Here is a 57,671-nt window from a genome sequence, read left to right as displayed (position 1 = left end):
CGGCGCTCGTGCCGTCGCCGACGCGCTCCCCGTTGTAGAGCATCGGGGCTTCGTCCTTCTCGCCCTCACCGATGACGACGACGCCGTTCATCGAGACGGTGGAGACGAGGGTGCGCATGGCGCGCACGGCGGCGCCGTCCGCCCCGTTCTTGTCGCCGCGGCCGACCCAGCGGCCGGCGGCCATGGCCGCGGCCTCGGTGACCCGGACGAGCTCCAGGGCGAGGTTCCGGTCGGGAGCCTCCGCGGGGACTTCGAGTTCGGACGGCAACTGGTGATGCTCGGTCATCGAGACGCACCTTTCTGATACGACGACGGCCGGATGAGGGTGATGGCCCCGACTCTATCGTCAGGCCGACAAAATGAGCAGAGGGCCCCACGTATGAGCAGACCGGGCCCACGTGCGGTGATCGCTCACGTACCTGCGACGATGGGGGCGTGGCAGGTACCAAAGGCAAGAAGACCGTGGGCAGTCTGGTCCTCTCGATGGGCGCGACCGTCATCGCGGCGGCAGGCATCTACGTGTTCGTCCCGCACGACAACTCCGGCACCCCGCCGGTGAAGCGCGTGGACTACCGCGTGGAGCTGCTGACGGCGCGACGCGCCGCTCCGTACCCGGTGGCGGCGCCCGAGGGGCTCGCGAAGTCCTGGAAGGCGACGTCGGTGCGGTTCCAGGGCTCGAACTTCGACGCCTGGCACCTAGGCTTCCACGACGCCGACGGCCAGTACGTGGGCATCGAGCAGTCCACCGAGAAGGCGTCGGCCTTCATCGACCGGGCGAGCCAGGGCGCCACCGAGACCAGCGCGACGCAGCGCATCGGCGGCGAGACCTGGCGGCGCTACAAGGGCGGCCAGTACGACGCCCTGGTGCTCAAGGCCGACAAGTCGACAACCGTAGTGACCGGCACGGCGTCGTTCGCGCAGCTGACGAAGATGGCCGAGGCGCTGCGGACGAAGTAGGTACTTCCGGGATTTCCGCGCAGGGGATCTCAGGGAATTCGGCGCATGGGAAAGGCCCCCGGCTGTTGCCGGGGGCCTTTCCTTTCCCGTGATGTGTGCGGGAGTACTCAGATCGTGGTGATGACCTGGTCGTGCTCCAGGCGCGGGGAGCGCGGGAACCAGGCGTCCTCGCCCGGCTTGCCGATGTTGATGACCATCAGCGGGGTGTGGTCGTCGTCCAGGAACTCCTTCTGGACACCGGCGAAGTCGAGGCCGGTCATCGGGCCCGCGGCCAGGCCGGCGGCGCGGACGCCGATGATGAAGTACGCGGCCTGGAGGGTGGCGTTCAGGGCGGCGGCGCCCTCACGGGCCGGGCGCTCCGCGAAGAAGACGTCCTTGGCCTGCGGGAAGTGCGGGAACAGCGCCGGGAGCTCCTCGTGGAACTCGTTGTCCGCGGAGAGGATCGCGACCAGCGGGGCGGACGCCGTCTTCGGACGGTTGCCCTCGGCCATGTGCTGCACGAGGCGCTCGCGGGCCTCGGGGGAGCGGACCAGCGTGATGCGCAGCGGCGACTGGTTGAACGCCGTCGGGCCGAACTTGACCAGGTCGTAGATCGCCTGGACCTGCTCGTCGGTCACCGGCTCGTCGGTGAAGGTGTTCGCGGTGCGGGCCTCGCGGAACAGCAGGTCCTGGGCGGCGGGGTCAAGAACGAGAGACATGGATCAACCTTCTCGATACGTACGTGCTGGGGGTGCGGCCGGTCCGTCGCGACGCTGCGAACGGATCGGCCGTTGCACACGACAGTACGTCGGCACCGTTTAACTTTCAACCAAACCTGGGCTCTCGTGACCCGCCTCACAAGCCCCGCGGGTGCGCCCCGCTCACTCCTCCTCGTCCGCGCCCCCGTCCGGACCGGACTCCGCCAGCGCCGCGTCCAGGCGCGCCCGCGCCCCGTCCAGCCAGCGCCGGCACACCTTCGCCAGCTCCTCGCCCCGCTCCCACAGCGCGAGCGACTCCTCGAGCGACGTGCCGCCCGCCTCGAGCCGCCGGACGACCTCGATCAGCTCGTCCCGCGCCTGCTCGTAGCCGAGCCCGGCCTCGTCGGTCTTCGTGGTCATGCGTTCTCCTGCTTCCCGGTCTCGACCCGTACGTTCTCGTTCTCGACCAGTACGTTCTCGTTCTCGACCCGTACGGTGAATTCGCCCTCGGCGACCCGCGCCCGCAGTACCTCGTCCGCCGCCACGTCGTCCGCGGCGCGCACGACGTCCCCGTCGGCCTTCTGCAGCACCGCGTAACCCCGCTTGAGGGTCGCGGCGGGGGACAGGGCCACCACGCGCGCGTGCGTGTGCGACAGCTCCGACTCGGCGCGGTCGAGGAGGTGCCCGAGCGTGCGCCGACCGCGCTCGGCCAGCGACGTCACCTGCTCCTCGCGCACCTCGATCATGCGGTGGGGGTCCTCCATGACGGGCCGGGCGAGGGCGTGTCTGAGCCCGCGCTCCTCCCGGTCCACGAACGACTCGACGCTGCGCCGCGCCCGGTCCCGCAGCCCCTGCACCCGCTCGTACTCCTCGCCGACGTCCGGCACGACCTTCTTCGCGGCGTCGGTCGGTGTGGAGGCGCGCAGGTCCGCCACGTAATCGAGGAGCGGGTTGTCCGGCTCGTGGCCGATCGCCGAGACGACCGGCGTGCGGCAGGCGGCGACCGCCCGGACCAGTTGCTCGTCCGAGAACGGCAGGAGGTCCTCGACGCTGCCGCCGCCGCGCGCCACGATGATCACGTCGACGTCGTCGAGCGCGTCCAGCTCCTTGACCGCCTGCACGACCTGCGGCACGGCGTGCACGCCCTGGACCGGCACATTGCGCACCTCGAAGCGGACGGCGGGCCAGCGGTGCCGCGCGTTCTCCAGGACGTCCCGCTCGGCGGCCGACGCGCGCCCGCACACGAGCCCGATGAGCTGCGGCAGGAACGGCAGCGCCTTCTTGCGCTCGGGCGCGAAGAGCCCCTCACCGGTCAGGGTCTTCTTCAACTGCTCCAGCCTGGCGAGCAGTTCACCGACGCCCACCGGTCTGATCTCGGAGGCCCGCAGCGACAGCTGGCCGCGCGGCGCGTACCACTCCGGCTTCGCCTGGACGACGACGCGCGCGCCCTCGCTCACGACGTCCGCGACCGCGTCGAACACCTGGCGATAGCAGGTGACGCCGACCGAGATGTCGTGCGACGGGTCGCGCAGCGTCAGGAACACGACGCCGGCGCCGGGGCGCCGGGACAGCTGAGTGATCTGTCCCTCGACCCACACGGCACCGAGCCGGTCGATCCACCGCCCGATGAGCCGCGACACCTCCCCGACGGGCAGCGGGGCGTCCGCGGACGTATTCACAGCCATGCCGGTGAGCGTAGCCGCACCCACCGACAACGCTCCGTGACGCGAAGGGTGTACGGGGACGGGGTGGGCGCCAGTGCGTGCGCCGCAGCCGGACGCCCCGTCAGACCACCCGCCCGCCCCGCCGCCCCCTCTGTGCCACCAGCACCACGAGCCCCACCGCCAGCCAGATCGCGCCCACCACCTGGGCCGTGCCCGACGCCTCCGCGATCACGGCGACCGTGATGGCCGCGCCGAGCACCGGCACGAGCAGATGCCGCCACCAGCTGAATGTCCCCCCGCCGCGCCGCACCACGAACCAGCCCACCACGCTCGCGTGCAGCAGCACGAACGCCGTGAGAGCGCCGATGTCCACCACCGAGACCAGATGGTCCAGGCCGTCGTCCCTGCGGGCCGCCCAGACCGCCGCGACCAGCGTCACCACCGCCGCGCACAGCAGCGCGACCCGCGGGACCCCGGAGTCCGCCCGCGCCAGCGCCTTCGGCAGCCGCCTGTCGCGGGCCATCGCGAACAGCAGCCGTCCGGCCGCCGCCTGCCCGGCCAGCGCCGCGAACGCCGCGCCGATCGCCTTGCTGACCGCCACCAGGTCGTGCAGCCACCCGCCGACCGACACGTCGATCGCGTCGTAGAAGGCGGACCCCTGTCTGGCCGGGTCCGCGGCGAGCTCCGCCGACGACACCGGTTCGAGGAGCGCCACGAGATAGGTCTGCGCGATGAACAGCACACCCGCGAGCGCCAGACAGAACAGCACCGCCCGTGCCACCTTCGCCGAGCCTCCCGTGACCTCCTCCGCGAACGACACGATCGCGTCGAAGCCCAGATACGAGAGCACGGCGACGGACACCGCGCCGACGACCGCCGACAGCGCGAACGCACCCTGCGACCCGTCCCCGGTCAGCGGCGACAGCCAGCCGCGCTCCGCCCCGTCGCGTACGAGTACGACGATCGCCGACCCGAGGAACACGAGCAGCACGACGATCTCCATCGCCAGGACCGCGAAGCCGACCCGGGCCGCCGCCCGCACGCCCCACAGGTTCAGGAGCGTCGTGATGATCACGGCCAGAGCCGTCCACACCCAGCGCGACACCGACGGCACCAGGGCGTTCATCGCGATCCCGGAGAAGAGATAGGCGACCGCCGGGATGAGGAGGTAGTCGAGCATCGCCATCCACCCGGCGATGAACCCCGGCGCCTCACCGAGCCCCACGCGCGCGTAGGTGAAGACAGAGCCGGCCTGCGGGGCGACCCGCACCATCTGCGCGTAGCTGAACGCGGTGAACGCCATCGCGACCGTCGCGACGACGTACACCAGAGCGACGGCGCCGTGCGACCTGGCGTCGAGCGTGCCGAAGATGCCGACCGGGGCCATCGGGGCGATGAACAGGAGCCCGTAGACGACGAGGTCCCGGAAGCCGAGGCTGCGCCGCAGCGTTTCTTCCCCGGCGGGCGGCGGCCCGTCTTCCCCGGCTGGTGGAGCGGTGTGGGCGGACATCGGGCCTCCGTTTGCCGCGCACGGTGTCGCGCACGGGCCCTCAGTCTCGCCAAGCGGTGGATCTTTGACCTGTTGGACACGGCCTTACGATGGTGGGCATGACTGCTACGACTGGCCCCCGCCGCGTCCTGCTCGCCGCCCCCCGGGGCTACTGCGCCGGTGTGGACCGTGCCGTGATCGCCGTCGAGAAGGCCCTCGAGCAGTACGGGGCCCCGATCTATGTCCGCCACGAGATCGTCCACAACAAGTACGTCGTGCAGACCCTGGAGAAGAAGGGCGCGATCTTCGTCGAGCGGACCCAGGAGGTCCCCGAGGGCTCCATCGTGATGTTCTCGGCGCACGGCGTCGCGCCCGTCGTCCACGACGAGGCCGCAGCCGGCAAGCTCGCCACCATCGACGCGACCTGCCCGCTCGTCACCAAGGTCCACAAGGAAGCCGTCCGCTTCGCCAAGGAGGACTACGACATCCTCCTGATCGGCCACGAGGGCCACGAAGAGGTCATCGGCACCTCGGGCGAGGCCCCCGACCACATCACGCTGGTCGACGGCCCCGAGGACGTGGCGAACGTGGAGGTGCGGGACGAGTCGAAGGTCGTCTGGCTCTCCCAGACCACGCTCTCCGTGGACGAGACCATGGAGACGGTCGACGCCCTCAAGAGCAAGTTCCCGAACCTGCTCTCGCCGCCCAGCGACGACATCTGCTACGCCACGCAGAACCGCCAGATCGCGGTGAAGAAGCTGGCCGAGGACGCCGAGCTCGTCATCGTCGTCGGCTCCAAGAACTCCTCCAACTCGATCCGCATGGTCGAGGTCGCCCTGGACGCCGGCGCGCCCGCCGCCCACCTGGTGGACTTCGCCGCCGAGATCGACGAGGCCTGGCTCGAGGGCGTCACCACGGTCGGCCTCACCTCCGGCGCCTCGGTCCCCGACGTGCTGGTGGACGGCGTACTGGAGTGGCTGGCCGAGCGCGGTTACGGTGACGTGGAGACCGTGAAGACCGCCGACGAGTCGATCACCTTCTCCCTGCCGAAGGAGCTCCGCCGTGACCTGCGCGCGGAGGCCGCGGCGCTCGTGGGGGACGACTCCTTCGAGAAGTGACGTTGAGCCACTCGTCGTAACGTGGTGCCCATGCAGATCTTCGGCGTGGACATCGGCGGATCAGGGATCAAGGGCGCACCCGTTGGCCTGGACCGCGGAGACCTGGCACAGGAGCGGTTCAAGGTCCTGACCCCGCACCCGGCCACACCCGACGGCGTGGCCGACGGGGTGAAGCAGGTCGTCGAGCACTTCAGCACGCGGCCCGACCGGGTCGGCATCACCTTCCCCGGCGTCGTCACGGGCGGCGCCATGATCCGTACGGCCGCCAATGTCGACAAGTCGTGGATCGACGTCGACGCCCGCGCCCTCCTCGGCGAGCGGCTGGACGGGCTCCCGGTGACGGTCCTCAACGACGCGGACGCGGCCGGCGTCGCCGAGATGCACTTCGGCGCGGGCCGCGGCCGCAAGGGCGTGGTGCTGCTCCTCACCTTCGGCACCGGCATCGGCAGCGCCCTGTTCATCGACGGACAACTCGTCCCGAACACCGAGCTCGGCCATCTGGAGCTGCACGGCCACGACGCCGAGAAGCACGCCTCGACGAAGGCGAAGGAAGACCACGACCTGAGCTGGGAACACTGGGCACACCGGGTCCAGAAGTACCTGGCGCACGTCGAGATGCTGTTCTCCCCCGAACTGTTCATCATCGGCGGCGGTGTCAGCCGCAAGGCCGACAAGTTCCTGCCCCTGATCAAGGGCATCAAGGCGGAAATCGTCCCGGCGCAGCTCCAGAACAATGCGGGGATCGTGGGGGCGGCGATGGCGGCTGCGCAGCAGAAGTAGCGCAGGCAGCGCAGGTAGCGGACACGGGGGACGGGCCGTGCGGCGCCGGAGGACGCGCTAGGCCGTACGCCGCCGGGGGCGCGGGGCCGACGTCACCTGTTGTGCCGGCGTGCCCGGGGAGCCGGCGCGGGCCTGCGCGAGGGCTCGTCGGCGTGCCGCGCGCCGGGTCAGGTGGCGGATGCCGCGCACGGTCACGACGAGTCCGGTGACGAGCGTGCCGCCGTAGAGCCAGCCGGCGTGCATCGCGAGGGCCGTCACCAGCCCCATCACCTGCCCGCCGAACCCGCCCGAACCGTCGGCCACCGGCAGGATCCCGACGGCGAAGCCGATCGGCACGGCGACCGGCGCGCTCACCAGGTCGGCGCGCCGCACCCACATCGCCGTGAGCGCGCTGACCAGCAGGAACAGCACCCCGTACACGGAGACCGAGCCGTCGAACAGCAGCGCGTCCAGGCAGGCGAGCGCGAACATCGTGGCCGTGCAGAACAGTCCGCTGCCGAGACCGGTGAGGCGCGGATCGGGGAAGCGGCGCAGCGCGAGGACGACCGGCGGCACGGGGCGCGGCGCCTTGCCGCCGCCCTTGGCCGACGCCCGGTACACCGTGCCGGAACCGGACCCGGAGGGTCCGTCGCGTCCGTCGCTGCCGCCCTGCGCCTGCGGGGGGAGCGGGGACGTGCGGCGGGTCCGGTTCTGCGGGGTGCGCGGCGGAGTGCGACTGGGTTGTTCCACCGCACCAACTTAGGTCGGGTTATGTGTGGAATCCGCTCCGGGACACGCGGTTTCGCCGACCTTGGCCAAGCGTTTGATACGGCGCCGGGGGGTGGCGCGGCAGACCGTAGACTGGGGGTCCTCCATCCTCACGTACGGGAAGTCGCAACGTGTCGCTCACGATCGGAATCGTCGGCCTGCCGAATGTCGGCAAGTCGACCCTGTTCAACGCCCTGACCAAGAACGACGTGCTGGCGGCCAACTACCCGTTCGCCACGATCGAGCCGAACGTGGGCGTGGTCGGTGTCCCCGACCCCCGCCTCGCCAAGCTCGCCGCGGTCTTCGGCTCCCAGAAGATCCTCCCGGCGACGGTCGACTTCGTCGACATCGCGGGCATCGTGCGCGGCGCCTCCGAGGGTGAGGGTCTGGGCAACAAGTTCCTCGCGAACATCCGCGAGTCGGACGCGATCTGCCAGGTCATCCGCGCCTTCAAGGACGAGAACGTCGTACACGTCGACGGCAAGGTCTCGCCCAAGGACGACATCGAGACGATCAACACGGAGCTGATCCTCGCGGACCTCCAGTCCGTCGAGAAGCAGGTCCCGCGCCTCCAGAAGGAGTCCCGCCTCCAGAAGGAGAAGGTCGCGGTGCTCGCCGCGGTCGAGGAGGCGCAGAAGATCCTCGAGTCCGGCACCACGCTCTTCGCCGCGGGCATCACCGCCGGCACGGAGAAGGGCCGCCTGCTCCACGAGCTGCACCTCCTCACCACCAAGCCCTTCCTCTACGTGTTCAACGTGGACGAGGACGAGCTGGTCGACGAGGACTTCAAGAACGAGCAGCGCGCCCTGGTCGCCCCCGCCGAGGCGATCTTCCTGAACGCCAAGATCGAGTCGGAGCTGATCGAGCTCGACGACGACGAGGCCCTCGAACTGCTCCAGTCGATGGGCCAGGACGAGCCCGGCCTGGCCACGCTCGGCCGCGTCGGCTTCGACACCCTCGGCCTCCAGACATACCTGACGGCAGGCCCGAAGGAAACGCGCGCCTGGACCATCAAGAAGGGCGCCACGGCCCCCGAGGCGGCCGGCGTCATCCACACCGACTTCCAGAAGGGCTTCATCAAGGCGGAGGTCATCTCCTTCGACGACCTGATGGAGACGGGCTCGGTCGCCGAGGCCCGCGCCAAGGGCAAGGCCCGCATGGAGGGCAAGGACTATGCGATGCAGGACGGGGACGTGGTGGAGTTCCGCTTCAACGTCTGATCCGCCTCACTCGCACGTCAACCAGGGCCCGCCTCTTCTGAGGCGGGCCCTGGTCCGGTTCTGGTTCGCCACAGTCCCGGCCCACCCCGCCGCCCCCGCTCGTTATGGTCAGTCCTGTGACGCACCCAGTACTGGCCACCCCGACCGCCCCCGCCCCCCTGGACCCCCTCGACCGGCGCATCGTTGCCGCCCTGCAGATCGACGGGCGGGCGTCGTGGCGGCGGATCGCGGCCGCGATCGGGGAGCCCGAGCGGAAGGTGGCGCGGAGGGGGCTGCGGTTGCTGGAGAGTGGGGACGTGGCCGTGCGGGGGCTCGTCGTGCGGGGGGAGACCGTGATCCTGCGGATGACCTGCCGGCCGGGGTCGGTGCGCGACGCGGCCGTGGCGGCCGCCCGGCGGGCGGACTGCATCTTCTCGTACGCGCTCGCGGGACCGGTCGACTGCGTGGCTGAACTCCAGTTTCCGCAGGGGCAGTTGGGGCCGTTGATGCTCGACGAGGTGCCCGCGCTGCCCGGCCTCTTCTCGCAGAGCGTGTCGCCGGTGCTGCGGTACTTCAGGACCGTGCACGAGTGGTCGCCGGGGATCCTCGACGCCGGGGAGATCGAGGCGCTCGGCGGGCCGTCCGGGACCGTCGACGAGATCGGGCTGCCGGAGGTCGAGGTCGGGCCCGAGGAGCGGGCGATCCTGGGGGCGCTCGCCGAGGACGGGCGGCGTACCCATGAGGACCTGGCCGCCGTCGCCGGCGTCTCCGTGGCGACCGCCCGCCGCCGCGTCGAGACGCTGACCCGCGACGGGCACGTGAGCATCCGGGCCGCCGTCGAGCCCGCGCTGCTCGGCCTCCCGGTCGAGGCGCTCCTGTGGATCAGGACCCGGCCCGACGAGGTCGAGCAGGTGGGCCGGCTGCTCGTCGAGTCGCCGCTCGTGCGGTACGCCGCCGTGGTCATGGGTGAGCACCAGCTCCTGGTCGACGTGACGCAGCCGTCGAAGGCCGCGCTGTACGAGTTCCTGACCGCCTCGCCCTGGGTGCGGCATGTGGAGGCCGTGCAGTCGCATCTGGTGGTCGACGCGTTCAAGCGCAGCGGGGTGGAGTTTCCGACGTCCAGCAGGCGCTCGTAACGTGCCGTGACGTGACTGAAATCTTCACAGGTGAAGGAGTGGCGTCCTAAAAGTTCATAGGGGCTTAGGTGTTGACTGAAACGGTCAGTGGCTTCAGTGTGGTGCACCACGCACGCCGCTGCCCAGGACCCGTCCGGTCCAGCGCGGCGACGTCCCCCGCGCCCGCTGCCCTAGGACTGCCATGCCCGCTTCCACCGGTCCCGCCGATTCCGCTCCCCTACAGGACGAACTCTGCGTCCTCGACGCCGTCGACCTCGCGGCGCGCGTCCGTCGTGGTGAGCTGTCGGCCCGCGAGGTCGTCCAGGCCCACCTCGACCGCATCGAACGCCTCAACCCCGCCGTCAACGCGATCGTCACCCTGGACCCCGAGGGCGCCCTCGCCGCGGCCGCCGCCGCCGACGAGCGTCAGGCGCGCGGTGAGGAGCTCGGACCGCTGCACGGCCTGCCCATCGCGTTCAAGGACACCCACCTCACCCGCGGCATGCGCACCACGCACGGCTCGCCCCTCTTCGCCGAGCACGTCCCCGACGAGGACGAGCTGCTCGTGCGGCGCATCCAGGACGCGGGCGCCATCCGCATCGGCAAGACCAACGTCCCCGAGTTCGCCGCCGGTTCGCACACCTTCAACCCCGTCTTCGGCGCGACCAGGAACCCGTACGACACGAAGCGGTCGGCGGGCGGCAGCAGTGGCGGGGCCGCGGCCGCGCTCGCCGCCGGGTTCCAGCCGCTCGCCGACGGCAGCGACATGGGCGGCTCCCTGCGCAACCCGGCGTCCTTCTGCAACGTCGTCGGCCTGCGTCCCACCCCCGGCCGCGTCCCCTCGCACCCGGCCGGCAACCTGTGGGAGACCCTCGCCGTCGCCGGGCCCATGGGGCGCACCGTCGCCGACACCGCGCTGCTGCTGTCCGTCATGGCCGGGCCCGACCCGCGCGTCCCGATCTCCCTGGAGGGGCCGGGCGCGCCCTTCCGCGCACCGCTCGGGCGGGACGCGGCCGGGCTGCGGGTGGCGTTCGCGCCCGACCTCGGCGGGCGGGTCGCCGTCGACCGCGACGTGCGCGACGTCTTCGAGCGGCAGGCCGAGGTCTTCGAGGAACTCGGCTGCGTCGTCGCCGAGGACTGCCCCGACCTGGACGGCGCCGAGGACGTCTTCCGCACGCTGCGCGCCCAGGAGTTCAACCAGGGCCTCGGCGCGCTCCTCGACAGTGACCGCGCCTCCCTGAAGGGCAGCCTCGTCTGGAACATCGAGGAGGGGCGGCGCCTGACCGGCGCCGACCTCGCCCGCGCGACCGCCGAGCACGCCCGCATCCACCTCGCGGCCGTCGGCTTCTTCGAGCGCTACGACGTACTGGTCGCGCCCGTCAGTCAGGTCACCCCCTTCGACGTGGAGGCGGAGTACCCGACCGTCATCGACGGGCAGCCGCAGCACACCTATCTCGACTGGATGCGCTCGGCGTACTTCCTCTCCGTCCTGGGCGCGCCCGCCCTCTCCGTACCGGCCGGCTTCACCGGAGCCGGGCTCCCCGTCGGGCTCCAGATCGTCGGCCCGCCCCGCGCCGAGCGGACCGTGCTCGAGGTCGGCGCCGCCTACGAGGCCGCCACCGGGCACGGACGCCGTCGCCCCTCCCTCCCGTAGCCGTACCTCCCGTAGCCCTCCCTCCCGTAGCCGTACCTTCCGCAGCTGTATGGAGCCCTGATGAGAAAACCGCACGTGATCTGGGCCGTCGTGCCCGTACTGGCTTTCCTCAGCACCCCGTTCCTGCCCTTCGTCAACGGCCCGCACCTCTGGTTCGGCATCCCCTCGGTCCTGGCCTGGTGCCTGCTGTGGACGGCCGGTACGACGGCGTCGCTCGCCCTCGTCGAGCACCTCGCGCACAACGACGAACGCGACGACCGCGAGACCCGCGACGAGGCCGAGGAGGCCGCCGCATGAACACCACCATGACCATCACTCTCATCGGCATGGTCTCCATCGCCGTCGTCGGCGTGAGCGGGCGCAGACCGCGCAGCGGGGAACTCGGCGAATGGACGGTGGGGAAACGGAAGTTCTCCACCTTCACCACCTGGTTCCTCCAGGCGGGCGAGTCCTTCACGACCTTCAGCTTCCTCGGCCTCGCCGGCATCGCCTTCGGCGGAGGTGTCGCCGCCGCGTTCGCGCTGTGCTACCTCGCGATCAACTTCACCCTGCAGTACTTCACCGCGCCCCGGATGCGTGAACTCGGCCGCGAGGGCGGGTACTTGACGCAGGCGGACTTCTTCACCGACCGCTACCGCAGCCCCCTGCTCGGCAAGGTCGTCGCCGTCGTCGGCGCCGTCTTCCTGCTGCCGTACCTCCAGCTCCAGATCACCGGCCTCGGCATGATCGTCCAGCTCGCGACCGGCAGCCGCACGGGCGGCAACCTGAGCATGGTCCTCGCGACCGTCCTCACCGTCGCCTTCGTCCTGTGGTCCGGGATCCGCGGCATCGCCCGCGTCGCCTACCTCAAGGACGCCCTGATGATCGTCGGGCTCGTGGTGCTGTTCGTCGGCGTCGCGGTCTCCGTGAAGGGCGGCATCGGCGGCCTGTTCGAGACCGTACGGGACAGCCACCCGCAGCTCCTGACGCTCCATCAGGACGGTTATGACTCCACCTTCTTCATCACCGCCATCATCATCTCCGGTATCGGCGGCGGACTCGGCACCATGGCCCACCTGTGGCCGCCGGTCCTCGCCGCCGGCAGTGGACGCGCCCTGCGCAAGAACGCGATCTGGCTGCCGCTCTACCAGATAGCCCTCGGCATCCCGGTGATCGTCGGCTTCGCCGGAATCCTCATGGTGAAGCCGGGCTCGCCCGCGAACTCCGTCGCCCTCACCCTCGCCGGGCAGACCCTGCCCGGCTGGCTCGTCGGCGTCGTCGCGGTCGCCGCGGCCTCGGCCGCCATGGTCCCCTCGGCGGCCATCGTCGTGGGCATCTCCAGCCTGCTGTCCCGCAATCTGCTGAGCGCGCGCAACGAACGTACGCAGCTGCGCACCAACCACCTCTGCGTGATCGCGGCCGCCGCACTCGCCCTGGTGCTCGGCCTGGCCCGGCCCGGGCTCCTGTCCGACCTGCTGCTCCTCACCTTCGGAGGCCTTTCCCAGCTCGCCCCGGCGATCGTCATGGGACTGGCGAAGAAGGTGCGGCTGGATGCCGTGCCCGCGCTGCTCGGCATCCTGACCGGCGTCGGTGTCCTGATCTGGCTCACCTTCGGGAGCGTGGACGTCGGCACGGTCGACACCGGGCTCATCGCGCTCGTCCCGAACCTGGTGGTGACGGCGGTCGCACAACTCGTGGTGCGGTCCCGCTCCCTGGCCGCCGTGCCGGCCGAGGCCAACTGACCGGCCGCCGGGCGCCGTCGCGCGGTGTGGGGCCGCGCGCGGCGCCCGGCGGTCCAGGGCCTGCCGGTCGGGCGGCAGGCCCTACCTCACCCTCAACTCCTTGACGGGCTCGGGCTTTTCGCCGGTCTCGGTGATGCGGACGTACCGCGCCGTGCGCCCCGGCGTGAAGGCCCGCCAGGCCGCCCCGTCGGCCGACGTCGTCACCGCGTACGCGCGCGTGCCTGTCACGTCCACCCCGGAGACCTTCCCCGTCCGGCCGAGGTCGACCGTGAGGGAGGCGTGCGCGGTCGCCGGCTGCCAGGGGGTGACCGGATTGCCGTCCACCGCCGCCTCCGCGTACAGGCCCGGCTCCTCGGACGTCGCCGTCGCGGTGCGGCAGCGGGCCAGGTCGGAGGTGGGTTCGAGGTCGGGGCGCCGGGTGCGCAGAACGAGCCCGCCGCGGTCGACGGTGGCGCGCCCGGTGGGCGTGACGACGGGGAACGGCTCGCCCGCGGTCAGCCTGACCGTCGTACGCTCCGGCCCGATCGCGATGTCGTACGTGCGTCCGCGCCAGGTCAGCCCGCGCAGCGTCACGCCCCTGCCGAGCTGCGGCGGCAGCGACGGGTCCAGGCGCAGGGCGTCCTCCTCGAGGCGCAGGCCGGTCAGGCCGTGCGTGAACACCTGGAGGAAGCCGCCCTTCCCCGTCAGGAAGTCCTGCGCGGGCGTGCCCGCGAGCGGGTCACTGGACCCCGCCTTCGTGCCGCGCGCCTCCGAGAAGAGCCCGAACGGCTCCCGGAAGAACGGCTTCGAGGCGCGCCGCAGGAACGTGTACGTGGCACAGCCCGGCTCCCCGATCGACGCGGCGGCCACCGCGTTCACGGAGTCCGTCATCGCGGGCCCGTCCGGGTCGGTGTGCGCCACGTAGTAGTCCAGGGTCGCCGCCGCCGCGCCCTTCGGCATCGGCTTCCAGTCCAGCGGATACAGCAGCAGGACCGCGTCGGCCTGCTTGATCGTCGAGCCGTTGTAGCCCTCGTACTGGAGGAAGACCTTGCGCTTGGGGTCGTACGGGATGCGGAGCCCGTCGGCGATCGTCGTCCACGCGGCGGGGGGCGCGGCGCCCACGAGCCGGGCGGCGCGGGCGGCGGAGCGCAGCGCCGTGGCCGCGACGGCGTTCGTGTAGACCCCGTCGTCGACGCCGTTGCTGTACTCGTCGGGGCCCGCGACGTCCTTGATGGAGTACGAGCCGTCGGCGTTCTTCGTGACGCGTGAAGTCCAGTACTCCGCAAGGCCCTTGAGCAGCGGCCAGCCGCGCGAGCGCAGCCAGGCGCGGTCGCCCGTGGCCAGGTAGTACTGCCAGGCGGCGAGCGCGATGTCGCCCTGGAGGTGGTTCTGGGTGACGCAGTGTGGCGGCTGCCAGCTCTGGCACTCCGTCCACAGGGCGCCGCGGCTCGCGCTGGTCCACGGGTACATGAGGCCCTTGACCGACGTCTTGAGGGCGTTGTCGGCGGCCGCCTCGCGCGTGCGGTAGCGGTATTCGAGGACGGGGCGCGCCAGGTCGGGCCGGTCGGCGAGCAGCGCGGGGAACATCCACGTCTCGGCGTCCCAGAAGATCATGCCCGCGTAGGCGTCGCTGGTGAGCCCGGAGGGCGCGACGCTGTCGCGACCGCCGGCGCGCACCGCCGTGAGAAGCCCGTACCGCGCGGCCCGCGCCTGCTGCTGGAGGTCGGGGCGGTCCGGGACCTCGATGTCCGACGTCCACAACTTCCGCCAGGCAGCGGCGTGTTGGCGGAACACCTCGTCCCATCCGGCGGAGGCCGCCCGCTGCGAGGCGCCGACGGCCGAGTCGTGCGGGGTGCGGGAGGTGAGAGCCGTGTCCACGCCGACGTATTTGGTGACGGTGTACGTGCGGCCCGTGTCGACGGAGAAGGTGGCGGACTGACGGTTCGTCAACGTAGCGGTGCGGCCCGCCGTGTGGGTGCGGCCGGGGGCGCGCAGGGTGGAGGCGACGACGCCGTCCTGGCGGGTGCCGTCCGTGCGGAAGCCCACCGCCATCGTGCGCTTGCCCGCGGGGCCGCCGCCGGTGGGCGCGGTCCGGCGGGCGCCGCGGCCGTCGATCCGGTCGGTGACGGTCGCCTCACCGCTCCAGTGCGGCGTGACGCGCAGCCGCACGGCTCCGGTGTGCGCGTGGGAGCGGTCGGTCAGCACGTCGTACGTCAGGTCGGTGCGCCGGCCGTCCTTGTGCGTCCAGGTCAGCGACGTACGGACGAATCCGCAGCGCAGGCTGAGGGTCTGCCGGTAGTGCGAGATCCGGCTGCTGGGGCCGTACGTCTCGTCGCCCACCGTCAGGTCGAGCGCGGTCCAGTTCGGCAGCGCGGCGATGGCCTCGCGGTGCGCGGTGTTCTCGGGGCCGCGCGCGTAGAGCCCGGCGGCGAACGCACCGTCGTAGCGCGGCGTGTAGAGCGGCCAGCCGGTCTTGTCGCCGGGCTCGTCGTAGCCCGTGCCGGACGGGGGGACGCGCACGCCGAGATATCCGTTGCCGGTGTACGCGTGATAGGTGTTCGCGGGGTCGATACGGGTGGTGGCCGGGGCCCAGGCGGGGTCGCCGGTGCAGGCTGAGGAGACCTCAGAGGTCTTGGCGGGGGAGCCCGCGGGCACGGGGGCGAGCGCGGGGGCGGGTCCGGCGGGCGCCGGGCCGGGGCCGGGCGTCGCCAGGGCTGCGCCCGGTGAGGCACCGAGCACCGCGAGCGCGAGGAGGACGGTGAGGCGGGCGGGGGATCGGCGGGGTCGGGTCACGCATCCGACGATGCGGGCGGTTGCGGACGGGAGTCGGGCAACCCGCGCCGGAGGTCCCACGGATGGCGGGGGTGTCCCCGCCGCCACCAGTCTCAACGGCCAGGCGTAAGGATTCCCTTACCCGGAGAAAGTCCCTGCGTAAAGGCCTGCGCCCGCGCATGTCATCACTTCGAGTGATTCTTTGGCCTTTGCTTGCGGCGTACAACCCAGGGTTGCGACGCTGTTGCTGTCTGTCAATCTGACGGGTCGCCATGGGTCTTAGGGAGTGCAGCCAGTGACATTCGGTGAGCAGCCGGCGTATCTGCGCGTCGCGGGTGATCTTCGCAAGAAGATCGTCAATGGATCGCTGCCACCGCACACCCGGCTCCCGTCACAGGCCAGGATCCGCGAGGAGTACGGCGTCTCGGACACCGTCGCCCTCGAAGCCCGCAAGGTGCTGATGGCCGAGGGCCTCGTCGAGGGGCGCTCGGGATCGGGCACGTATGTGCGCGAGACACCGGTGCCGCGCCGCGTCGCCCGCTCCGGATACCGGCCGACCAGCGGCTCCACCCCCTTCAAGCAGGAGCAGGCCGACGAGGCGGCGCGCGGCACGTGGGACTCCCGCAGCGAGCAGGTCGAGGCGAGCAGCGCCATCGCCGAGCGCCTCGGTGTCCGCGCCGGTGACCGCGTGATGTGCACGAAGTACGTCTACCGGGACGCGGGCGAGGCGATGATGCTCTCCACCTCCTGGGAGCCCCTCGCGGTCACGGGACGTACCCCCGTGATGCTCCCTGAGGAGGGCCCTCTCGGCGGCTGCGGCGTCGTCGAGCGCATGGCCGCCATCGACGTCATCGTGGACAACGTGACGGAGGAGGTCGGCGCCCGCCCCGGCCTCGCCGAGGAGCTCATGGCGCTCGGCGGAGTGCCCGGCCATGTCGTCCTCGTCATCCAGCGCACGTACTTCGCGTCGGGCAGACCGGTCGAGACGGCGGACGTCGTCGTCCCCGCCGACCGGTACCGGATCGCATACCACCTGCCCGTGAAGTGACCGATACGCGAACGCCCTGTCCGGGGCGCGTGACGGCGACTTAACCCGCGGCCGCCTCCCGTAACGCCGGGGCAATCACCGGCCGCCCCGCATTGTCATGCACGGCTCCTAACTTCCGTCCGTACCCGCAATCGGCCGGACGACAGGAACCCTCATGACGGACACGGTCACCCGTGACACAGAGGCAGCCCCGCCGCGGCGCAGCTACGCCAAGCTCGCCGCGGACGAGAGCCGCGAGGACTTCTCGCTGCGCTACGCGCCCCACTCCTACCGGCGCTGGTCCCCGACCATGGTCGCGTCCACCGCGCTCGGCGGCATCGCCTACCTCGCCGACTTCGCGATCGGCGCCTCCATCGTCTTCACGTACGGCTTCACGAGCGGGCTCGCCTCGATCCTGTGCGCGGCGACGATCATCTTCCTGACCGGCATCCCCATCGCCCGCGCCTGCGCCAAGTACGGCCTGGACATGGACCTCATCACCCGGGGCGCGGGCTTCGGCTACTTCGGCTCGACGCTCACGTCCCTCATCTACGCCTCGTTCACCTTCATCTTCTTCGCCCTCGAAGGCTCGATCATGGCGCAGGCCATGCACGAGGTCGTCGGACTGCCGCTGCCCGTCGGCTACTTGCTGACCACGCTCATCGTCATCCCGATCGTCTTCCGCGGCATGGGTGCCCTCGCCAAGGTGCAGGCGTGGACGCAGCCGGTCTGGCTCATCGGGCTCGTGCTGCCCTTCGTGATCCTGGCCTTCCGCTCGCCGGGCTCCTTCGGCGACTTCACCCACTTCGGCGGCACGGAGGGTGCGGGCAGCGGCTTCTCCTGGCTCGGCTTCGGCCTCGGCACCGGCGTCGCGCTCTCCCTCATCGCGCAGATCGGCGAGCAGGCCGACTACCTGCGCTTCATGCCGGCCAAGACCGAGCAGAACAGGAAGCGATGGAATCTGGCCGTTCTGGCGGCCGGACCCGGCTGGGTGATCATCGGCGCCGCCAAGCAGCTCGGCGGCGCGCTCCTCGCCTTCGTCGCCCTCGAAGCCGTCGGCAAGACCCACGCGCTGGAACCCATCGCGCCGCAGGTCTAGGCGCTCAAGCCGTGGCTCGGCTCGGTCGCCCTGCCCGCCGCAGCGCTCTTCGTGGTCGTCTCCCAGATCAAGATCAACGTGACCAACGCCTACAGCGGCTCGCTGTCCTGGTCGAACTTCTTCTCCCGCATCACCCACCGCCACCCGGGCCGCGTCTGGTACATCTTCCTCAACCTCGCCATCGCGCTGACGCTGATGGAGATGAACATGTTCGCGGCCCTGAACAAGCTGCTGGGCTTCTACTCGAACGTGGGCATCGCCTGGATCGCGGCCGTCGCCGCCGACCTCGTCATCAACAAGAGGGTCGGTTGGAGCCCCAAGTACATCGAGTTCAAGCGGGCTTATCTGTATGCCGTGAACCCGGCCGGCTTCGGTGCCATGGTGATCGCGTCGGCCGTCTCGATCATCGCGTTCTTCGGGGTGTTCGGCGAGTACGCGGAGGCCTTCTCGACGTTCATCGCGGCCGGACTCGCCCTGACGCTCTGCCCGTTGATCGCCTGGGCCACCCAGGGCAAGTACTACCTGGCCAGGCCCAACCCGGTGAACGGCCCCGACGTCGAGATCGCCGACATCACGGCGACCCACACGTGCAGCGTCTGCGAGACGGCGTACGAACTCCCGGACATCGCGGACTGCCCCGTCCAGTCGGGCCCGATCTGCTCGCTGTGCTGCTCGCTCGACGCGGAGTGCGGCGACGCCTGCCGCAAGGAGCCGCAGGCGGGCCCGGTGCTCATGCCCATGCCGACGGTGCGTACCGGCTGACCGCCCAAGCTGCGGAACGTCCAAGCTGCGGAACGTCCAGGGGGCGCACTCTTCGGAGTGCGCCCCCTGCGGATTGGCTGGTTGCGTATCTCTTTGTGCCAATGCGTATCCGCTGCGTGAAGGTCAGGCGTACGCTCGGGCATATGCGGAGTGGGGTTTCCTCAGAAAGCGGGGCGCTGTGCGAGCCGGGGTCGGGGAGTGGAGGGGCGCGATGAACGAGGGCACGACCACGCTTGTGTGGCTCGTCATACGCCAGGACGACAACGGCAACCGCTATCGCGTCGGCAGGTACGCGACCAGGGCGGAAGCCCAGAAGATCGCCGACAGTCTCGACGACCGCGGCCACAAGCAGCTCTACTGGGTCGAGCGCCTCGGCCAGGCGCAGAACGGCACCGCGCGCTGACGTTCCCGCCCGCGGCCGTAGGCTCCGGCACATGACTGAACCGACCGTCGTCGTCGCGGCGGCCATCCACGAGAGCGGCCGTCTGCTCGCCGCGCGACGCAGTGCGCCCCCCGAGCTCGCGGGCCGCTGGGAACTCCCCGGCGGCAAGGTCGAGCCCGGCGAGGACCCGACGCGGGCTCTCGTACGGGAGCTGCGCGAGGAACTCGGGATCGGCGCCGAGCTCGTGGCGCGCGTCCCGGGGGAGTGGCCCCTGAAGCCCGGATACGTGCTGCGGGTGTGGACCGCGCGCCTGCTGTCCGGCAGCCCGCGCCCCCTGGAGGACCACGACGAGCTGCGCTGGCTCGGGCCCGACGAGATCTGGTCCGTGGACTGGCTCGACCAGGACGTACCGGCGGTGAAGGCGGTGCTCGCGGCGCAGCGGCCGTGATCCGTCCGCCGGCAGTCCTGTCCGTGGTGCGGGTCGCCGTGCCGCGGGCTGCCACCGTCGTGCCGTCGGCTGCCACCGTCGGGCTGCCGGTTGTGTCACCCGTCGTACCGTCGCGAGTGCTCCGTTCGTGCCGCCCTTCGCGGAGTGTTCGTGTGAGACGGTAGCTCTCACGGTCACCCGGGTATATGCCGATTAACCCTACGAAATCGGACGCGATCCGAAGGGGTGGACGGGGTTCTACTGCTGCCTGGGAAGTGATCGGCTTGTTCGACACCGACGGCGACGGGGAGTGCGTCGAGTGGGTCTTCCCCGAGGAACCGGGCGCAGTCCGTTCCGCTCGTGCCGCGGTCCGCGGCCAGCTCGGCGTCTGGGGACTCGATTCGCTCGGCGATGTCGCCGAACTGCTCGTCAGTGAGCTGGTGACCAACGCGCTCCGGCACGCCTCCGGCCCCATCGGTGTACGTCTCCTGCAGTCGGCGGAGCCGGCCCACACCCTGCGGGTGGAGGTCTCCGATCCCCTTCCGGATCCGCCGTTGGAGCGCGTCGCGGGGCCGGAAGAGGAAAGCGGGCGGGGGCTCCAGCTGGTTGCGGGGGCGGCGCGGCGGTGGGGGACGCGGCCCGGTGACGCGGGCAAGACGGTCTGGTTCGAACTGTCGCTGCCCGGCCGGCACTGACCGCGGCCGTTATTGGTGGCCGGAACCTGCGGCCGGAACCGGTGGCGTCGCGCCGGTTAAGAGGAACCCTCCCTGGTTAGGAGACAGGGAGCATGCTGATCGGCGAAGGGCCGGCCAGGAAAAGGCACGGAACAGCCGCGGATCTGGTTGTCGTCCTGTTACGTCGGGACGGGCCAAAAAGCGTCGGGACCGTGGTGTGATCGTGAACACCGTGTTGCGCGGCTCCGTAGTGCTGGATACTGCGGGCAGCTGCCCCGGTGACCGGTGCCGGACGCGGTGAGCTGGAGGGGACGGTTCGCGTGAGCGAGATACCAGCGAAGGTCACGTCGTCCGAGGACACCTCGGGCGGTACGGCCGCGCGCGATGCGGCAGGCCCGCCCCGGGCCGAGACGTGGCAGAGCAGTCCGCCCGGCTCCATGTACGACTACATCAAGGTCGCCTCCTTCTCCATCGGCCCGGACGGGCTGATCGACCAGTGGAGCCGGCGCGCGGCGCAGCTCTTCGGCGTCTGTGCGCAGGAAGCCGTGGGCAAGGACCCCATCGAGGCCTTCGTCTCCACGGAACTGCGCGAGCGCGGCCACCGCAAGATGGCGGAGATCCTCGACGGCCGCGAGTGGACCGGCGTCGTCCCCTTCCGGATGCCCAGGAACCGGGCGGCGGACGCGGGCGGACCGGCGTCCGGCGAGCGCGATCCGCACGTCCCCGATCAGCACGGCCCCGCTCCGTATACGGAGGGGATAGCCGAGGTCTATGTGATGCCGACCGAGACGGAGTCCGGCGAGCGCGCCGCCGTCTGCATCGTCGTCGACGTCCGCGCCCTGCGCCGCATCGAGACGGACCTCGCCGCGTCGCAGGCCATTTTCGGCCAATCTCCTTTCGGCTTCCTGCTGTTCGGCACCGACCTGAAGGTGCAGCGGGCCAACCGGCCCTTCGCCGCCGTCTTCGGCGGCCGGGCCGACGACCACCGCGGCCGCACCGTCCACGACTATCTGCCCCGCGGCGAGGCCGACCGCGTCCAGGCCGCGCTGCGCCGCGTCCTGGAGAGCGGCGAGTCCGTCACCGACATGCAGCTCGTCGGGCCCGCGCCCGACTCCGCCGAGCGCCGCCACTGGTCGATCAACCTCTACCGCGTGCACAGCGGCAGCGGCCGGCCCATCGGCGTCGCCGGGCTCGCCACCGACGTCACCCGGCGGCACGCCGCCGCCCGCGAGGCCGCCCACGCCCGCCGCAACCTCGCCCTCCTCAACGAAGCGGGCGCCCGCATAGGCAACTCGCTCGACCTGGAGACCACCGCCCGCGAACTCCTCGACGTCGTCGTCCCCGGCTTTTGCGACCTCGCCTCCGTCGACCTCTACCAGGGGCTCCTCGCCGGCGACGAGTCGGCGCTCAACAGCCGCAGCCTCGCCGACGGCAGCGCCGAGCTGCGCAGGGTCGCCGCCGCGAGCGCCGTCGCCGACGTGCCGTACCTCGAAGCGTCCGGTGGCGACGGCGTCGTCGAGGTCGGGGCCGTCCACCGCTACTCCTTCAACTCGCCCTGCGCGGATGCCCTGCGCACCGCCCGCCCCCAGTTCGTCCCCGCCGCGTCCGGCGGCCTCATCCAGTCCACGCTGGCCGTGCCGATGGTCGCCCACGACACCGTCGTCGGCCTCGCGCGCTTCGCCCGTACGAAGGGCAGCGAGCCCTTCAACGACCGCGACCGCGCCCTCGCCGTCGAACTCGCCGCCCGCGCCGCCGTCTGCATCGACAACGCCCGCCTCTACCGGCGCGAACACGAGCGCGCCCTGATACTCCAGCGGTCGCTGCTCCCGCCGGACGACCCCGAGGCGTCCGGCCTCGACATCGCCTGCCGTTACCTGCCGGGCAACGCGGCCACCGAGGTCGGCGGCGACTGGTTCGACGTCATCGAACTGCCGGGGCACAGAACCGCGCTCGTCGTCGGCGACGTCATGGGCCGCGGCCTGCGCGCCGCCGTCGCCATGGGCGAACTGCGCACCGCCGTACGGACCCTGGCCCTCCTCGACCTCGAACCCGCGGAGGTCCTCTCCGCGCTCGACGAGATCGCCCGCGGCCTCGGCACGCCCGGCGGCCCGACGTCCCCCCTCGGCCCGCGCGGCGGCGTCCAGCAGGCCACCCGCGCCGCCCGCAGAACCGGCGACGCCGACCTCTCCGAGGTCTACCTCGCCACCTGCGTGTACGCGGTCTACGACGCCGTGACCCGGCGCTGCACCTTCGCCAACGCGGGCCATCTGCCGCCCGTCCTGGTCGAGCCCGGCGAAGGGGCGCTCATGCTCGACGTACCCCCGGGCATGCCGCTCGGCGTCGGCGGGGAGCCCTTCGAGGAGGTCGAGGTCGAACTGCCCGAGGGCTCACTCCTCGCCCTCTACACCGACGGGCTCGTCGAGTCCCGCGACCATCCCCTCGACGAGGGCCTCTCCGCATTCCGCAGCGCCCTGGACGATCCCTCGCCCGCGCTCGAAGACGTCTGCGACCACGTGCTGACCACGCTCGACACCCACCACGGCGAGGACGACATCGCGCTGCTCATGGCCCGCGTACAGGGCCTGCCGGCCGACGCCGTGGGCGACTGGACGCTGCCGCGCGAGCCGCGCTCGGTGGGCCGCGCCCGCGAGTTCACCCGTGCCCAGCTGACCCAATGGGACCTGGAGCCGCTCGTCGACACGACGGAACTGCTGGTCAGCGAGCTGGTCACCAATGCCCTGCGGTACGGCGAGGGCGAGATCAGGCTGCGCCTCCTGCTCGACCGCACCCTCGTGTGCGAGGTGTGGGACGCGGGCCTCGTCCAGCCGCGCCGCCGCCGCGCACGCGACACGGACGAGGGCGGCCGCGGGCTTCAGCTCGTCGGCCTGCTCAGCGCCTCCTGGGGCTCGCGCAGGACGCCGCGCGGCAAGACCGTCTGGTTCGAACTCCCGCTGCCGGACGGCGACTCGGCGGCCGTGGACCCGACGGAGGCGCTGCTCAGCCTGTACTGACCGGGCGCGCCGCCTCCTCGGCTCTACGCGGACGTCTTGAGCGCCGCCAGGCGCGCCTCGATCTCGGCCGTGTCGCCGAGGCCCTCCAGCTGCTCGAACTGCGCGTCGAGCGACGAGTCGGCGAGCTCCTGCTTGCCCAGCGCCTTGGCCTCCTCGCGGCGCACCTTCTCCTCGAAGCGGCTCAGCTCGCTCGTCGGGTCGAGGACGTTGATGTTCTTGGCGGCGTCCATCATCCGGTTCTGGGCCTGCGCAGTCTTCGAGCGCGCCACCAACTGATCGCGCTTCGACTGGAGTTCGACCAGCTTCGTCTTCATCTGGCCGAGGCCGGACTTCAGCTTCCCGACGACCTCGTTCTGTGCGGCGATCGTCGGCTCGGCGTCCTTCGCCCCCTTCTCGGAGCTCAGCTGCCGCCCGAGCGCCACCTTGGCGAGGTTGTCGAACTTGTCGGCCTCCGCCGCGCTGCCCGCCGTCCGCAGCTCGTCGGCCTTCCTGCTCGCGGCGAGCGCCTTGCCGCCCCACTCGGCGGCCGCCTCGACGTCCTCCTTGTGGTCCTGCTCCATCATCCGCAGATTGCCGATGGTCGCCGCCACGGCCTGCTCGGCCTCGGCGATGTTGTTCGAGTACTCGCGGATCAGCTGGTCGAGCATCTTCTGCGGGTCCTCGGCGCCGTCCAGAAGGGCGTTGATGTTTGCCTTCGCCAGCTGGGTGACGCGGCCGAGAACGGTCTGCTTGGTCATGAGAGTGCTCCTTGTGCGAGGGAGATACGTGAGGAACTGGGTGAATGCCGCCGGGTCAGAACCGTCCACCGCCGCCCCTGCGGCCACGGGTCCCGCCCCCGCCGAAACTCCCCGGACCGCCGCCGCCGAACCCGCCCCCGAAGCCGCCGCCCCCGCCGGACCGCCCGCCGAACCCCCCGCCGGACCGCCCGCCCAGGAGTTCGCCGAGGATGATCCCGCCGAGCACCGCGCCGCCCATGCCCCCTCCGCCGCGCCCGCCCCCGCCGCCGTACGGATTCCCGAAGGACCGGACGTCGTGCTCGGCGAGCTGCTGTGCCTGCCGGGCCAGCGCGTCGGCCCGCTGGGCGCCGGCCAGGGCGGCGGCGGGATCCGCCTGTGCCGCCGTCCGTACGTACTCCAGGTGCCGCTGCGCCTCCGCCAGGCGCGTACGGGCCTCGCTGCCGACCGCCCCGCGGTGCGTGGTGATGAAGTCCGACGCGGCGCCGACGCTACTGCGGGCCGTGAGTTCCGCCTGGTCGAGCAGGGAGCGCGCGCGGGCGGTGCCGGACTCGCGTTCGCGGACCTCGTCCAGGGACGCGTCGAGCGCCGAGTCGGCCTCCTCCACGCGGCGCAGCGCATCGATCGGGTCGTAGGGGCCGGCGGCCATCTCCTTGCGTACGCGCGCGGCGACGATCTCCACGCGCGCGACGCGGCCCCGCAGATCGGCGGTGGACGCGCCCTCGGTCATGCCCTGGAGGAGTCCGTGCGCGTCCGCGAGGTCGGTGTCGGACTCGGTGAGCGCGGCGGGCAGCTTCCCGGCGGCCTCGGCCAGTTCGTGGCCGAGCCGGACGACCGCGTCCACGAAGGTGCCCGCCTGGTCGACGGCCGACTCGGCGGCCCGCAGGAACACCGCGGCCCTGCCGTTGTCACCCGCGTCGACGCAGCTCCGCGCCTGTTCGAGGTTCGTCGTGGCGAACACCAGCCGGTCCTTGGCCTGCTCGATGTGGCCCGCCACGGGAAGCAGCGCGGAGGGCGCGTAGCGGGAGCCGAGCGCCGTCAGCGTCTCTTCGGTCGTCGCCGTGCGGGCGGCCAGGTCGCGGGAGGTGAGCTCCGCGTGGGCGAGGGCCTCGGGCGCGGTGCGCTCCAGGGCCCGCAGCCGGTCGAAGTCCGCGGCCTCGGCGTCGAGCCTGCGCCCCGCCTCGGTGCAGCGGCTGATGATCTCGTCCAGCATCTGCCGCTTCGTCGCGTCGTCCTCGGGGTACGCGTCATCGAGCTGCTGGCGCAACCGGAAGGCCGCCGTCAGCTCCGACTGGGCATACGCCACCACCTCGGTGAACGGCTTGACGGCCTCGTCGCCGAACTGGGCGGTGGCGAAGCCGAGTTCCTCCGTACTCGTGCGGATCGAGTCGTCGCTCTCCACCAGCAGCTGCCTGGCCTGCTTGTCCAGCTCGGGCAGCGGCGTGACCTTCGGTCCTGTGCCCCCGCCCCAGCCGCCGCCGGGCGTGGTGCGGGTACGCGTACGCCTCTTGCGGCGGGTGTACGTGAACGCCGCGAGGGCGCCCGCGCCGCCGACCGCTATGAGGGGCAGGACGAGATCGGCCGCGCTGGGACCCGTGTCCGAGCCACCGGGGTCGGCCGGGCCCGGGGTGATCGTGGGGGTGGGGACGGGGCGGCCCGCGAGCGTGGCGGAGATGCCGCCCGCCGCGCCGATCGCGGCGCCCGCCCAGTCGTTCCTGCGCAGCGCCGGTTCGATCGCGGTCTGCGCGACATCCCTGAGCTGCGCGTCGGTGAGCTGGGAGTCCTGGTCGACGGAGTAGGCGTACTGCCGGTCGTGCGTGGAGACGGCGAGGAGTACGTCGTTGAGGCCGAGGCCGTTCTTGTCGGCCGTGTCGTCGGCCCAGTCCTGGGCGGAGCGGCCGGAGAAGTCGCGTACGTAGACCACGAAGAGCTGGGTGTTGTGCTCGCGGTCGAGCGCGTCGAGCGCCGAGGCGGCATCGCTCTCACGGTCGCCGAGGGCGTCCACTTTGTCGGTGATCTGGCCGGTTCTCGACAGGGTGACGGGGTCGTCGGCTCGGGCGGTGGTGGCGGGCAGCAGGACCCAGCAGAGCGCGAGCACTGCGGCCACTGCCGACCGCGCGGCTATCCGTACCGGACGGGGGCGACTCGGAGGCGGCGTCACAGTTGGGAGCGTATGACCGGATCTGGGGTACCGCGACCGGGATCCGCCCGGTCCGGTTGTGCCGAATCCGCATTGTTATCGCCGGACCTTCCGGCAAAACCGCTGCTCAACATAGGTTTCCGGCATGGAGAACGGACCCTGGGCCGCAGGCGGCGCGATCAGCGAACCGGAGCTTGTCGTGTCCGGCCCCGTGGCCCCTGCGAACCGCCCCGAGCTCCTGCCTGCCTCACAGCGGCGGCGCCCCCTCGGCGCGCTGCTCGTCGGCGCGGTGGCGGCGTCCGCGGTCTGGGGCGCGGGCCTCTACGCCTTCGGGGCGCAGGGCCCGGACCTCAGGGGCTACCGGGTGAGCGACCGCCTCTGCTCCCTCCTCACCCTGCCGAACCTCGCCACGGTCCTCGACCGGGGCTCGCGCTGGGAGTCGACGGAGAGCCGGCACGCGGCGGAGGACACGGCGGACTGCGCCGGGCAGCTGGAACGTAAAGAGGGCTCGGAGCGGGCCGCGACGCTGACGGCGTCCGTGGTGCTGCACAAGCGGACGAGCCCGGCGGAGGAATTCGACGCGGCGCGCGCGACGGCCGCCGAGCGGATACCGGGGCGTGCGGAGGTGCGTACGGTGACCGGGCTCGGGGACCGGGCCTACACGGTCGTCCACGGGCGCACGACGGAGGTCCATGTCCTGGACGGCGACGCGGAGTTCGCACTGAGCGTGCGTCTCCAGGCGGCCTCGGGCCGCGTCACGGCGGAGCGGTTGAGGCCGCTGGCGGCCGGGGACGTGGAGGCGCTGATGCGGCGCCTTGACGGGGGTACGCCGTAGAGGCGTCGACCCGGTTCGCGCAGCGTCTGTAGGGCCGGCCTCGAGACCCTCGACCACTGGATCGGTCTTGCCGTCGAGTGGTTCGGCCTCGCCCTCGCGACCAGTGACCCCAAGGCGATGTTCCGGGAGGATAGGGAGCGGCAGGGCGCCTGGGCGGCACCTGCGAGCGGTGGGCGGAAGGGGCGTTCGATGCACTGGTACGTGGTGGGCGTGGCGATAGCGTTGTGGGTGCTCGTCGCCGTGGCGGGTGCCGCGGCGTTGCGGACCGGGCGGGTGCGGCCGTCCTGGATGGGGCGGCGTGTGGCGCGGCCCAGGCTGTGGGGGGCCGGGGCGCTCGTGATGGCCCTGGGCATGGTGACGACGTCGCTGTACCCCTTGGCGCACTCGGACGCGGCCATCGACGTCGTCTTCGTGACCGGCACCAGCCTGTTCCTGGGCGGCCTCGTGTGCCAGATGCTCGCCCAGCGTCCGGCCGGCGACCGCAGACGGCATGCCGCCTGACCCCGCACCCCCCTACGAGGATGACCGGCGCCGAATCCGGTTCCCCAGCCAAACCACCGGATCGTACTTCCGGTCAACCGCCCGCTCCTTCAAGGGGATCAGCGCGTTGTCCGTGATGTGGATGCCCTCCGGGCAGACCTCCGTACAGCACTTCGTGATGTTGCAGTAGCCGAGGCCGTGGTCCTCCTGGGCCGTGCGCTTGCGGTCGAGGCCGGAGTCCGACGCCGCGTCGAGGGGGTGCATGTCCAGCTCGGCGACCCGCATCAGGAAGCGCGGGCCCGCGAACGCCGTCTTGTTCTCCTCGTGGTCGCGGACCACATGGCACGTGTCCTGGCACAGGAAGCACTCGATGCACTTGCGGAACTCCTGCGAGCGGTCGACGTCCTCCTGCTGCATGCGGTACTCGCCCGGGCCGACCCCGGCCGGCGGGACGAACGCGGGGATCTCGCGGGCCTTCGCGTAGTTGAAGCCGACGTCCGTGACCAGGTCGCGGACCACAGGGAAGGCGCGCAGTGGCGTCACCGTGATGACGTCCTCGCGGTCGAAGACCGACATGCGGGTCATGCACATCAGGCGGGGCCGGCCGTTGATCTCCGCCGAGCACGAACCGCACTTGCCCGCCTTGCAGTTCCAGCGGACCGCGAGGTCGGAGGCCTGGGTCGCCTGGATCCTGTGGATGATGTCGAGGACGACCTCGCCGTCGTTCACCTCGACCTGGAAGTCCGACAGGTCACCGCCCTCGGCGTCTCCGCGCCAGACCCTGAAACGCGCGTCGTACGAACTCACTCGTACAGCTCCTCTTCGGCGAGGTACTTGACCAGCTCTTCCTTCTCGAAGAGGGCGAGCAGGTCCGGGCGGATGGGGTCGGTCGTGACGCGGACGAGGTCGATCTGGCCGCGGACCGGGTCCGTGGCGGCCAACCCGCCCGTGGGATCGACGAGTTGGCACAGCAGGTTCGTGCGGCGCCAGGCGCGGTCCATCGTCGGGTGGTCCTCGCGGGTGTGGCCGCCGCGCGACTCCGTACGCTCGAGCGCGGCCCGCGCGATGCACTCGCTGACGAGCAGCATGTTGCGCAGGTCGAGCGCGAGGTGCCAGCCCGGGTTGAACTGGCGGTGCCCCTCCACCCCGGCCCGCCGCGCCCGCATCCGCAGCCCGGCGAGGCGGGACAGCGCCTCGGTCATCTCTTCCTCGTGGCGGATGATGCCGACCAGGTCGTTCATCGCCTGCTGGAGTTCCTGGTGGAGGGTGTACGGGTTCTCGGCGGCGCCCCCGTCCGCCGGGCCCTCCGCGGAGAACGGGCGCAGCGCCTCCGCCGCCGCCGTGTCGACCTGGTCCGCGTCGATGACGGGGCGCTCGTCGAGCCCGGCCGCGTACTCGGCCGCGTGCAGTCCGGCGCGGCGGCCGAAGACGAGGAGGTCGGAGAGCGAGTTGCCGCCGAGGCGGTTCGAGCCGTGCATGCCGCCCGAGACCTCGCCGGCCGCGAACAGGCCGGGCACCCCGCGCGCCGCCGCCGTGTCCGAGTCGACGGCGATGCCGCCCATCACGTAGTGGCAGGTCGGGCCGACCTCCATCGGCTCGGCCGTGATGTCGACGTCCGCCAGCTCCTTGAACTGGTGGTACATGGACGGCAGCCGGCGCCGGATGCGTTCGGCCGGCATGCGCGTGGAGACGTCGAGGAAGACGCCCCCGTGCGGGGAGCCGCGGCCCGCCTTCACCTCGGAGTTGATGGCGCGCGCCACCTCGTCGCGAGGCAGCAGCTCGGGCGGGCGCCGGTTGTGGTCCGGGTCGTCGTACCAGCGGTCGCCCTCGTCCTCCGACTCGGCGTACTTCTCCTTGAAGACGTCGGGGATGTAGTCGAACATGAAGCGTTTCCCGTCGGAGTTCCTGAGCACCCCGCCGTCGCCGCGGACCGACTCCGTGACGAGGATGCCCTTCACGGACGGCGGCCAGACCATGCCCGTGGGGTGGAACTGCACGAACTCCATGTTCAGAAGCGGCGCCCCGGCAAGCAGCGCCAGCGCGTGGCCGTCGCCCGTGTACTCCCATGAGTTCGACGTCACCTTGAAGGATTTGCCGATGCCGCCCGTCGCCAGCACCACGCTCGGGGCCTCCAGGACGAAGAAACGGCCGCTCTCGCGCTCGTAGCAGAACGTGCCCGAGACCTGGCCATCGTTCTTCAGTACGCGGGTGACCGTGCACTCCTGGAAGACCTTGAGGCGCGCCTCGTAGTCGCCGAACTTCTTGAAGTCCTCCTGCTGGAGCGCGACGATCTTCTGCTGGAGCGTGCGGATCAGCTCCAGGCCCGTGCGGTCACCGACGTGGGCCAGGCGCGGGTATTCGTGGCCGCCGAAGTTGCGCTGCGAGATCCGGCCGTCCGTGGTCCGGTCGAACAGCGCGCCCCACGTCTCCAGCTCCCAGACCCGGTCGGGCGCCTCGCGCGCGTGCAGCTCGGCCATCCGCCACTGGTTGAGGAACTTGCCGCCGCGCAGCGTGTCGCGGAAGTGGACCTGCCAACTGTCGCCGGAGTTCACGTTCCCCATGGCCGCGGCGATGCCGCCCTCGGCCATCACGGTGTGCGCCTTGCCGAAGAGGGACTTGCAGATCACGGCCGTACGCGCGCCGCGCTCGCGCGCCTCGATCGCCGCGCGCAGGCCCGCACCGCCCGCCCCCACCACGACAACGTCCCACTGCTGCCGCTCCACTTGAGACATCAGAAGTGCCACCCCATCTAGAAGAAGCGCGGATCGTCGAAGGCGCCGGACGCGAGCAGGTAGACGTAGAAGTCAGCGAGCGCGACGCTCACCAACGACGCCCAGGCGAGCAGCATGTGACGGTTGTTCAGCTTGCTCACCCACCCCCACAGCCGATAGCGCACGGGATGCTTCGAGAAGTGTTTGAGGCGGCCGCCGACGATGTGCCGGCACGAGTGGCAGGACAGGGTGTACGCCCAGATCAGCGTGATGTTCAGGAGGAAGACGAGCGTGCCGAGACCCATGTGGCCCCACTCGTACTTCTCGTTGCGGAACGAGAGCACCGTGTCGTACGTGAGGATCCCCGCCACGATGAGCGCCGCGTAGAAGAAGTAGCGGTGGACGTTCTGCAGGATCAGGGGGAAGCGCGTCTCGCCCGAGTACTTCTTGTGCGGTTCCGCGACCGCGCACGCGGGCGGTGACGCCCAGAACCCGCGGTAGTAGGCCTTCCGGTAGTAGTAGCACGTCAGCCGGAAGCCGAGCGGGAAGATCAGGATGAGCAGCGCGGGGGACAGGCCCCACCAGCCGCCGAACAGCTCCCAGTTGGGCCCCGCGTGCATCGGCTTGCAGTTCTCCGCGAGGCAGGGGGAGTAGAACGGCGAGACGTACGGCGCGTGGTAGTAGTCCGCGTTCGCGAAGGCCCGCCAGGTCGAGTAGACGATGAAGGCGAGCAGTCCCGCGGCGGTGGCGGCGGGCGCCAGCCACCAGCGGTCGGTGCGCAGATGTCCGGACGCGATCGCGGCGCGCGTCCTGTCGCGGACGCCGTGCGCGCCCGCTTGGGGATGGGGTTCCGTGCCGGTGGCCAACGAAGCCTCCGCTCAGAGGGTCAGGGGGCGTGCCGGTCCCGGGCGCCGAGCCCTTCGTCGTCCGAGTCGGTCCACAGCGAGCTGTCGTACGGGGTGTCGGAGACGGGTACGAGTGCGGGCCGACGAGGCGGTGTGGGGGCGGCCACGGCCGCCCGCAGCAGGGCAACGCTCTCGCGCAGATGGTCGGCGTCGGTGCGTACGCGCCGGACGTCCAGGCCGCCGTCGAGCTGGCGCTCCAGGCGCTCCACGGTCCGGCACAACTCGTCGAGGCAGCGCTCGGCTGCCGCCAAGTCGTCGTTCAGAGTCATGACTTGCCCTCGCTTCCGCTGGTGCGGCGGAGATGCTTGTGCGCCTGAGAGTGTCGCGCGTCACATCTTACCTTGTGAAGGGATCTGCGCGGATTGCTGGAGCGCGGCCTGGTGCACGCCCCCTTTTGCGCCTTCTGGGGCGGCGGGTCCTGGTACGTGGGCGATCGCGCCCCTAAGGGGCGCGGGGAACTGCGCGAGCGGCCGACGACTTCCCGCACCCGCCGACGAGACAGCGCCACCCCGCCCCCTGGGCACCAAATTGGGCCGCATGAGTGGGCTTCCGGCTACCCGTCGCCGTGTCGCAGCCCCCCGCAGGGACCCGTCCCCTTCAGTGGGGCGATAGATGTGATCAGCTCCATATACCGCCAAACGTGATCAAACCCGGCCCGGTCCTGGTAAGCGGGCGGCTGGGCTAGCCCCGGAGGTACCCGTGATGTCCCATGACGGCGCCACATCTCGCCCCGCCAGGCGTCCCGTCCTGCGCTCGGCCGCGTTCCTCGTGTCGGGGGCGCTGGCGGTGACGGCCCTGGCCGGCTGCAGCTCGGGCGACGACGAAGCAGAGTCCAGCAGTCCGGCCGCCGCCCAGGACATCGCGCCCGCAGCCCGTGGCGACATCGCCGACGGCGGCACCCTGCGCTGGGCGGTCGACGCCCTGCCGGTGACCCTCAACTCCTTCCAGGCCGACGCCGACGCGGGCACGTCCCGCGTCGCCGGCGCCGTGCTGCCCTCGATGTATCGGCTCGACAACCAGGGCAGGGCGGTGCGCGACCCGGACTTCCTGGAGAAGGCCGAGGTCATCGAGCGCGAGCCCAAGCAGGTCGTCCTGTACAAGCTCAACCAGCAGGCGGTGTGGAGCGACGGCCGCGAGATCGGCGCCGCCGACTTCGCCGCCCAGTGGCGCGCCCTGTCCGGCAAGGACTCCGCGTACTGGACGGCCCACAACGCGGGCTACGACCGCATCGAGAAGATCGAGCGCGGCAAGAACAACCTGGAGGTGCGGGTCACCTTCGCGAAGCCGTACGCGGACTGGCGCTCGCTGTTCTCGCCGCTGTACCCCAAGGACGTCATGGGGACCCCGGACGCCTTCAACGAGGAAGCCCGGCGCAAGCTCAAGGTCACCGCCGGCCCCTTCTCGATCAAGGGGATCGACCGCGACGCCAAGGACATCACGCTGGTGCGCAACCCGCGCTGGTGGGGCCGCCAGGCCAAGCTGGAGCAGCTCGTCCTGCGGGCCGTGCCCCGCGAGGACCGTGCCGAAGCGCTCGTCGCGGGGAAGGTCGACCTCGCCGCCGTCGACCCGGAAGAGGCCTCCCGCATCTCCTTCGCCGACCGCGACAAGGGCAGCTCGGGCCCGCTCGCCCACGGCCCCGGCGCGCTCACGCCCGCCCAGTCGATGCGGTCCTGGGCCGTCGCGCACGGCGACGACGAGGACGCGGCCGACGCGGAACTCGACACCCGCGCGAAGACCCGCAAGGCCGTCACCAAGTACGAGAAGGAACAGTCGCGCCTGGAGGGCTACGTCGTCCGCAAGTCCCTCGAACCCGCCTTCACGCAGCTCGCGCTGAACGGCGCCGAGGGGCCCCTGGCCGACGAGCGGGTGCGCCGCGCCGTCGCCCGCGCGATCGACCGCAAGAAGCTCGCCGAGGTCGTCCTCAAGCCGCTCGGCCTGCCCGCGCACCCCGTCGGCAGCCATCTCGCCCTCGCCGGGCAGCAGGCGTACGCCGACAGCAGCGGTGCGCTCGGCAGCCAGGACACCACCGAGGCCCGGGCGCTGCTCGCGGACGCGGGCTGGGTGCCGGGCGGTCCCCTGAAGAAGGAGACCGCGAAGACCAAGCCGAAGACGGCCGGCAGCGAGGACGGCAGCGAGTCCGGCAGCGAGGGCAAGAAGAGCAGCGAGTCCGGCAGCGAGGGCAAGAAGAGTAAGGCGGGCACGGAGGACAAGAAGGGTGCCGTCTCCGACTCGGACGACGGCACGTACATCGTCGGCGAGAGCGACCAGAAGCCGGGCGACCGGCAGCCCCCGCTGCTCGACCCCGCGCGCACCGCCGCCCACCGGTACACCGCGCTCCTGCACCAGGCCGACGCGCACAAGCTGCGCGAGGCCGACAAGGAGAAGAAGTACGCGGATCAGTACGCGAAGGAGGCCGCCCAGGGTGGCGCCCCGGGCGCGTACGCCCCGAAGGGAACGGCCGCGCCCGCCGGTGCCCCCGCCGGGCCGCTCGCCAAGGACGGCAAGCCGCTGACGCTGCGCTTCGTGCTCCCGTCGGGCCCCGGCTCGGACTCGCTGCGCGCGGTCGCCGACCGGATCTCTCGGATGCTGGAGAAGATCGGTATCCGCACGGAGACGTCGAAGGTCGCCGACGCCAGCTACTTCAAGGACCACATCGCGTCCGGGCAGTACGACCTGGCGCTCTACTCGTGGCCCGTCTCGGCCTTCCCGGCCACCGACGCCCGCCCGATCTACGCCAAGCCGGTGCCCGCGGCGGACGGCTCGCTCACGGTCGAGCAGAACTACACCCGGGTCGGTACGGACCACATCGACCAGCTCTTCGACCAGGCGATCGGTGAGCTCGACGAGGGGGAGGAGCGCTCCCTGGTCAAGCAGGCCGACGCCCGTATCTGGGCCGCAGCAGGATCGATTCCTCTCTACCAGCGCCCGGAGCTGGTGGCCGCCCGTCGCAGCGTCGCCAACGCGGGGGCCTTCGGCTTCCAGGAGCCCGACTACGAGAACATCGGCTTCCTGAAGCCGGGCGCGCGGCCGGGTGCCAGGCCGAACGCCTCCGGCAAGGCGAGTGCGTCCGTGAGCTCGTCCGCGAGCCCGGCCGGGAAATCGTCCGGGAGCCCGTTCGAGAAGCCGTCCGAGAAGCCGTCCGAGAAGTGACGCACATCGCACCCTGAGTGGCCCTGAGAGCCCCTGGGGGATCGTCCCGAAGATCGCCCAGCTCAGATCTCGCTCAAGTCCCTTGCCCGCCGGTCCCTCCGGCGGGCAAGGTTCGTAACACCACTGACCTGCGGTTTCTCAGGGGCGCTCCCCACGCCTCTCCGCGACGTTCACTCACTGTGCATCCTTGACCCCATGGCCCCAGAAGGCCTACCCGGCCGAAGCCACGTACGATGGGGTGAGGCCGTGGCGTGTCCAGCCCGGCAGGGCGCGTGTACGAAGAGACGTACGCGCAGCCGTCCACTCACTCCGGGAGTACGCCGCAATATGGCCACGCGCCACGACATCCGTAACGTCGCCATCGTCGCCCACGTCGACCACGGCAAGACCACGCTGGTCGACGCCATGCTCAAGCAGGCCGGCGCCTTCGCGGCGCACGCCGCCGAGTCGCTCGACGATCGCATGATGGACTCGAACGACCTGGAGCGTGAGAAGGGCATCACGATCCTGGCCAAGAACACGGCGGTCAAGTACCACCCGAAGGATGGCGGCGACGCCATCACGATCAACATCATCGACACCCCCGGCCACGCCGACTTCGGTGGTGAGGTCGAGCGCGGCCTGTCGATGGTCGATGCGGTCGTGCTGCTCGTCGATGCCTCCGAGGGCCCGCTGCCGCAGACCCGCTTCGTGCTGCGCAAGGCGCTCTCGGCCAAGATGCCGGTCATCCTGTGCATCAACAAGACGGACCGCCCCGACTCCCGGATCGCCGAGGTCGTCGACGAGACGTACGACCTGTTCCTGGACCTGGACGCGGACGAGGACCAGATCGAGTTCCCGATCGTCTACGCCTGCGCCCGTGACGGCGTCGCCTCGCTGACCAAGCCCGAGGACGGCACCGTCCCGCAGGACAGCGAGAACCTCGAGCCGTTCTTCAACACGATCCTGTCGCACGTCCCGGCCCCGGAGTACGACGAGGACGCTCCCCTCCAGGCGCACGTCACCAACCTGGACGCCGACAACTTCCTCGGCCGTATCGCGCTGTGCCGCGTCGAGCAGGGCGAGCTGCGCAAGGGCCAGACGGTCACGTGGATCAAGCGTGACGGTTCGATGTCCAACGTCCGCGTCACCGAGCTCCTCATGACCGAGGCCCTCACCCGCAAGCCGGCCGAGAAGGCGGGCCCGGGCGACATCTGCGCCGTCGCCGGATTCGCGGACATCATGATCGGCGAGACCCTGGCCGACCCCGAGAACCCGATCGCGCTGCCGCTCATCACGGTCGACGAGCCGGCCATCTCGATGACCATCGGAACCAACACCTCGCCGCTCGTCGGCAAGGGCGGCAAGGGCCACAAGGTCACCGCCCGCCAGGTGAAGGACCGCCTCGACCGCGAGCTGATCGGTAACGTCTCGCTCCGTGTCCTCGACACCGAGCGCCCCGACGCCTGGGAGGTCCAGGGCCGTGGTGAGCTCGCGCTCGCCATCCTGGTCGAGCAGATGCGCCGCGAGGGCTTCGAGCTGACCGTCGGCAAGCCCGAGGTCGTCACCAAGCAGGTCGACGGCAAGACGCACGAGCCGATCGAGCGCATGACGATCGACTCCCCCGAGGAGCACCTCGGCGCGATCACTCAGCTCATGGCGACCCGCAAGGGCCGTATGGAGACCATGACGAACCACGGTTCGGGCTGGATCCGCATGGAGTGGATCGTCCCGTCCCGCGGCCTCATCGGCTTCCGCACGGAGTTCCTCACGCAGACCCGCGGTACCGGTATCGCGCACTCCATCTTCGAGGGCCACGAGCCGTGGTTCGGCGACCTGCGCACCCGTCACAACGGCTCGCTCGTCGCGGACCGCTCGGGCTCGGTGACCCCCTTCGCGATGGTCAACCTCCAGGAGCGCGGTGTCATCTTCACCGAGGCCGGCACCGAGGTCTACGAGGGCATGATCATCGGCGAGAACTCGCGCGCCGACGACATGGACGTGAACATCACCAAGGAGAAGAAGCTCACCAACATGCGTGCGGCTTCCGCGGACACCACGGAGAACGTGGTGCCCGCCCGCAAGCTCTCGCTCGAGCAGTCCCTGGAGTTCTGCCGCGACGACGAGTGCATCGAGGTGACCCCGGAGACGGTCCGTATCCGTAAGGTCGTCCTGGACCAGAAGCTGCGCGGCCGCGCGGCCTCGAAGGCCAAGAACGCCTGATCCCGAGACACTTGGGCCCGGGTCCCCTTCGGGGGGCCCGGGCCTTTGTCGTATGTCCTGCGCCGGGGGCCTCGCGCAGGACTTTTTACGCGATCGTCGCCCGCACCAGGTGGTAGTTCACTACCCTCGTGGCATCCTGGGACCCGTTCCCGCGCGATCCACGCGCGTTGACCCGCCCGCTGAGAGTCTTCCCACAGCCCTGCGCAAGGGCTCGTGATGTGCAACTCGTTTTCCAGGGGCGGCCGTCCGGAATCCGGACTCCACTGACCGATAGATGTGTAACGAGTCCGTTTCGCAGGGATCTATCGCGTATCGCTTTGTCCGGATTTTGGGCTAAGTACGCATCAGGTGTGATCGAACCGAGACCTAAACACTGTGGTCGGCCCGATTCGGATGCCAGATAGTTGAGCGCGTAGAGCTCGGGTCAATGGGTCACGCACTGTGGGGAGTGCCGACTCGCGAGCACACTGGGGCACTTTCAATCCTCGCCGTCAGGGGTGTCGGCAAGGTGGCATGTGCCTCCACTTGTAGTGAACAAAAGTGGACTCATGAGGAGGAACCCATGCGAGGTGCCACAAGCGCCATATGGGTCGCGTCGTCCCCGATGGCAGGTACAGGACTCGCGGGCAGTAGTAGCCCCGTGGTCGGCACGGCGCTCAAGCGCCGCGACAGTCTCTGACGGCACGGCCTGCCCTGTCGGGCCAGGTTCCCCCGGGGTGAGTTCACCCCAGTCGTAGCTCAACCGCGCGCATCCGGCCTTGGGTTGCCGTGTACCGCCCGTAGGTCGTCGTACCCCCTGGTGGCAATCCAGCTGGAGTGGCGTACGCCGTGCGACGGCCGTCGGTCCGGTGCTCCGTCCCACAGGGAGGAGCCCGCCGTGTGCCGACGACCTCCAACACCTGTGAAATGGACGAATCATGACGAGTCCAATCGAGATTGAGGGCGCCGAGACCTCTTCCGCCTTGGACAAGGACAGCGCGCCGCAGGCTGACGCGAAGGGGCCCAAGAAGCTCGAGGGGCGCAGCCCCGGACAGCTGATGTGGCGTCGCTTCAAACGGGACAAGACGGGCGTCGTCTCCGCCTTCATCGTCCTGTTCTTCTTCCTGATAGCCGCGCTCGCGCCGGTCATCGCGAAGGTGTACGGCAAGGACCCGTACACCTTCTACGGGCAGGACGACCCCACACTCCTCAACGAGTTCAACCTGCCGGCCGGTCCCAACGGCGGTATCTCGCCCGAGCATTGGTTCGGCATCGACCCGAACTACGGCCGCGACGTGTTCTCGTACCTGCTCTACGGCATGCGTACGTCGCTCTACACGGCGCTGCTCGCCACGATCGGCATCGTCATCGTGGGCGTGCTCATCGGTCTCGTCTCCGGGTACTTCGGCGGCAAGATCGACTACTGGCTCGGGCGGCTGACCGACTTCATGCTCGCCCTGCCCAGCCAGCTGTTCATGGTCGCGGTGATGCCCGTCGTGGTCACGGTGTTCGTGGCGCCCGACGAGGAGACCCCGACCTTCATCCGCTTCCTCGCCATCCTCGGCGTGATGTGGCTCCTCACCTGGATGAGCCTGTCCCGCCTGGTGCGCGCCGTCACGCTTTCCCTGCGTGAGCGCGAGTTCGTGGAGGCGGCGAAGGTCGCGGGCGCCTCGCCCTGGCGGATCATCCGCAAGGAGCTGCTGCCCAACCTGATCACGCCGATCATCGTGCAGGGCACGTACCTGCTCCCCAGCACCATCCTCTCGGTCGCCTTCCTCTCCTTCGTCGGCGTCGGATATCAGGACCCGACGCCCGACTGGGGCCTGATGTTCGCCACCGGCGCCAACATCTACGAGCAGGACCCGACCTACATGTTCTTCCCGGGTGTCGCCATGGTCGTCTTCTTCGTGGCGTTCAACCTCCTCGGGGACTCCGTCCGGGATGCGTTCGATCCCAAGACGGGCCGCTGAACCCAGCCCATCCGAGGGGGAGCTGCCACCCGGGCGCCGGCCCACACCGGATGCGCCAGGCAGCACCAAAGGATCACTACTCACAGGCAGGTGGATCTAACTCCATGAGCATCCTTCGTTCGCGCACGGCGCAGGCAACGGTGGTCGCAGTGACCGCTGGCGCGCTGGCACTCACCGGCTGCAGCAGCGGCAGCAAGGGCTCCGACAAGAACGTGGGCAAGTCCCAGCAGGACGCCCTCGCGCAGGCCAAGCCGGTCATCATGGGCACCGCCCAGCAGTCCGTCGGCCCCGCCAAGGAGGTGCCGGGAGCCCGTAAGGGCGGCACCATCCAGGTCTACCAGGAGACGGACTTCTCCCACTTGGACCCGGGTCAGATCTACGTCTCCGACGCCGGTCTCCTGTCCAAGCTCCTCTACCGTGGCCTGACCACGTACGTCGAGGACGACAAGGGCAACTCGACGGTTGTCGGTGACCTCGCCACCGACGCCGGCAAGTCCTCGGACGGCGGCAAGACCTGGACCTACACGCTCAAGGACGGCGTGAAGGACCAGAACGGCAACGTCATCACGTCGGCCGACATCCGACACAGCTTCGAGCGCCTCTATGCCTCCTTCGAGACGGACGGCCCGACCTACGTCCAGCAGTGGCTGTCCGGCGACGGCACCAAGTACCGCAAGGCGTACGCGGGTCCGTACAAGGGCAAGCACCTGCCGGACTCGGTCATCGCGACCCCGGACGACAAGACCGTCGTCTTCCACTTCCTGAAGCCGCACAGCGACGCCCCGCAGGCGTTCGCGATGGCCGCCTACTCGGCCGTCCCGGCGAAGACGGACACCAAGGAGAAGTACGACCAGGCGCCCGTCGCCACCGGCCCGTACAAGATCTCGGACTACAAGTCCGGCAAGAGCCTGAAGCTGGTCCGCAACCCCAACTGGGACCCGAAGACGGACGCGTTGCGTCACCAGTACGTCGATGGCTTCAACATCGACTTCAACCAGGACAAGGCCACGCAGACCAAGACGATCCTGGCCGACCGTGGCGAGGCCAAGAACGCCATCATGTTCAGCGGCCAGATCGACGCCACCCAGCTGCAGAAGATCACCACCGACAAGGCGGTCATGAAGCGCACGGTGCAGGGCTACGCCCCGTACGTGTGGCAGCTGAACTTCAACATGGACCGCGTCAAGGACAAGCGCATCCGTGACGCCATCGCCCTGGCGATGCCGTCCACCGCGGCCGGCCACGCCGACGGTGGTGCCTACGGAGGCGACCCCGCGACCAGCCTGATGTCGCCCACCACCCCGGGCTACGACAAGAAGTTCGACCCGTTCAACCGGGCCAAGAAGCCGAACGGTGACATCGCCGCGGCGAAGAAGCTGATCGACGAGGCCGGCGCCAAGGGCAAGAAGCTCGTCTACGCGTACGCCAACACCCCGGTGCGTACCACTCAGGCGAACCTGATCATCAACAACCTGAAGCGCATCGGCCTCGACATCCAGAAGAAGGAAGTCGACGCCGCGACCTGGTACGAGCAGATGGGCAAGGTCAAGAATGGCTTTGACCTCTACATGACCGGCTGGGGCCAGGACTGGGCCGACGGCAACACCGTCTTCCCGCCGTCCTTCGACGGTGCGCAGATCCAGGACGGCGCGTCGAACTACTCGCACACCAACGACAAGCACGTGAACTCCGAGATTGCCCGCATCCAGACGATTCCGGACGCCGCTGAGCGTGCCACGGAGTACGGGAAGCTCTCGCAGTACATCTCGGAGAAGATCAACCCGGCTGCCCCGATCTACTACACCAAGGTGTTCCAGATCGCCGGCTCCAACGTCGGCGGCCTGCGGTACTCGACGGTGACGAGCTACACCGACCCGACCGCGGTCTTCCTCAAGAAGTAGTCAGTACAAGGCAGTTCCCGGGGATGAGGGCGCGGCGGTGCCCTCATCCCCGGGTCGCCGGTTCCCTCCTGGCCTCCCACCGCCGCCGTCCTGAGAGCAGCTCATTGCCATGCTTCGATTTCTCATACGCCGGACGCTCGGCGCAGCACTCATCCTCCTGCTGATCAGCGCCTTCACGTACTTCATGTACTTCGCCATCCCACAGGACCCGGCGACGCTCGCATGTGGCAAGAACTGCACTCCGGATGCGCTGGCGCTCATTCACAAGAACCTCGGCCTCGACAAGCCGGTCCCCGTGCAGTACTGGGACTACCTCTCCGGCATCGTCGCCGGACGTGACTTCGCGGTGGGCCACTGCTCCGCACCCTGCTTCGGCGTCTCGTTCCGCAACAACCAGATGGTGTGGGACACCATGATGGACCGTCTCCCGCTGACGGTCTCCCTCACCTTCGGCTCCCTCATCGTCTTCCTGTTCGCCGGTCTCGGCGCCGGCCTGCTGGCCGCCCGCTTCCGCGGCACCTGGCTCGACAAGACCTTCAGCGGCGCCTCGCTGGTCACCAGCTCGTTCCAGATCTACTTCATCGGCCCGGTCGTCATGGGCCTCCTGGTCTTCAGCACCGGCTGGCTGGACAAGCCCAAGTACGTGCCGATCAGCGAGGACCCGTGGGGCTGGTTCATGGGCCTGCTGATCCCCTGGATCGTCATGGCGACCATCTTCACGGCCAACTACACGCGTATGGCCCGCTCGTCGATGATCGAACAGTTGCAGGAAGAGCACGTCCGCGCTGCCAAGGCCAAGGGCATGAGCAGCCGTTACGCCTTCTTCCGCTACGCCTGGCGCGGCTCGCTCATCCCGATCATCACCATCCTGGGCATGGACATCGGCGGTCTGCTCAGCGGTGGCATGGTCACCGAGCTGACCTTCGGCCTCGCCGGCATCGGCCGCCTCGCCCGTGACTCGGTCATCGGCAAGGACCTCCCCGTCCTCATGGGCGTCATGATCCTCAGCGCCGCTTTCATCATCGTCTGCAACATCGTCGTGGACGCTCTGTACGCCGTCGTCGACCCGCGCGTGCGTCTGTCCTAGGAGAACGACCGTGACCACACTCACCAAGACCGAGGACGCCCCGGCCCCCACCGGCGGCGACGCGTTCCTCTCGGTACGCGACCTGAAGGTGCAGTTCTCCACCGAGGACGGCATCGTCAAGGCTGTGGACGGGCTCTCCTTCGACATCGAGCGCGGCAAGACGCTCGGCATCGTCGGCGAGTCGGGCTCCGGCAAGTCGGTGACGAACCTGACCGTGCTCGGCCTGCACAACCGCAAGAGCACGCACATCGAGGGCGAGATCCTCCTCGAGGGCAAGGAACTGATCACCGCCACCGAGCCCGAGCTCGAAAAGCTCCGCGGCAACAAGATGGCGATGATCTTCCAGGACTCGCTGACCGCCCTGTCCCCGTACTACACGGTGGGCCGGCAGATCTCCGAGCCGTTCCGCAAGCACACCGGGGCCAGCAAGAAGGAGGCCCGGGACCGGGCCATCCAGATGCTGGAGAAGGTGGGCATCCCCCACCCCAGGCAGCGGGTGGACGACTACCCGCACCAGTTCTCCGGCGGCATGCGCCAGCGCGCCATGATCGCCATGTCCCTGGTCTGCAACCCCGACCTGCTGATCGCCGACGAGCCGACCACCGCGCTCGACGTGACCGTGCAGGCGCAGATCCTCGACCTGCTCAAGGACCTCCAGCAGGAGTTCGGCTCCGCGATCATCATGATCACCCACGACCTCGGTGTCGTGGCGAACATGGCCGACGACCTGCTCGTGATGTACGCGGGCCGGGCCGTGGAGCGCGGCTCCGTGCGCGAGGTGCTCAAGTCGCCCGAACACCCTTACACCTGGGGGCTGCTCGGCTCCATGCCGCGCCTCACCTCGGACGTCGACGAGCCGCTGCTTCCGATCCCCGGCTCGCCGCCGTCGCTGCTGAACCCGCCGAGCGGCTGCCCCTTCCACCCCCGGTGTGCCTTCACCGACAAGGTGGCGAGCGGCAAGTGCGCGGGCGACAGGCCCTCGCTGCCGAGCGGCCGCGGCTCTGCCTGCCACCTGACGGCAGATCAGAAGCAGCAGGTGTTCATCGAGACGATTCAGCCCCGGCTGGGCTGAGCTGAAACCGGCGACTGGGGCATGACCATGAGCGAGAACAACCAGACCACCACGGCGGTCGCGGAAGCGATCCCGCAGCAGCGGGACGCGGACAGCGCACCGCTCCTCCAGGTCAAGGACCTGAAGAAGCACTTCCCGATCAAGGGCGGCTTCCCGATCCGGCGGACCATCGGCGCCGTCAAGGCCGTCGACGGCGTCTCCTTCGACGTCTTCCGGGGCGAGGCCCTGGGCCTCGTCGGCGAGTCCGGCTGCGGCAAGTCGACGACGGGCCGCCTGCTGACCCGCCTGTACGAGCCGACCCACGGCACGATCACGTACAACGGCCAGGACATCAGCACGGCCAACCGCAAGCAGCTGGCGCCCATCAGGTCCGAGATCCAGATGATCTTCCAGGACCCGTACGCGTCGCTGAACCCGCGGCAGACGGTCGGCTCGATCATCGCCGGGCCGATGGAGATCAACGGCATCAACCCGCCCGGCGGCCGCGAGGCGCGCGTGCGGGAGCTCCTTGAGATCGTCGGCCTGAACCCGGAGCACTACAACCGCTTCCCGCACGAGTTCTCGGGCGGCCAGCGGCAGCGCATCGGCGTGGCCAGGGCCGTGGCCCTCGAGCCGAAGCTGATCGTCGCGGACGAGCCGGTCTCCGCGCTCGACGTGTCGATCCAGGCCCAGGTCGTCAACCTGCTGCAGAAGGTGCAGCGGGAGATGGGCATCGCGTTCGTCTTCATCGCCCACGACCTGGCCATCGTGCGGCACTTCTCGCAGCGCGTCGCGGTGATGTACCTGGGCAAGATCGTGGAGATCGCCGACCGCGACTCGCTCTACAACCGCCCCCGTCACCCGTACACGCACGCGCTGATGTCGGCCGTGCCGGACGCGGACATCGACGCGGTGAAGAAGGAGCGGATCCGCCTGGAGGGCGACGTCCCCTCGCCGATCTCGCCGCCGTCCGGCTGCCGCTTCCGCACCCGGTGCTGGAAGGCGCAGGACAAGTGCGCCACGGAGGAGCCGCCGCTCGTCCAGATCTCCGGCAGCCGCGAGGGTCATCTCACGGCCTGTCACTTCCCGGAGGAGCCGACCATCGAGGACCGCGGTCAGGACATCGTCCTCGACCCGGCGCTCGCGGCCCTCGAGGAAGAGTCCGGCGCGGACGCCTGACCGTCCACGCTTCGACCGACCGCGGCCCGTCACCGGTGACACACCGGTGACGGGCCGGCGGCGTTTCCGGGCGGGCGGTCGTGACCGTCCCGGCGTGGGCGATGATCCAGGAACGAGCCGGCGACGGAGAGGGGCCTGACATGCTGGACGACCTCGGGGCGCGGTGCACGCAGGCGATGGCGGAGCACGGGTGCCCGTCCGTCTCGGTCGCGGTCGCGGTGCACGGCGAGGTGATCCTCGCCCAGGCGTACGGGCTCGCCGACACCGGCGCGGGGATCCCCGCCACTGCGCACACCCCGTACGCCCTCGCCTCCGTCACCAAGCCGGTCACGGCCGCGGCGGTCTGCGTCGCGGCCGACGAGGGGCTGCTCGGCCTGGACGCACCGGGACCGCTCGGCGCCACCCCTCGTCAGCTCCTGCGGCACAGGGGCGGGCTCGGCGCGCACTACGACTTCCACTACGGCGAGGAGGGCGAGCCGCCCGTGGACGCGGAGCCGTACACGCAGCTCCACCGTGCGCCCGGCTCCGGCTTCGAGTACGCGAACCTCGGCTACCGGCTCCTCGGCCAGCTCCTGGAGGAAGCCACCGGACAGGACCTCGCCACATACGCCCGGGAGCGGGTCCTCGGGCCGCTTGGGCTCGACGGCTTCCGCATCGCCACGGCCTGCCCGGGTGCCGCGACTCGCTACACCGCTGACGGGCGCCCCTACCCGGAGGGCCTGCGCACCAGCCACCCGGGTGCCTCGCTGGGCTGGGCGACGGCCCCTCAGCTCGCCCTCTTCGCCCAGTCCTGGCCGCGGCTCCTGAAGCCGGAGACGGCCGCCGCGGTGATCGACCCCGTCCCGATCGGCGAGCACCTCGGGTACGGCCTCGGCTGGTGCGTCTCGCTCGGCGCGGGGCCGCTCCTGGTGAGCCACGGCGGCGGCATGGGCGGCGTGGCGGCGATGGCCGTGTCCGCGCCGGAGTCCGGCCTGTCCGTGGCGGTCCTGACGAACGCGACGGTCAAGGCGGCCCGCGACGCGGTCGTCGACCACGTCCTGGGGGAGCTGGTGCCGGGCTACGGGCCGGAGCGGATCTCCCCGGTGTTCTCGGTGCCCGCGCGCCCCATGACGCTGCCGCGGGGGGAGTGGGCGGGCCGGATCGCGACGCCCGAGGGGGATGTCCCGGTGGAGCTGCGGGTGCTCGGGCCGGGGCGGGCGGAGCTGCGTATCGCCGGGGAGGCGGTCACCGCCGACGTGGACGCTACGGACACGCTCGTTCTGCGCGGCACCTTCCCGATCCAGCTCCCGACGGCGGACGCCAGGATCGGCAGCCCGCTGCTCGGTATCGAACTCCGGTCGGCGGAGGGCGCGTTGACCGGGCGGGCACTTGCCTACAAGAACGGCGACGGTGAGGGTTTCCTCGGGAACCTGCTGAGCCACGCTTGCCGGCTGACGGCTCAGCCCGCGTCGTTCCCGGCCTTCCCGTAGCGGCGGAAGTCGCGGGTCTCGACCGTCCAGGGGCCGAACGGGACCTTGTCGCCGTAGATGTACGACTCCTTGCTGCGGTAGCGGTCTCCGCAGGGCTCGGAGTGCACCTCGATGGTGCCGGTGCGCGGGTCGACGATCAGGTAGTGGGGGATGCCCATGGCGGGGTAGTCGGCGAGCTTGTCGCGGTAGTCGTTGTCGGGGTCGAGGGGAGAGACGACCTCGATGGCGGCGCGTACCTGGGTGGCGTCGACTGCGAGGCCTTCCTCGTCGAGGCAGGCCTCCGGGATCACCGCCGCACCCGGAAGCCGCATGCGGCCGATCGCGGCATGGTCGATCCAGGGGCCGTTGGCGCAGATGTGGCCGGGATCGGTGGAGGGGAGTTGTTCGTCCAGCTGCTCGCGGATGCGGTGGATGGTGCCGTGGTACCTGTTCGGCCGGTGCGTCATCGCCAGTACCGGCCCCGCAGCGCCGATCTCCACGCGCCAGGAACCGTCCAGGCGGTCGGCGTACTCCGCGAGCTCCTCGGCGACGGCCCGCATCTTCGCGTACTCCATGCGGCCCACGGTACGGGCGCGAACGGGTGCGCACACCGGGTTTGCCCCCGCCCGAACGGGCGGGCTGAAAGTGCGTTGTGTGACGGTAAGGACGATATTTGGGCCTAAGTGCCGTAAGGCGCGGACCCAGAAGCACTCCGAGGAGGCAATCCATGCGTGGAGCCACGCACGCCAAGTGGGCCGTTTGCGCGGTGGCCGTCGCTCTCGCTGCGACGGCCTGTGGTGGTGGGGGCGGCAGCGGCGGCAGTGGCGGCGACGGCTCAGGGGTCGTCCGTTCGTCCTGGGGCGACCCGCAGAACCCGCTGGAGCCCGCGAACACGAACGAGGTCCAGGGCGGCAAGGTCATGGACATGCTCTTCCGTGGTCTGAAGCGCTACAACTCGAAGACGGGCGCCGCCGAGGACATGCTCGCGGACAAGATCGAGACGACGGACTCGATCAACTTCAAGATCACGGTCAAGGACGGCTGGACGTTCTCCAACGGAGAGAAGGTCACCGCGCAGTCCTTCGTGGACGCCTGGAACTACGGCGCCGACCTGAGGAACAACCAGAAGAACGCCTACTTCTTCGGCCAGATCGACGGCTACGACAAGGTCCACCCCGACTCCGGCACCCCGAGCGCCACCAACCTGTCCGGGCTCAAGGTCACCGGCCCCCTCACCTTCTCGGTCAAGCTCAACCAGAAGTTCTCGCTGTGGCCCGACACCCTCGGCTACGCGGCCTTCGCCCCGCTCCCCAAGGCCTTCTTCGACAACCACTCCGCGTGGGTGAGCAAGCCGATCGGCAACGGCCCGTACACGATCGACAACTACACCAAGGGCTCCCAGATGTCCCTGCGCAAGTGGGACGCCTACCCGGGCACCGACAAGGCGCAGAACGGCGGCGTGGACCTGAAGGTCTACACCGACAACAACACGGCGTACACCGACCTGACGGCCGGCAACCTCGACCTCGTCGACGACGTCCCGGCCTCGCAGCTCAAGAACGTCAACGCCGACCTCAGCGGCCGGTACATCAACACCCCCGCCGGCATCATCCAGACGCTCGCCTTCCCGTTCTACGACCCCGCGTGGAACAAGGCGGACAGCGACAAGGTCCGCAAGGGCCTGTCGATGGCGATCAACCGCAAGCAGATCACCGAGACGATCTTCCAGAAGACCCGCACCCCGGCCACGGACTGGACCTCGCCGGTCCTCGGCAAGGACGGCGGCTTCCAGGACGGCCTGTGCGGCGACAGCTGCGACTACAACCCCACCGAGGCCAAGAAGCTGGTCCAGGAGGGCGGCGGCATCCCCGGCGGCCAGGTGAAGATCGGCTACAACGCCGACACCGGCAGCCACAAGGAGTGGGTCGACGCCGTCTGCAACAGCATCAACAACGCGCTGGGCAACGACAAGGCCTGCGTCGGCCTGCCCACCGGCACCTTCGCCGACTTCCGCAACAAGATCACGCAGAAGAAGATGACGGGCCCGTTCCGCGCCGGCTGGCAGATGGACTACCCGCTCATCCAGAACTTCCTGCAGCCGCTGTACTACACGAACGCCTCGTCCAACGACGGCAAGTGGTCCAACAAGGAGTTCGACAAGCTCGTCGACCAGGCCAACGCCGAGTCCGACCGCGCCAAGGCCGTCAAGATCTTCCAGCAGGCCGAAGGCGTCGTCAGGGACAACATGGCGGCCATCCCGCTCTGGTACCAGAACGGCAGCGCCGGCTACTCCGACAAGGTCTCCAACGTCGCCCTCAACCCGTTCAGCGTTCCGGTCTACAACGAGATCAAGGTCAGCTGACGCCCGGGGAGCGGCAGTCCGGGGCCCTGAAGGGCGGCCGCTCCTCCCGATTCGGGAGCCCGTATGGGACGTTATGTGATCAGGCGTCTGCTGCAGATGATCCCGGTCTTCTTCGGCGCGACGCTGCTCATCTTCCTGATGGTCAACGTGATGGGCGACCCCATCGCGGGACTGTGCGGCGACAAGCAGTGCGACCCCGCCACGGCCGCTCAGCTGGAGAAGGAGTTCGGCCTCGACAAGCCCGTCTGGCAGCAATACCTGACGTACATGGGGAACGTCTTCACCGGCGACTTCGGCACCGCGTTCAACGGCCAGAAGGTCACCGAACTGATGGCGGCCGCCTTCCCCGTGACGATCCGCCTGACCATCGTGGCGATCCTCTTCGAGATCGTCATCGGCATCTCGCTCGGCGTCGTCACCGGCCTGCGCCGCGGACGTCCCGTCGACACCAGCGTGCTGCTGCTCACCCTGGTCGTCATCTCCGTCCCGACCTTCGTCACCGGTCTGCTCCTCCAGCTCCTGCTCGGCGTCGAGTGGGGGATCATCAAACCCGCGGTGTCCACGGAGGCGACGTTCTCCGAACTGATCGTCCCCGGCCTCGTGCTCGCCTCGGTCTCCCTCGCGTACGTCACCCGGCTCACCAGGACCTCGATCGCCGAGAACCGCCGCGCCGACTACGTCCGTACGGCCATCGCCAAGGGCCTGCCGCGCCGTCGCGTCATCGTCCGGCACCTGCTGCGCAACTCGCTGATCCCGGTCGTCACCTTCATCGGCACCGACATCGGCGCCCTGATGGGCGGCGCCATCGTCACGGAGCGGATCTTCAACATCCACGGCGTCGGCTACCAGCTCTACCAGGGCATCGTCCGGCAGAACACCCAGACCGTCGTCGGCTTCGTGACCGTACTCGTCCTCGTCTTCCTGGCGGCCAACCTGATCGTCGACCTCCTGTACGCCGTACTCGACCCGAGGATCCGCTATGCCTGAACCCGAGCCGCCGGAGCCCTACTCGTCGGGCGGGGGCCGCGTCCCGGAGGACGGAGGGGCCATCGCCGCGACGGGCGCGGGCGGCGCCATGGACCTCGCCACGAGCGAGGGGACAACCTTGGAGAAGACTCCGGGCGGCCCCGAAGGCACGGGACCCGCGGGCAGGCCGAGAAGCCTCTGGTCGGACGCCTGGCGCGATCTGCGCCGCAACCCGATCTTCATCATCTCGGGCCTGATCATCGTCTTCCTCGTGATCATCTCGATCTGGCCCTCGCTGATCGCCTCCGGCAACCCGCTCTCCTGCGACCTCGCCAAGGCCCAGGAGGGCTCCCAGCCCGGCCATCCCTTCGGCTTCAACGGCCAGGGCTGCGACGTCTACACGCGCACCGTGTACGGCGCCCGCACCTCGGTTACCGTCGGCGTCTGCGCCACCGTCGGCGTCGCCCTCCTGGGCAGCGTCCTCGGCGGGCTCGCAGGGTTCTTCGGCGGGGCGTGGGACGCGATCCTGTCCCGCATCACCGACGTCTTCTTCGCCATCCCCGTCGTCCTGGGCGGCCTGGTGCTCCTGTCCGTGGTCACCAGCTCCACCGTCTGGCCGGTCATCGGGTTCATGGTGCTGCTCGGCTGGCCGCAGCTCTCCCGCATCGCCCGCGGCTCCGTCATCACGGCCAAGCAGAACGACTACGTGCAGGCGGCGCGGGCGCTCGGCGCCTCCAACTCCCGGATGATGCTGCGGCACATCCTGCCCAACGCGATCGCGCCGGTCATCGTCGTCGCCACCATCGCGCTCGGCACGTACATCTCCCTCGAGGCGACGCTCTCGTACCTCGGCGTCGGCCTGAAGCCGCCCACCGTGAGCTGGGGCATCGACATCTCCTCGGCGTCGCAGTACATCCGCAACGCCCCGCACATGCTGCTCTGGCCCGCCGGCGCCCTCGCGATCACCGTGCTCGCTTTCATCATGCTCGGCGACGCGGTGCGCGACGCCCTCGACCCCAAGCTGAGGTAGGCGCCCATGCTGCTCGAAGTGCGCGATCTGCACGTGGAGTTCCGGACGCGCGAAGGGATCGCCAACGCCGTCAACGGCGTCAGCTACACCGTCGACGAGGGCGAGACCCTCGCCGTGCTCGGCGAGTCGGGGTCCGGCAAGTCCGTGACCGCCCAGGCGATCATGGGCATCCTCGACATCCCGCCCGGGAAGATCACCGGCGGTGAGATCCTCTTCCAGGGCACGGACCTCCTCAAGCTCAAGGAGGACGGGCGGCGCAAGATCCGCGGCGCGAAGATGGCGATGATCTTCCAGGACGCGCTCAGCTCCCTCAATCCCGTGCTGTCCGTGGGCGCCCAGATCGGCGAGCTGTTCACCGTCCACAAGGGCATGTCCCGAAAGGACGCCAAGGCCAAGGCCATCGAGCTGATGGACCACGTCAGGATCCCCGCCGCCAAGGAGCGGGTGGGCCAGTACCCGCACCAGTTCAGCGGCGGCATGCGCCAGCGCATCATGATCGCGATGGCGCTCGCCCTGGAACCGGACCTGATCATCGCCGACGAGCCCACCACCGCCCTCGACGTCACCGTCCAGGCCCAGGTCATGGAGCTGCTCGCCGAACTCCAGCGCGAGCTCAGGATGGGCCTCATCCTCATCACGCACGACCTCGGCGTGGTCGCCGACGTAGCCGACAAGATCGCCGTCATGTACGCGGGCCGCATCGTCGAGACGGCGCCCGTGCACGAGATCTACAAGGCGCCCGCCCACCCGTACACCAAGGGCCTGCTCGAATCGATCCCGCGCCTGGACCAGAAGGGCCGGGAGCTGTACGCGATCAAGGGCCTGCCGCCCAACCTGATGCACATCCCGCCCGGATGCGCCTTCAACCCGCGCTGCCCGATGGCCCAGGACGTGTGCCGCGCGGACGTTCCCCCGCTCTTCGAGGTGAGCCCGACGCGCCGGAGCGCCTGCTACTTCTGGAAGGAGACGCTCGATGGCTGACCTGGCGAAAGAGGCGCACGCCGCCGCCCCCGTGCCGGCCGGCGAGCCGATCCTCGAGGTCAGCGGGCTGGTCAAGCACTATCCGCTCACCCAGGGGATCCTGTTCAAGAAGCAGGTCGGCGCGGTCAAGGCCGTCGACGGCGTCGACTTCGTGCTCGGCCAGGGCGAGACCCTCGGCATCGTCGGCGAGTCCGGCTGCGGCAAGTCGACCGTCGCCAGGATGCTGGTGAACCTGGAGCGGCCGACCGCCGGGCAGATCAAGTACAGGGGCGAGGACATCACCAAGCTGTCCGGACGCGCCCTCAAAGCCGTACGCCGCAACATCCAGATGGTGTTCCAGGACCCGTACACGTCCCTCAACCCGCGCATGACGGTCGGCGACATCATCGGGGAGCCGTACGAGATCCACCCCGAGGTCGCGCCCAAGGGCGACCGGCGCCGGAAGGTGCAGGACCTCCTGGACGTGGTCGGGCTCAACCCGGAGTACATCAACCGGTACCCGCACCAGTTCTCCGGCGGCCAGCGCCAGCGCATCGGCATCGCGCGCGGCCTCGCCCTGCGCCCCGAGATCATCGTCGCCGACGAGCCGGTCTCCGCGCTCGACGTCTCCGTGCAGGCGCAGGTCATCAACCTGCTCGACAGCCTCCAGAACGAGTTCGACCTCAGTTACGTCTTCATCGCCCACGACCTGTCGATCGTCCGCCACATCTCCGACCGGGTCGGCGTCATGTACCTCGGGCGGATCGTCGAGATCGGCACCGACGAGCAGATCTACGAACACCCCACGCACCCCTACACCCAGGCGCTCCTGTCCGCCGTGCCCGTCCCCGACCCGGAGGCGCGCGAGCACCGCGAGCGGATCATCCTCACCGGCGATGTGCCGTCCCCGGCCAACATCCCCTCCGGCTGCCGCTTCCGCACCCGCTGCTGGAAGGCGCAGGAGCGGTGCGCACTGGAGGTGCCGGCGCTCGCGGTGCCCGCCGTGTTCCGCATCGGGGACTCGCCGGCGAAACACGACTCGGCCTGCCACTTCGCCGAGGAGAAGCGCGTCGTCCCCACCGAGTAGGCGTACGTGTCGCGACAAATGCACATCAACTTCGTTAACACACAGGCAACTTGACCGTCGCGGCACCGATATACGAACGCGTCAGGCTGAACAGCGTACGGCCGTGCGGGTGCCGTTGACCGGCCGGGGCGCGCCATGTCGCCCCGGCCGGTCGCCTTTCTAGACCAGCCCCAGCGAGCGCTTCAGGAAGTCCACCTGGAGCAGCAGCAGGTTCTCCGCGACCTGCTCCTGCGGTGTCATGTGCGTCACGCCCGACAGCGGCAGCACCTCGTGCGGGCGGCCCGCGGCGAGGAGCGCCGACGAAAGCCGCAGACTGTGCGCCACCACGACGTTGTCGTCGGCCAGACCGTGCACGATCATCAGCGGCCGGTGCTGCCCCGCCGCCTCGGCCAGACCGTCGTCGGTGACCAGCGAGTTCTTCGCGTACACCTGCGGCGAAGCCTTCGGGTCGCCCAGGTAGCGCTCCGTGTAGTGGGTGTCGTAGAGCCGCCAGTCCGTGACCGGGGCGCCCGCGATGCCCGCGTGGAAGACGTCCGGGCGGCGCAGGACCGCGAGCCCCGCCAGATATCCGCCGTACGACCAGCCGCGGATCGCCACCCGGTTCAGGTCGAGCGGGAAGGCGTCGGCCAGCGCGTGCAGCGCCGTGATCTGGTCGTCGAGCGTGAGCGTGAGGTCGTCGCGGACCGCCTTCTCCCGGGCGGGGGAGTGGCCGGGGGTGCCGCGGCCGTCCGCGACGACCACCGCGAAGCCCTGGTCGGCGAACCACTGCGACGTCAGATGCGGATTGTGCGCGGCGAGCACCCGCTGCCCGTGCGGGCCGCCGTACGGGTCGAGCAGCACCGGCAGCGGCCCGTCCCCCTGCTCGTACGAGGAAGGGAGCAGGACGGCGCACGGGATGCCGGCCGCTTCCGTGAGCGTCAGGCGGGGGCTCAGCGAGGGGCGCTCGGCGTGCGAGGCGACCGTCGCGATCTGCTTGCCGTCGCGCATCACCCGCACCCGGGTGCCCGGCTCGTCGGTGCGCGCGGACGCCAGGACGGTCACGCCGCCCGCGCGCACCGCGGAGTGCACGCCCGGCTCGTCCGAGACGCGCTCCACGCCCAGCTCGTTGACCCGGTACACATGCACCTCGCCGGTCTCCCGGTCCGGCGCCGCCGAGCCCGCCGACGCCGAGATCAGCACGTCGCTCTCACCCACGTCCAGGACCGCCCGCACATGCAACTGCGGCCCGGTCAGCGGCCGTTCACCGACCGCGAGGACCCGCGCCCCGCCCTCGTCCGCGATCCGCACGAGCTGCCCGCTCGGCGACCAGGACGGCACACCGGGAAACAGCTCCAGCCACTGCCCGTCCTCGTCGGCGTGCACCATCCGCGTCGAACCGTCCTCGACGTTCACCGCGAGATACAGCTCACTGAGCTGGTCACGGGCCTGTACGAGGATCAGCGGCGCCCCGCCGGCCGACCAGTGCACCCGCGCCAGATACGGGTACCTCGCCCGGTCCCACGACACCTCGGTGCGCGACCCGTCCAGGCCGATGACGAAGAGCCGCACCTCCGCGTTGGGCGTGCCCGCCGCCGGGTACGCGTTGCGTGCGGGCTTGCGGTCCGGGTGCGCCGGATCCGCGATCCACCAGCGCCGCACCGCCGCGTCGTCCGCCCGGGCCACCAGGAGCCGGTCCGAGTCGGGCGACCACCAAAAGCCCCGCGAGCGGCCCATCTCCTCGGCCGCGATGAACTCCGCGAGCCCGTACGTGACGGTCGACGCCTCGTCCTCGCCCGGCGCGGCTAGGGCCCGGTCGCCCTCGCCGTCCGCGCCGACGACGCGCAGGGCGCCCCCGGACACGTACGCGACATGGCGGCCGTCCGGCGAGGGGCGCGGGTCGATCAGCGGACCATGACGTGCGGGCTCGCGGAGTTCGCGGGTCGTGCCCGCGCGCAGTTCCGCGGTGAACAGCCGCCCGGACAGCGCGAACGCGGCCAGCTCCACGGCCGCGTCCGTCGCATAGGCGACGATGCCGGCGGCGCCCTCGCGGCTGCGTTCGCGGCGCGAGCGTTCCTCGTCCGACAGATCCTCCTCGGCGCCGCCGAGGAGTACCCGCGGATCGGCGGCGATCCGCTCCTCGCCGGACGTCACGTCCAGGACCCACAGCGCGTTCGCCCGATCGGTACCGGATCCGGACCGCAGGAAGGCGACGCGCTCGCCGTCGGGCGCCACCGTGAACGCCCGTGGTGCGCCGAGCGTGAAGCGCTGGGTGCGGGCGTGCTGGCGCGGAAAGGAGAGAGGCTCGGTGGTCATCCCCCGACCCTATGGGGCCGTGCCGCCGTGCGCCCCCCTTGCTGCCATGCACCGACTCATGCGTCGGGACGGATAGTTATGATCCATAGCGCTGCGTGGGTAAGAAGGGCTCGGCTACCGCGTGGCGTACGGCAGTTGGACTCGGATCAAGGGAGGTGGACCGCTGTGGCACTCTCGATTTCGGCAGTGGTGCTGTTCGCGATCATCGTCTTCATTCTGATCAGGAAGTCGGGTCTGAAGGCCGGACACGCGATCGTCTGCGTCCTGCTCGGGTTCTACCTCGCCAGCTCCTCCATCGCCCCCACCATCAGCGAGCTCACGACGAACGTCGCGGGCATGATCGGCGGGATCAAGTTCTAGTCGCGCCGTCGGGAGTCCTAGGCTGGGGCGCATGACGGAACTGCCCGACCGGCGTCTGCTCCTCGTGCACGCGCACCCCGACGACGAGTCGATCAACAATGGCGCCACCATGGCCAAGTACTCGGCCGCCGGTGCCCACGTCACCCTGGTGACCTGCACCCTCGGCGAGGAGGGCGAGGTCATCCCGGACGTTCTCGCGCACCTCGCCCCGGACCGCGAGGACATCCTCGGCCCGCACCGCATCGGCGAGCTCACCGCCGCCATGAAGGAGCTCGGGGTCACCGACCACCGCTTCCTCGGCGGCCCCGGACGCTTCCGCGACTCCGGGATGATGGGCGCCGAGCAGAACGACCGGCCGGGCGCCTTCTGGTCCGCCGACCTGGACGAGGCCGCCGCGTATCTCGTCGAGGTGATCCGCGAGGTCCGTCCCCAGGTCCTCGTCACCTACGACCCGGACGGCGGCTACGGCCACCCCGACCACATCCAGGCCCACCGCGTCGCCATGCGCGCCGCCGAACTCGCGGCCGAGCCCGCGTTCCGCCGGGACCTGGGCGACACCCACACCGTCGCGAAGATCTACTGGAACCGCGTGCCCCGGTCCGTGGCCGAGGAGCGCTTCCGGTGGCTGGCCGGTGTCCTCGGCTCGACCCCGTACGAGACCGCGGCCGAGATCGGCGACGTGCCGGGCGTCGTCGACGACGAGCGGGTCACCGCCGAGATCGACGGCAGGGTCTTCGTCGCGGCCAAGACCGCCGCGATGCGCGCCCACGCCACCCAGGTCGAGATCGCACCCGGCGGCGAGCCGGTCTTCGCCCTGTCGAACGGGCTCGCCCAGCCCGTCTTCGACGTGGAGTATTACGAGTTGGCGCGGGGCGAGGCAGAGGCGCCGTACGAGACGGACCTGTTCGCGGGAGTGGTGGCGTGATGAGTGGCGCAGGCAAGTCGGGCAATCCGGCCAAGTCCGGCCGGGCGGCGGCGTCGAGCGGCGCCGCGAAGCCCGCGGGCGGCCCGCCCGTCCGGCCGGCGGCGACCGGCCTCGACGCCGGGCACATCGCCGTGCTGGCCGGGCTCCTCGTGCTCGGCGCGCTCGTCGGTGTGGCCGGTTCCCTCGTCCAAGGGGGCCTGTTTCCGGGCGGGTTGCTGCTCGCGCTGCTCGGCGCGGCCGGCGCGTTCCTCGGCGGGGCGCGGGCGACGGGCACCAGGGGAGGGGCCGTCGCACCCGCCGTGGGCTGGGCCGTCGCGGTCATCCTGCTCACGGCGAGCCGGCCCGAGGGCGACTTCCTCTTCGGTGCGGGAACCGGCTCCTATCTGTTCCTTCTCGGCGGGATGGCCGTCGCTGTGATGTGCGCCACCCTTGGTCTGTCGCGGCAACCACCGGGGCCCGCTGCCCGACTTGGGAAGTGACGTACCACTTAGGGCGTGCCCGGCCCATGCCCCGCACGGGTTTCGTCGGCGGTCACCGGATGCGTTCCGGCCGCGGCCAGTATGGTGGTGCGCGCCGCCGAGCAGCCCGCGTGAGGTCGAGACGGGCGGCGGAGCCAACCGGGAGAACCTGCTTTGAGCCGTGAAACTGACAGTTCGTCCTCCGGGCCCCAGGGGCGCGGCGGTGCCGCGTACCCCTCGGGGACGCCTCCGTACGGCACCCCCGCCCAGGGCGCCGGTCCCGGCGACGGTGCGTCCGGCGATGCCGGGCAGCCCGCCGAGGGCCGGCCGGTCCCCGAGGAACGCAAGACGGAGACCACGCTGACGACGCGGATCCGGATCAACATCCCCGGATCGCGCCCCATCCCGCCCGTAGTGATGCGCACGCCCATGAGCGACGTGGACGCGGGACCCGGATCCCAGGGTCCGGCCGCCGTACCGGCCCAGGCACCGGCACCGGACACCCCCACCGCCCCCGCTCCCCGGACCGCTCCTTCGGGTGACGGCCAGGGCGCACCGGCCGCGGAGGAGAAGACGAGCGACTGGTTCGCGCCGCGCAAGTCGGGTCCCCCTCAGCGGGGCGGCTCCGCCGCCGCTCCCGCTCCGGGCAACTCCGGTGCGGTGCCAGGCCAGTCGGGCGGCTCCGGTGCCTTTGACGTGTCCGGCGCGGTCGCGGCCGGGCCGCTCGGCGGCACCGGGTCGCACGGCCGCCCGCCACAGCCCGGGAACTCCGGCGACCCGCACCGCGGCGACCTGCCCTACTTCGCCGGGAACGCCGACGGCTCGGGCCCCGGCGTCCCCCCGCGCGGCCCCTCGGGCCCGACCACGGGACCCGCCGGCGGCGACAGCCCGATGGCGCGTCCCGGCGGACCTGCCGGAGGCCCTCCCGGCGGTCAGCGGCCGCCGCAGATGAGCGACGACACCGCGATCCTCACGCCGCAGAAGCCCGCGCCCGAGCCCGGCCCGGGCGGCCATGTCTCCGGCGAGACGCTCACCAGCGGCATCCCGGTCGTCCCGCCGGGCCTCGGCGGACCGAACGCGCCGTTCGCCCCCGGCGGCCCGCGCCCCGAAGGGCCGCTGCCGCACACTCCGCCGAAGCTCCCCGACCCGGTCGGCCAGAGCGCCCCGGCCGCGCCCCGCAAGAAGAAGGGCCGCAACAAGCTCGTCCTCGTGGGCGCGGGCGTCGTGGGCCTGGCCGGTGTCGCGTATGGCGCCGGTCTGCTGATGAACCACTCGGACGTGCCCAAGAACACGACCGTGCTCGGCATCGACATCGGCGGCGGCACCCGTGACGAGGCCGCGGCCAAGCTCGACACCAACTTCGGCAAGCGCACCACCGACCCGCTCCAGCTGTCGGTCGACGGCAAGTCCGTGCCGCTCAGGCCGGATCAGGCGGGTCTGAGCCTGGACAGCACGGCGACGGTGGCGGCGGCCGCGGGCAGCGACTACAACCCGGTCTCCGTGATCGGCTCCCTGTTCGGCAACGAACGCGTCGTCGAGCCCGTCATGCCCGTCGACGAGGAGAAGCTCCAGGCCGCCCTCGAGCGGGCCGCGGACGGCGCCGCGTCCGGCGACGGCACGATCAAGTTCGTCCCCGGCAAGGCCATCGCCGTGTACGGCAAGACGGGCAAGGGCATCGACGTCGCCCGGTCCTCCTCGTCCGTCGAGGAGGCGTACCGCACGCATGTGGAGACGGGCGCCTCGCGACCCGTGCCGATGGCGACGACGACCCGTAAGCCGACCGTCCCGAACGCCGAGGTCGACCGGATGATGAAGGAGTTCGCGGAGCCGGCCATGTCCGCGAACGTCGTCATCAAGGCGGGCAACGCACAGATCCCGTTCGGCCCCGCCAAGTCGCTGCCGCAGATCCTCGGCGTCAAGGCGGTCAACGGCAAGCTCGTCGACGTCTACGACCTGCAGGCGCTGAAGAAGCTGTACGGCAACACGTTCGACGGCATCCTCATCACCCGCGGTACCGGCAAGAAGACGCCGGTGACGCCCAACGACGTGGCCGTCGCAATGCGGCAGGCACTCAAGGGCAAGACGCCCGCCGAGCGCACCGGGGTCATCGAGACCAACCCGGGATAGCCGGCACGCACGTCATGCACCGGGCGGGTCCCTTCACGGGGACCCGCCCGCTGTGCTGCCGCCCGCGGACATGACATC

At 70.5% G+C, this 57,671-nt stretch carries 47 protein-coding genes and 1 pseudogene (1 of these 48 cut by a window edge); 33 read left to right on the top strand and 15 right to left on the bottom strand.

Translation table 11 applies throughout. The annotated features are described in order from the left end of the window. Window positions 1-286 carry the 5' end (the start) of a class II fructose-bisphosphatase gene (gene glpX, locus OHA58_RS12420; RefSeq protein ID WP_405478751.1) on the bottom strand. Its footprint begins 749 nt before the window's first position, so only the first 286 of its 1,035 coding nucleotides appear in the window; its start codon is at window positions 284-286; its stop codon lies off the left edge, out of view. Between the two features lie 149 nt (window positions 287-435). Between glpX and OHA58_RS12415 the strand changes: the two genes are divergently transcribed. Continuing rightward, window positions 436-957 (top strand): DUF4245 domain-containing protein, encoded by a 522-nt coding sequence (locus OHA58_RS12415; RefSeq protein WP_405478750.1) that lies wholly within the window; start codon window positions 436-438, stop codon window positions 955-957. 107 nt (window positions 958-1,064) lie between these two features. Here OHA58_RS12415 and OHA58_RS12410 read toward each other — a convergent pair whose 3' ends face one another. The 4 genes from OHA58_RS12410 to OHA58_RS12395 all read right to left on the bottom strand — a co-directional run bounded on the left by OHA58_RS12410 (window position 1,065) and on the right by OHA58_RS12395 (window position 4,808). Beyond that, on the bottom strand, window positions 1,065-1,655 hold the full coding sequence (locus OHA58_RS12410) for a malonic semialdehyde reductase (RefSeq protein WP_376614280.1): 591 nt from the start codon (window positions 1,653-1,655) through the stop codon (window positions 1,065-1,067). A 162-nt stretch (window positions 1,656-1,817) separates the two neighbouring features. Continuing rightward, on the bottom strand, window positions 1,818-2,054 hold the full coding sequence (locus OHA58_RS12405) for an exodeoxyribonuclease VII small subunit (RefSeq protein ID WP_405478749.1): 237 nt from the start codon (window positions 2,052-2,054) through the stop codon (window positions 1,818-1,820). Next, the gene (xseA, locus tag OHA58_RS12400; RefSeq protein ID WP_405478748.1) at window positions 2,051-3,319 is read right to left on the bottom strand and encodes an exodeoxyribonuclease VII large subunit; all 1,269 of its coding nucleotides are present in this window, start codon (window positions 3,317-3,319) and stop codon (window positions 2,051-2,053) included. The genes OHA58_RS12405 and xseA overlap by 4 nt, the downstream gene beginning before the upstream one ends. A 100-nt stretch (window positions 3,320-3,419) precedes the next feature. After that, window positions 3,420-4,808, bottom strand: coding sequence for an APC family permease (locus OHA58_RS12395; RefSeq protein WP_405478747.1), 1,389 nt, complete (start codon window positions 4,806-4,808; stop codon window positions 3,420-3,422). Window positions 4,809-4,906: 98 nt separating this feature from the next. Here OHA58_RS12395 and OHA58_RS12390 point away from each other — a divergent pair, with 98 nt between their 5' ends. After that, window positions 4,907-5,905, top strand: coding sequence for a 4-hydroxy-3-methylbut-2-enyl diphosphate reductase (locus tag OHA58_RS12390; protein ID WP_405478746.1), 999 nt, complete (start codon window positions 4,907-4,909; stop codon window positions 5,903-5,905). Between the two features lie 30 nt (window positions 5,906-5,935). Next, window positions 5,936-6,685 carry a polyphosphate--glucose phosphotransferase gene (ppgK, locus tag OHA58_RS12385; RefSeq protein ID WP_405478745.1) on the top strand — a complete coding sequence of 250 codons (750 nt, stop codon included), beginning with the start codon at window positions 5,936-5,938 and terminating at the stop codon, window positions 6,683-6,685. A gap of 57 nt (window positions 6,686-6,742) precedes the next feature. Here ppgK and OHA58_RS12380 read toward each other — a convergent pair whose 3' ends face one another. Next, window positions 6,743-7,414 carry a DUF6542 domain-containing protein gene (locus tag OHA58_RS12380; RefSeq protein WP_405478744.1) on the bottom strand — a complete coding sequence of 224 codons (672 nt, stop codon included), beginning with the start codon at window positions 7,412-7,414 and terminating at the stop codon, window positions 6,743-6,745. A 149-nt stretch (window positions 7,415-7,563) separates the two neighbouring features. On the opposite strand from OHA58_RS12380, the gene ychF reads away from it, so the two are divergent. From ychF to OHA58_RS12355, 5 genes are all read left to right on the top strand, one after another. Beyond that, a complete protein-coding gene (gene ychF / locus OHA58_RS12375; RefSeq protein ID WP_405478743.1) occupies window positions 7,564-8,652 on the top strand; it encodes a redox-regulated ATPase YchF in 1,089 nt (362 codons plus the stop codon). Between the two features lie 116 nt (window positions 8,653-8,768). Then, window positions 8,769-9,767, top strand: coding sequence for an Lrp/AsnC family transcriptional regulator (locus tag OHA58_RS12370; protein WP_405478742.1), 999 nt, complete (start codon window positions 8,769-8,771; stop codon window positions 9,765-9,767). Window positions 9,768-9,948: 181 nt separating this feature from the next. Then, window positions 9,949-11,400 (top strand): amidase, encoded by a 1,452-nt coding sequence (locus tag OHA58_RS12365; protein ID WP_405478741.1) that lies wholly within the window; start codon window positions 9,949-9,951, stop codon window positions 11,398-11,400. Window positions 11,401-11,460: 60 nt separating this feature from the next. After that, window positions 11,461-11,697 carry a hypothetical protein gene (locus tag OHA58_RS12360; RefSeq protein ID WP_405478740.1) on the top strand — a complete coding sequence of 79 codons (237 nt, stop codon included), beginning with the start codon at window positions 11,461-11,463 and terminating at the stop codon, window positions 11,695-11,697. Further along, window positions 11,694-13,121, top strand: a complete 1,428-nt coding sequence (locus tag OHA58_RS12355; protein WP_405478739.1) for a sodium:solute symporter family transporter — start codon at window positions 11,694-11,696, stop codon at window positions 13,119-13,121. The genes OHA58_RS12360 and OHA58_RS12355 overlap by 4 nt, the downstream gene beginning before the upstream one ends. An 81-nt stretch (window positions 13,122-13,202) precedes the next feature. On the opposite strand, the gene OHA58_RS12350 is transcribed toward OHA58_RS12355, so the two are convergent. Beyond that, window positions 13,203-15,893 carry a glycosyl hydrolase family 65 protein gene (locus OHA58_RS12350; protein WP_405478738.1) on the bottom strand — a complete coding sequence of 897 codons (2,691 nt, stop codon included), beginning with the start codon at window positions 15,891-15,893 and terminating at the stop codon, window positions 13,203-13,205. Between the two features lie 274 nt (window positions 15,894-16,167). On the opposite strand from OHA58_RS12350, the gene OHA58_RS12345 reads away from it, so the two are divergent. The 6 genes and pseudogenes from OHA58_RS12345 (at window position 16,168) to OHA58_RS12320 (ending at window position 23,254) form a co-directional block, all read left to right on the top strand. Beyond that, window positions 16,168-16,920 carry a GntR family transcriptional regulator gene (locus OHA58_RS12345; protein WP_405478737.1) on the top strand — a complete coding sequence of 251 codons (753 nt, stop codon included), beginning with the start codon at window positions 16,168-16,170 and terminating at the stop codon, window positions 16,918-16,920. A 154-nt stretch (window positions 16,921-17,074) separates the two neighbouring features. Then, a pseudogene (locus OHA58_RS12340) lies at window positions 17,075-18,760 on the top strand (purine-cytosine permease family protein). Between the two features lie 211 nt (window positions 18,761-18,971). After that, window positions 18,972-19,163: an SPOR domain-containing protein gene (locus OHA58_RS12335; RefSeq protein ID WP_116510396.1), complete on the top strand. Its 192-nt coding sequence runs from the start codon at window positions 18,972-18,974 to the stop codon at window positions 19,161-19,163. A 31-nt stretch (window positions 19,164-19,194) separates the two neighbouring features. Beyond that, window positions 19,195-19,590: a (deoxy)nucleoside triphosphate pyrophosphohydrolase gene (locus tag OHA58_RS12330; protein ID WP_405478736.1), complete on the top strand. Its 396-nt coding sequence runs from the start codon at window positions 19,195-19,197 to the stop codon at window positions 19,588-19,590. A gap of 185 nt (window positions 19,591-19,775) precedes the next feature. Further along, window positions 19,776-20,264 (top strand): ATP-binding protein, encoded by a 489-nt coding sequence (locus OHA58_RS12325; RefSeq protein WP_405478735.1) that lies wholly within the window; start codon window positions 19,776-19,778, stop codon window positions 20,262-20,264. A 299-nt stretch (window positions 20,265-20,563) separates the two neighbouring features. Then, window positions 20,564-23,254: a SpoIIE family protein phosphatase gene (locus OHA58_RS12320; RefSeq protein WP_405478734.1), complete on the top strand. Its 2,691-nt coding sequence runs from the start codon at window positions 20,564-20,566 to the stop codon at window positions 23,252-23,254. A gap of 23 nt (window positions 23,255-23,277) precedes the next feature. Here the strand turns inward: OHA58_RS12320 and OHA58_RS12315 are convergent, their stop codons facing one another. Then, window positions 23,278-23,991 carry a PspA/IM30 family protein gene (locus OHA58_RS12315; RefSeq protein WP_405478733.1) on the bottom strand — a complete coding sequence of 238 codons (714 nt, stop codon included), beginning with the start codon at window positions 23,989-23,991 and terminating at the stop codon, window positions 23,278-23,280. A gap of 55 nt (window positions 23,992-24,046) precedes the next feature. Continuing rightward, on the bottom strand, window positions 24,047-26,095 hold the full coding sequence (locus OHA58_RS12310) for a TPM domain-containing protein (protein WP_405478732.1): 2,049 nt from the start codon (window positions 26,093-26,095) through the stop codon (window positions 24,047-24,049). Between the two features lie 178 nt (window positions 26,096-26,273). Here OHA58_RS12310 and OHA58_RS12305 point away from each other — a divergent pair, with 178 nt between their 5' ends. Continuing rightward, window positions 26,274-26,963 (top strand): hypothetical protein, encoded by a 690-nt coding sequence (locus OHA58_RS12305; RefSeq protein WP_405478731.1) that lies wholly within the window; start codon window positions 26,274-26,276, stop codon window positions 26,961-26,963. Window positions 26,964-27,152: 189 nt separating this feature from the next. Beyond that, entirely contained in the window at window positions 27,153-27,464 is a 312-nt protein-coding gene (locus OHA58_RS12300; RefSeq protein WP_405478730.1) for a hypothetical protein, read from the top strand. Between the two features lie 12 nt (window positions 27,465-27,476). On the opposite strand, the gene OHA58_RS12295 is transcribed toward OHA58_RS12300, so the two are convergent. Genes OHA58_RS12295 through OHA58_RS12280 form a run of 4 tightly spaced genes read right to left on the bottom strand, consistent with a single transcriptional unit; the run spans window position 27,477 to window position 31,328 of the window. Then, the gene (locus tag OHA58_RS12295; RefSeq protein ID WP_405478729.1) at window positions 27,477-28,250 is read right to left on the bottom strand and encodes a succinate dehydrogenase/fumarate reductase iron-sulfur subunit; all 774 of its coding nucleotides are present in this window, start codon (window positions 28,248-28,250) and stop codon (window positions 27,477-27,479) included. Then, window positions 28,247-30,175, bottom strand: coding sequence for a fumarate reductase/succinate dehydrogenase flavoprotein subunit (locus tag OHA58_RS12290; RefSeq protein WP_405478728.1), 1,929 nt, complete (start codon window positions 30,173-30,175; stop codon window positions 28,247-28,249). Before OHA58_RS12290 ends, OHA58_RS12295 begins: the two co-directional genes overlap by 4 nt. 17 nt (window positions 30,176-30,192) lie before the next feature. Continuing rightward, on the bottom strand, window positions 30,193-31,020 hold the full coding sequence (locus tag OHA58_RS12285) for a hypothetical protein (RefSeq protein ID WP_405478727.1): 828 nt from the start codon (window positions 31,018-31,020) through the stop codon (window positions 30,193-30,195). Between the two features lie 20 nt (window positions 31,021-31,040). Beyond that, on the bottom strand, window positions 31,041-31,328 hold the full coding sequence (locus OHA58_RS12280) for a hypothetical protein (protein WP_405478726.1): 288 nt from the start codon (window positions 31,326-31,328) through the stop codon (window positions 31,041-31,043). 433 nt (window positions 31,329-31,761) lie between these two features. Between OHA58_RS12280 and OHA58_RS12275 the strand changes: the two genes are divergently transcribed. From OHA58_RS12275 to OHA58_RS12240, 8 genes are all read left to right on the top strand, one after another. After that, window positions 31,762-34,209 carry an ABC transporter substrate-binding protein gene (locus OHA58_RS12275; RefSeq protein WP_405478725.1) on the top strand — a complete coding sequence of 816 codons (2,448 nt, stop codon included), beginning with the start codon at window positions 31,762-31,764 and terminating at the stop codon, window positions 34,207-34,209. A gap of 327 nt (window positions 34,210-34,536) precedes the next feature. Further along, window positions 34,537-36,411, top strand: coding sequence for a translational GTPase TypA (gene typA, locus OHA58_RS12270; RefSeq protein ID WP_405478724.1), 1,875 nt, complete (start codon window positions 34,537-34,539; stop codon window positions 36,409-36,411). A 917-nt stretch (window positions 36,412-37,328) separates the two neighbouring features. Beyond that, window positions 37,329-38,360, top strand: coding sequence for an ABC transporter permease (locus OHA58_RS12265; RefSeq protein ID WP_405478723.1), 1,032 nt, complete (start codon window positions 37,329-37,331; stop codon window positions 38,358-38,360). A gap of 104 nt (window positions 38,361-38,464) precedes the next feature. Continuing rightward, a complete protein-coding gene (locus tag OHA58_RS12260) occupies window positions 38,465-40,261 on the top strand; it encodes an ABC transporter substrate-binding protein (RefSeq protein ID WP_405478722.1) in 1,797 nt (598 codons plus the stop codon). Window positions 40,262-40,370: 109 nt separating this feature from the next. Continuing rightward, a complete protein-coding gene (locus OHA58_RS12255; protein WP_405478721.1) occupies window positions 40,371-41,348 on the top strand; it encodes an ABC transporter permease in 978 nt (325 codons plus the stop codon). Between the two features lie 10 nt (window positions 41,349-41,358). Continuing rightward, window positions 41,359-42,420, top strand: coding sequence for an ABC transporter ATP-binding protein (locus tag OHA58_RS12250; protein WP_405478720.1), 1,062 nt, complete (start codon window positions 41,359-41,361; stop codon window positions 42,418-42,420). 27 nt (window positions 42,421-42,447) lie between these two features. Next, window positions 42,448-43,578 (top strand): ABC transporter ATP-binding protein, encoded by a 1,131-nt coding sequence (locus OHA58_RS12245; RefSeq protein WP_405478719.1) that lies wholly within the window; start codon window positions 42,448-42,450, stop codon window positions 43,576-43,578. A 140-nt stretch (window positions 43,579-43,718) separates the two neighbouring features. Continuing rightward, a complete protein-coding gene (locus OHA58_RS12240; RefSeq protein ID WP_405478718.1) occupies window positions 43,719-45,047 on the top strand; it encodes a serine hydrolase domain-containing protein in 1,329 nt (442 codons plus the stop codon). Here OHA58_RS12240 and OHA58_RS12235 read toward each other — a convergent pair. Beyond that, on the bottom strand, window positions 45,017-45,601 hold the full coding sequence (locus tag OHA58_RS12235; RefSeq protein WP_405478717.1) for a Uma2 family endonuclease: 585 nt from the start codon (window positions 45,599-45,601) through the stop codon (window positions 45,017-45,019). The genes OHA58_RS12240 and OHA58_RS12235 overlap by 31 nt on opposite strands. A 152-nt stretch (window positions 45,602-45,753) precedes the next feature. On the opposite strand from OHA58_RS12235, the gene OHA58_RS12230 reads away from it, so the two are divergent. From OHA58_RS12230 to OHA58_RS12210, 5 genes are all read left to right on the top strand, one after another. Then, window positions 45,754-47,388, top strand: a complete 1,635-nt coding sequence (locus OHA58_RS12230) for an ABC transporter substrate-binding protein (protein WP_405478716.1) — start codon at window positions 45,754-45,756, stop codon at window positions 47,386-47,388. A gap of 63 nt (window positions 47,389-47,451) precedes the next feature. Continuing rightward, the gene (locus OHA58_RS12225; RefSeq protein WP_266560538.1) at window positions 47,452-48,375 is read left to right on the top strand and encodes an ABC transporter permease; all 924 of its coding nucleotides are present in this window, start codon (window positions 47,452-47,454) and stop codon (window positions 48,373-48,375) included. Next, window positions 48,368-49,384, top strand: coding sequence for an ABC transporter permease (locus OHA58_RS12220; protein WP_405478715.1), 1,017 nt, complete (start codon window positions 48,368-48,370; stop codon window positions 49,382-49,384). Before OHA58_RS12225 ends, OHA58_RS12220 begins: the two co-directional genes overlap by 8 nt. Before the next feature lie 6 nt (window positions 49,385-49,390). Continuing rightward, on the top strand, window positions 49,391-50,365 hold the full coding sequence (locus OHA58_RS12215) for an ABC transporter ATP-binding protein (protein ID WP_405478714.1): 975 nt from the start codon (window positions 49,391-49,393) through the stop codon (window positions 50,363-50,365). After that, window positions 50,358-51,431 carry an ABC transporter ATP-binding protein gene (locus tag OHA58_RS12210; protein ID WP_405478713.1) on the top strand — a complete coding sequence of 358 codons (1,074 nt, stop codon included), beginning with the start codon at window positions 50,358-50,360 and terminating at the stop codon, window positions 51,429-51,431. Before OHA58_RS12215 ends, OHA58_RS12210 begins: the two co-directional genes overlap by 8 nt. Window positions 51,432-51,590: 159 nt before the next feature. Here the strand turns inward: OHA58_RS12210 and OHA58_RS12205 are convergent, their stop codons facing one another. Further along, a complete protein-coding gene (locus OHA58_RS12205) occupies window positions 51,591-53,723 on the bottom strand; it encodes a prolyl oligopeptidase family serine peptidase (RefSeq protein WP_405478712.1) in 2,133 nt (710 codons plus the stop codon). A gap of 165 nt (window positions 53,724-53,888) precedes the next feature. Here OHA58_RS12205 and OHA58_RS12200 point away from each other — a divergent pair, with 165 nt between their 5' ends. From OHA58_RS12200 to OHA58_RS12185, 4 genes are all read left to right on the top strand, one after another. Then, window positions 53,889-54,083, top strand: a complete 195-nt coding sequence (locus OHA58_RS12200) for a hypothetical protein (RefSeq protein ID WP_100596611.1) — start codon at window positions 53,889-53,891, stop codon at window positions 54,081-54,083. A 31-nt stretch (window positions 54,084-54,114) separates the two neighbouring features. Next, entirely contained in the window at window positions 54,115-55,008 is an 894-nt protein-coding gene (gene mshB, locus OHA58_RS12195) for an N-acetyl-1-D-myo-inositol-2-amino-2-deoxy-alpha-D-glucopyranoside deacetylase (RefSeq protein WP_405478711.1), read from the top strand. Next, complete coding sequence (locus tag OHA58_RS12190) at window positions 55,008-55,487, top strand: DUF6113 family protein (protein WP_405478710.1); 480 nt, start codon at window positions 55,008-55,010, stop codon at window positions 55,485-55,487. Before mshB ends, OHA58_RS12190 begins: the two co-directional genes overlap by 1 nt. 153 nt (window positions 55,488-55,640) lie before the next feature. Beyond that, window positions 55,641-57,593, top strand: a complete 1,953-nt coding sequence (locus tag OHA58_RS12185) for a hypothetical protein (RefSeq protein ID WP_405478709.1) — start codon at window positions 55,641-55,643, stop codon at window positions 57,591-57,593. Window positions 57,594-57,671: the final 78 nt, after the last annotated feature.

Source organism: Streptomyces sp. NBC_00009, from assembly GCF_045040855.1.
Classification (GTDB): Bacteria; Actinomycetota; Actinomycetes; order Streptomycetales; family Streptomycetaceae; genus Streptomyces; species Streptomyces aureus.
Note: the sequence above shows the minus strand (reverse complement) of the source record. Positions and strands in the feature narration are given on the sequence as shown.

Bases quoted from the DNA above. Each gene is read 5' to 3' on its own strand.
- OHA58_RS12390 (WP_405478746.1), top strand. From the start codon at position 4,907: ATGACTGCTACGACTGGCCCCCGCCGCGTCCTGCTCGCCGCCCCCCGG.
- OHA58_RS12225 (WP_266560538.1), top strand. From the start codon at position 47,452: ATGGGACGTTATGTGATCAGGCGTCTGCTGCAGATGATCCCGGTCTTC.
- OHA58_RS12255 (WP_405478721.1), top strand. From the start codon at position 40,371: ATGCTTCGATTTCTCATACGCCGGACGCTCGGCGCAGCACTCATCCTC.
- typA (WP_405478724.1), top strand. From the start codon at position 34,537: ATGGCCACGCGCCACGACATCCGTAACGTCGCCATCGTCGCCCACGTC.
- OHA58_RS12360 (WP_405478740.1), top strand. From the start codon at position 11,461: ATGAGAAAACCGCACGTGATCTGGGCCGTCGTGCCCGTACTGGCTTTC.
- OHA58_RS12325 (WP_405478735.1), top strand. From the start codon at position 19,776: ATGCCGATTAACCCTACGAAATCGGACGCGATCCGAAGGGGTGGACGG.
- OHA58_RS12220 (WP_405478715.1), top strand. From the start codon at position 48,368: ATGCCTGAACCCGAGCCGCCGGAGCCCTACTCGTCGGGCGGGGGCCGC.
- OHA58_RS12245 (WP_405478719.1), top strand. From the start codon at position 42,448: ATGAGCGAGAACAACCAGACCACCACGGCGGTCGCGGAAGCGATCCCG.
- OHA58_RS12265 (WP_405478723.1), top strand. From the start codon at position 37,329: ATGACGAGTCCAATCGAGATTGAGGGCGCCGAGACCTCTTCCGCCTTG.
- OHA58_RS12230 (WP_405478716.1), top strand. From the start codon at position 45,754: ATGCGTGGAGCCACGCACGCCAAGTGGGCCGTTTGCGCGGTGGCCGTC.
- OHA58_RS12235 (WP_405478717.1), bottom strand. From the start codon at position 45,601: ATGGAGTACGCGAAGATGCGGGCCGTCGCCGAGGAGCTCGCGGAGTAC.
- OHA58_RS12240 (WP_405478718.1), top strand. From the start codon at position 43,719: ATGCTGGACGACCTCGGGGCGCGGTGCACGCAGGCGATGGCGGAGCAC.
- OHA58_RS12215 (WP_405478714.1), top strand. From the start codon at position 49,391: ATGCTGCTCGAAGTGCGCGATCTGCACGTGGAGTTCCGGACGCGCGAA.
- OHA58_RS12300 (WP_405478730.1), top strand. From the start codon at position 27,153: ATGCACTGGTACGTGGTGGGCGTGGCGATAGCGTTGTGGGTGCTCGTC.
- ppgK (WP_405478745.1), top strand. From the start codon at position 5,936: ATGCAGATCTTCGGCGTGGACATCGGCGGATCAGGGATCAAGGGCGCA.
- OHA58_RS12210 (WP_405478713.1), top strand. From the start codon at position 50,358: ATGGCTGACCTGGCGAAAGAGGCGCACGCCGCCGCCCCCGTGCCGGCC.
- OHA58_RS12205 (WP_405478712.1), bottom strand. From the start codon at position 53,723: ATGACCACCGAGCCTCTCTCCTTTCCGCGCCAGCACGCCCGCACCCAG.
- xseA (WP_405478748.1), bottom strand. From the start codon at position 3,319: ATGGCTGTGAATACGTCCGCGGACGCCCCGCTGCCCGTCGGGGAGGTG.
- OHA58_RS12190 (WP_405478710.1), top strand. From the start codon at position 55,008: ATGAGTGGCGCAGGCAAGTCGGGCAATCCGGCCAAGTCCGGCCGGGCG.
- OHA58_RS12365 (WP_405478741.1), top strand. From the start codon at position 9,949: ATGCCCGCTTCCACCGGTCCCGCCGATTCCGCTCCCCTACAGGACGAA.
- OHA58_RS12305 (WP_405478731.1), top strand. From the start codon at position 26,274: ATGGAGAACGGACCCTGGGCCGCAGGCGGCGCGATCAGCGAACCGGAG.
- OHA58_RS12290 (WP_405478728.1), bottom strand. From the start codon at position 30,175: ATGTCTCAAGTGGAGCGGCAGCAGTGGGACGTTGTCGTGGTGGGGGCG.
- mshB (WP_405478711.1), top strand. From the start codon at position 54,115: ATGACGGAACTGCCCGACCGGCGTCTGCTCCTCGTGCACGCGCACCCC.
- OHA58_RS12315 (WP_405478733.1), bottom strand. From the start codon at position 23,991: ATGACCAAGCAGACCGTTCTCGGCCGCGTCACCCAGCTGGCGAAGGCA.
- OHA58_RS12335 (WP_116510396.1), top strand. From the start codon at position 18,972: ATGAACGAGGGCACGACCACGCTTGTGTGGCTCGTCATACGCCAGGAC.
- OHA58_RS12355 (WP_405478739.1), top strand. From the start codon at position 11,694: ATGAACACCACCATGACCATCACTCTCATCGGCATGGTCTCCATCGCC.
- OHA58_RS12405 (WP_405478749.1), bottom strand. From the start codon at position 2,054: ATGACCACGAAGACCGACGAGGCCGGGCTCGGCTACGAGCAGGCGCGG.
- OHA58_RS12275 (WP_405478725.1), top strand. From the start codon at position 31,762: ATGTCCCATGACGGCGCCACATCTCGCCCCGCCAGGCGTCCCGTCCTG.
- OHA58_RS12330 (WP_405478736.1), top strand. From the start codon at position 19,195: ATGACTGAACCGACCGTCGTCGTCGCGGCGGCCATCCACGAGAGCGGC.
- OHA58_RS12280 (WP_405478726.1), bottom strand. From the start codon at position 31,328: ATGACTCTGAACGACGACTTGGCGGCAGCCGAGCGCTGCCTCGACGAG.
- OHA58_RS12395 (WP_405478747.1), bottom strand. From the start codon at position 4,808: ATGTCCGCCCACACCGCTCCACCAGCCGGGGAAGACGGGCCGCCGCCC.
- OHA58_RS12410 (WP_376614280.1), bottom strand. From the start codon at position 1,655: ATGTCTCTCGTTCTTGACCCCGCCGCCCAGGACCTGCTGTTCCGCGAG.
- OHA58_RS12260 (WP_405478722.1), top strand. From the start codon at position 38,465: ATGAGCATCCTTCGTTCGCGCACGGCGCAGGCAACGGTGGTCGCAGTG.